General features: G+C 59.1%; 52 protein-coding genes and 1 tRNA gene (2 of these 53 running past the window's edge). 31 read left to right on the forward strand and 22 right to left on the reverse strand.

Translation table 11 applies throughout. The features are described 5' to 3' along the window. Positions 1-384 carry the start of a translation initiation factor eIF-2B gene (locus ACO06L_RS14375; protein ID WP_202346283.1) on the reverse strand. 471 nt of this gene lie to the left of the window's left edge, so the window shows 384 of its 855 coding nt (coding positions 1-384); it begins with the start codon at positions 382-384; its stop codon lies off the left edge, out of view. A gap of 143 nt (positions 385-527) precedes the next feature. Between ACO06L_RS14375 and ACO06L_RS14380 the strand changes: the two genes are divergently transcribed. Next, complete coding sequence (locus tag ACO06L_RS14380; protein WP_202346284.1) at positions 528-1,346, forward strand: ATP-grasp domain-containing protein; 819 nt, start codon at positions 528-530, stop codon at positions 1,344-1,346. A 3-nt stretch (positions 1,347-1,349) separates the two neighbouring features. Here the strand turns inward: ACO06L_RS14380 and ACO06L_RS14385 are convergent, their stop codons facing one another. Further along, on the reverse strand, positions 1,350-1,562 hold the full coding sequence (locus ACO06L_RS14385) for a YjfB family protein (RefSeq protein WP_202346285.1): 213 nt from the start codon (positions 1,560-1,562) through the stop codon (positions 1,350-1,352). A gap of 225 nt (positions 1,563-1,787) precedes the next feature. Between ACO06L_RS14385 and ACO06L_RS14390 the strand changes: the two genes are divergently transcribed. Beyond that, positions 1,788-2,963: a type III PLP-dependent enzyme gene (locus ACO06L_RS14390; protein ID WP_202346286.1), complete on the forward strand. Its 1,176-nt coding sequence runs from the start codon at positions 1,788-1,790 to the stop codon at positions 2,961-2,963. A gap of 161 nt (positions 2,964-3,124) precedes the next feature. Here ACO06L_RS14390 and ACO06L_RS14395 read toward each other — a convergent pair whose 3' ends face one another. From ACO06L_RS14395 to ACO06L_RS14410, 4 genes are read right to left on the reverse strand one after another with little or no spacing between them, the layout of a single operon-like run. After that, positions 3,125-4,327, reverse strand: coding sequence for a CynX/NimT family MFS transporter (locus tag ACO06L_RS14395; protein ID WP_202346287.1), 1,203 nt, complete (start codon positions 4,325-4,327; stop codon positions 3,125-3,127). Positions 4,328-4,339: 12 nt separating this feature from the next. Beyond that, positions 4,340-4,735, reverse strand: a complete 396-nt coding sequence (locus ACO06L_RS14400) for an ectoine synthase (RefSeq protein WP_064229395.1) — start codon at positions 4,733-4,735, stop codon at positions 4,340-4,342. A gap of 50 nt (positions 4,736-4,785) precedes the next feature. Beyond that, positions 4,786-6,216, reverse strand: coding sequence for a GTPase/DUF3482 domain-containing protein (locus ACO06L_RS14405; protein ID WP_202346288.1), 1,431 nt, complete (start codon positions 6,214-6,216; stop codon positions 4,786-4,788). Continuing rightward, positions 6,213-7,622, reverse strand: a complete 1,410-nt coding sequence (locus tag ACO06L_RS14410) for a DUF2868 domain-containing protein (protein WP_202346289.1) — start codon at positions 7,620-7,622, stop codon at positions 6,213-6,215. The genes ACO06L_RS14405 and ACO06L_RS14410 overlap by 4 nt, the downstream gene beginning before the upstream one ends. Before the next feature lie 96 nt (positions 7,623-7,718). Between ACO06L_RS14410 and ACO06L_RS14415 the strand changes: the two genes are divergently transcribed. Further along, on the forward strand, positions 7,719-8,081 hold the full coding sequence (locus ACO06L_RS14415) for a DUF6164 family protein (protein WP_064229392.1): 363 nt from the start codon (positions 7,719-7,721) through the stop codon (positions 8,079-8,081). 11 nt (positions 8,082-8,092) lie between these two features. On the opposite strand, the gene ACO06L_RS14420 is transcribed toward ACO06L_RS14415, so the two are convergent. The 3 genes from ACO06L_RS14420 to ACO06L_RS14430 all read right to left on the reverse strand — a co-directional run bounded on the left by ACO06L_RS14420 (position 8,093) and on the right by ACO06L_RS14430 (position 10,942). Next, on the reverse strand, positions 8,093-9,010 hold the full coding sequence (locus ACO06L_RS14420; protein ID WP_202346290.1) for an alpha/beta hydrolase: 918 nt from the start codon (positions 9,008-9,010) through the stop codon (positions 8,093-8,095). A 76-nt stretch (positions 9,011-9,086) separates the two neighbouring features. Further along, positions 9,087-9,848 carry a methyltransferase family protein gene (locus ACO06L_RS14425; protein ID WP_202346291.1) on the reverse strand — a complete coding sequence of 254 codons (762 nt, stop codon included), beginning with the start codon at positions 9,846-9,848 and terminating at the stop codon, positions 9,087-9,089. Next, entirely contained in the window at positions 9,845-10,942 is a 1,098-nt protein-coding gene (locus ACO06L_RS14430) for a class I SAM-dependent methyltransferase (protein WP_064229389.1), read from the reverse strand. Before ACO06L_RS14430 ends, ACO06L_RS14425 begins: the two co-directional genes overlap by 4 nt. Positions 10,943-11,075: 133 nt before the next feature. Here ACO06L_RS14430 and ACO06L_RS14435 point away from each other — a divergent pair, with 133 nt between their 5' ends. From ACO06L_RS14435 to ACO06L_RS14475, 9 genes are all read left to right on the forward strand, one after another. After that, complete coding sequence (locus tag ACO06L_RS14435) at positions 11,076-12,149, forward strand: GlxA family transcriptional regulator (RefSeq protein ID WP_202346292.1); 1,074 nt, start codon at positions 11,076-11,078, stop codon at positions 12,147-12,149. 273 nt (positions 12,150-12,422) lie between these two features. Beyond that, complete coding sequence (locus tag ACO06L_RS14440) at positions 12,423-14,531, forward strand: 3-hydroxybutyrate oligomer hydrolase family protein (RefSeq protein WP_202346293.1); 2,109 nt, start codon at positions 12,423-12,425, stop codon at positions 14,529-14,531. Between the two features lie 142 nt (positions 14,532-14,673). After that, a complete protein-coding gene (locus ACO06L_RS14445; RefSeq protein WP_064230076.1) occupies positions 14,674-16,086 on the forward strand; it encodes a sigma-54 interaction domain-containing protein in 1,413 nt (470 codons plus the stop codon). A gap of 323 nt (positions 16,087-16,409) precedes the next feature. After that, a complete protein-coding gene (locus ACO06L_RS14450; protein WP_064229388.1) occupies positions 16,410-17,462 on the forward strand; it encodes a TRAP transporter substrate-binding protein in 1,053 nt (350 codons plus the stop codon). A 116-nt stretch (positions 17,463-17,578) separates the two neighbouring features. Beyond that, positions 17,579-18,217: a TRAP transporter small permease subunit gene (locus ACO06L_RS14455; protein ID WP_064229387.1), complete on the forward strand. Its 639-nt coding sequence runs from the start codon at positions 17,579-17,581 to the stop codon at positions 18,215-18,217. Beyond that, entirely contained in the window at positions 18,217-19,581 is a 1,365-nt protein-coding gene (locus ACO06L_RS14460) for a TRAP transporter large permease (protein ID WP_064229386.1), read from the forward strand. Before ACO06L_RS14455 ends, ACO06L_RS14460 begins: the two co-directional genes overlap by 1 nt. Before the next feature lie 13 nt (positions 19,582-19,594). Beyond that, positions 19,595-20,374 carry a 3-hydroxybutyrate dehydrogenase gene (locus ACO06L_RS14465; RefSeq protein ID WP_064229385.1) on the forward strand — a complete coding sequence of 260 codons (780 nt, stop codon included), beginning with the start codon at positions 19,595-19,597 and terminating at the stop codon, positions 20,372-20,374. 16 nt (positions 20,375-20,390) lie between these two features. Continuing rightward, on the forward strand, positions 20,391-22,379 hold the full coding sequence (locus ACO06L_RS14470; protein ID WP_202346294.1) for an acetoacetate--CoA ligase: 1,989 nt from the start codon (positions 20,391-20,393) through the stop codon (positions 22,377-22,379). A gap of 492 nt (positions 22,380-22,871) precedes the next feature. Next, positions 22,872-25,115, forward strand: coding sequence for an NADP-dependent isocitrate dehydrogenase (locus tag ACO06L_RS14475; protein WP_202346295.1), 2,244 nt, complete (start codon positions 22,872-22,874; stop codon positions 25,113-25,115). A gap of 97 nt (positions 25,116-25,212) precedes the next feature. Here the strand turns inward: ACO06L_RS14475 and ACO06L_RS14480 are convergent, their stop codons facing one another. Further along, positions 25,213-26,406 (reverse strand): cation:proton antiporter, encoded by a 1,194-nt coding sequence (locus ACO06L_RS14480; RefSeq protein WP_202346296.1) that lies wholly within the window; start codon positions 26,404-26,406, stop codon positions 25,213-25,215. 3 nt (positions 26,407-26,409) lie between these two features. Further along, positions 26,410-26,880, reverse strand: coding sequence for a Cys-tRNA(Pro) deacylase (gene ybaK / locus ACO06L_RS14485; protein ID WP_064229381.1), 471 nt, complete (start codon positions 26,878-26,880; stop codon positions 26,410-26,412). Between the two features lie 215 nt (positions 26,881-27,095). Between ybaK and ACO06L_RS14490 the strand changes: the two genes are divergently transcribed. Both ACO06L_RS14490 and ACO06L_RS14495 read left to right on the forward strand, forming a co-directional pair. Continuing rightward, entirely contained in the window at positions 27,096-28,283 is a 1,188-nt protein-coding gene (locus ACO06L_RS14490) for a sensor domain-containing diguanylate cyclase (protein ID WP_227512805.1), read from the forward strand. A gap of 126 nt (positions 28,284-28,409) precedes the next feature. Then, positions 28,410-29,696, forward strand: a complete 1,287-nt coding sequence (locus ACO06L_RS14495) for a serine hydrolase domain-containing protein (protein ID WP_202346297.1) — start codon at positions 28,410-28,412, stop codon at positions 29,694-29,696. Between the two features lie 10 nt (positions 29,697-29,706). Here the strand turns inward: ACO06L_RS14495 and ACO06L_RS14500 are convergent, their stop codons facing one another. Further along, on the reverse strand, positions 29,707-30,051 hold the full coding sequence (locus tag ACO06L_RS14500; protein WP_008176786.1) for a hypothetical protein: 345 nt from the start codon (positions 30,049-30,051) through the stop codon (positions 29,707-29,709). 196 nt (positions 30,052-30,247) lie between these two features. Between ACO06L_RS14500 and ACO06L_RS14505 the strand changes: the two genes are divergently transcribed. Then, positions 30,248-30,499 (forward strand): hypothetical protein, encoded by a 252-nt coding sequence (locus ACO06L_RS14505; protein WP_202346298.1) that lies wholly within the window; start codon positions 30,248-30,250, stop codon positions 30,497-30,499. On the opposite strand, the gene ACO06L_RS14510 is transcribed toward ACO06L_RS14505, so the two are convergent. Continuing rightward, on the reverse strand, positions 30,496-31,566 hold the full coding sequence (locus ACO06L_RS14510) for a hypothetical protein (RefSeq protein ID WP_202346299.1): 1,071 nt from the start codon (positions 31,564-31,566) through the stop codon (positions 30,496-30,498). The two genes, ACO06L_RS14505 and ACO06L_RS14510, sit on opposite strands and share 4 nt — an antisense overlap. A gap of 171 nt (positions 31,567-31,737) precedes the next feature. Between ACO06L_RS14510 and ACO06L_RS14515 the strand changes: the two genes are divergently transcribed. The 3 genes from ACO06L_RS14515 to ACO06L_RS14525 are packed head-to-tail and all read left to right on the forward strand — an operon-like array spanning position 31,738 to position 36,245. Beyond that, a complete protein-coding gene (locus ACO06L_RS14515; protein ID WP_202346562.1) occupies positions 31,738-35,226 on the forward strand; it encodes a response regulator in 3,489 nt (1,162 codons plus the stop codon). A gap of 33 nt (positions 35,227-35,259) precedes the next feature. Then, positions 35,260-35,817 carry a hypothetical protein gene (locus ACO06L_RS14520; RefSeq protein WP_064229375.1) on the forward strand — a complete coding sequence of 186 codons (558 nt, stop codon included), beginning with the start codon at positions 35,260-35,262 and terminating at the stop codon, positions 35,815-35,817. Between the two features lie 14 nt (positions 35,818-35,831). Beyond that, the gene (locus ACO06L_RS14525) at positions 35,832-36,245 is read left to right on the forward strand and encodes a response regulator (protein ID WP_064229374.1); all 414 of its coding nucleotides are present in this window, start codon (positions 35,832-35,834) and stop codon (positions 36,243-36,245) included. Between the two features lie 25 nt (positions 36,246-36,270). Here the strand turns inward: ACO06L_RS14525 and ACO06L_RS14530 are convergent, their stop codons facing one another. Next, positions 36,271-36,543, reverse strand: a complete 273-nt coding sequence (locus tag ACO06L_RS14530; protein WP_064229373.1) for a hypothetical protein — start codon at positions 36,541-36,543, stop codon at positions 36,271-36,273. Positions 36,544-37,088: 545 nt separating this feature from the next. Here ACO06L_RS14530 and ACO06L_RS14535 point away from each other — a divergent pair. Beyond that, complete coding sequence (locus tag ACO06L_RS14535) at positions 37,089-37,319, forward strand: hypothetical protein (RefSeq protein WP_202346300.1); 231 nt, start codon at positions 37,089-37,091, stop codon at positions 37,317-37,319. 15 nt (positions 37,320-37,334) lie between these two features. Here the strand turns inward: ACO06L_RS14535 and ACO06L_RS14540 are convergent, their stop codons facing one another. Then, positions 37,335-37,868 carry a hypothetical protein gene (locus ACO06L_RS14540; RefSeq protein WP_064230075.1) on the reverse strand — a complete coding sequence of 178 codons (534 nt, stop codon included), beginning with the start codon at positions 37,866-37,868 and terminating at the stop codon, positions 37,335-37,337. A gap of 185 nt (positions 37,869-38,053) precedes the next feature. Between ACO06L_RS14540 and queC the strand changes: the two genes are divergently transcribed. Beyond that, the gene (gene queC / locus ACO06L_RS14545; RefSeq protein WP_202346301.1) at positions 38,054-38,719 is read left to right on the forward strand and encodes a 7-cyano-7-deazaguanine synthase QueC; all 666 of its coding nucleotides are present in this window, start codon (positions 38,054-38,056) and stop codon (positions 38,717-38,719) included. Next, positions 38,719-39,375, forward strand: coding sequence for a 7-carboxy-7-deazaguanine synthase (queE, locus tag ACO06L_RS14550; protein ID WP_202346302.1), 657 nt, complete (start codon positions 38,719-38,721; stop codon positions 39,373-39,375). Before queC ends, queE begins: the two co-directional genes overlap by 1 nt. Here queE and ACO06L_RS14555 read toward each other — a convergent pair whose 3' ends face one another. The 4 genes from ACO06L_RS14555 to ACO06L_RS14570 form a co-directional block, all read right to left on the reverse strand. Further along, complete coding sequence (locus ACO06L_RS14555; RefSeq protein WP_202346303.1) at positions 39,376-40,443, reverse strand: AraC family transcriptional regulator; 1,068 nt, start codon at positions 40,441-40,443, stop codon at positions 39,376-39,378. A 156-nt stretch (positions 40,444-40,599) separates the two neighbouring features. Beyond that, the gene (locus ACO06L_RS14560; RefSeq protein ID WP_064230074.1) at positions 40,600-41,487 is read right to left on the reverse strand and encodes an alpha/beta fold hydrolase; all 888 of its coding nucleotides are present in this window, start codon (positions 41,485-41,487) and stop codon (positions 40,600-40,602) included. A 128-nt stretch (positions 41,488-41,615) separates the two neighbouring features. Then, the gene (locus ACO06L_RS14565) at positions 41,616-43,376 is read right to left on the reverse strand and encodes an ExeM/NucH family extracellular endonuclease (RefSeq protein ID WP_202346304.1); all 1,761 of its coding nucleotides are present in this window, start codon (positions 43,374-43,376) and stop codon (positions 41,616-41,618) included. A 9-nt stretch (positions 43,377-43,385) separates the two neighbouring features. After that, on the reverse strand, positions 43,386-44,288 hold the full coding sequence (locus ACO06L_RS14570) for a helix-turn-helix transcriptional regulator (RefSeq protein WP_201257898.1): 903 nt from the start codon (positions 44,286-44,288) through the stop codon (positions 43,386-43,388). A 271-nt stretch (positions 44,289-44,559) separates the two neighbouring features. Between ACO06L_RS14570 and ACO06L_RS14575 the strand changes: the two genes are divergently transcribed. The 7 genes from ACO06L_RS14575 (at position 44,560) to ACO06L_RS14605 (ending at position 52,162) form a co-directional block, all read left to right on the forward strand. Beyond that, positions 44,560-45,843 (forward strand): MFS transporter, encoded by a 1,284-nt coding sequence (locus tag ACO06L_RS14575; protein ID WP_064229366.1) that lies wholly within the window; start codon positions 44,560-44,562, stop codon positions 45,841-45,843. A gap of 161 nt (positions 45,844-46,004) precedes the next feature. Beyond that, a complete protein-coding gene (locus ACO06L_RS14580; RefSeq protein WP_064229365.1) occupies positions 46,005-46,430 on the forward strand; it encodes a MarR family transcriptional regulator in 426 nt (141 codons plus the stop codon). 3 nt (positions 46,431-46,433) lie between these two features. Then, positions 46,434-47,825, forward strand: coding sequence for a DHA2 family efflux MFS transporter permease subunit (locus ACO06L_RS14585; protein ID WP_202346305.1), 1,392 nt, complete (start codon positions 46,434-46,436; stop codon positions 47,823-47,825). Between the two features lie 237 nt (positions 47,826-48,062). Beyond that, on the forward strand, positions 48,063-48,632 hold the full coding sequence (locus ACO06L_RS14590; RefSeq protein ID WP_202346306.1) for a TMEM165/GDT1 family protein: 570 nt from the start codon (positions 48,063-48,065) through the stop codon (positions 48,630-48,632). Between the two features lie 52 nt (positions 48,633-48,684). Next, positions 48,685-49,731 (forward strand): L,D-transpeptidase family protein, encoded by a 1,047-nt coding sequence (locus ACO06L_RS14595; protein ID WP_202346307.1) that lies wholly within the window; start codon positions 48,685-48,687, stop codon positions 49,729-49,731. A 102-nt stretch (positions 49,732-49,833) separates the two neighbouring features. Then, a complete protein-coding gene (locus tag ACO06L_RS14600; RefSeq protein ID WP_202346308.1) occupies positions 49,834-51,321 on the forward strand; it encodes an NfeD family protein in 1,488 nt (495 codons plus the stop codon). Between the two features lie 37 nt (positions 51,322-51,358). Continuing rightward, positions 51,359-52,162, forward strand: coding sequence for a slipin family protein (locus ACO06L_RS14605; protein WP_202346309.1), 804 nt, complete (start codon positions 51,359-51,361; stop codon positions 52,160-52,162). 41 nt (positions 52,163-52,203) lie between these two features. On the opposite strand, the gene ACO06L_RS14610 is transcribed toward ACO06L_RS14605, so the two are convergent. From ACO06L_RS14610 to ACO06L_RS14620, 3 genes are all read right to left on the reverse strand, one after another. Beyond that, entirely contained in the window at positions 52,204-52,485 is a 282-nt protein-coding gene (locus tag ACO06L_RS14610) for an Lpp/OprI family alanine-zipper lipoprotein (RefSeq protein ID WP_064229359.1), read from the reverse strand. Positions 52,486-52,691: 206 nt separating this feature from the next. Beyond that, positions 52,692-53,255 carry a L,D-transpeptidase family protein gene (locus tag ACO06L_RS14615; protein WP_202346310.1) on the reverse strand — a complete coding sequence of 188 codons (564 nt, stop codon included), beginning with the start codon at positions 53,253-53,255 and terminating at the stop codon, positions 52,692-52,694. Positions 53,256-53,362: 107 nt separating this feature from the next. Next, positions 53,363-55,087 carry a potassium/proton antiporter gene (locus tag ACO06L_RS14620; RefSeq protein WP_064229357.1) on the reverse strand — a complete coding sequence of 575 codons (1,725 nt, stop codon included), beginning with the start codon at positions 55,085-55,087 and terminating at the stop codon, positions 53,363-53,365. Between the two features lie 70 nt (positions 55,088-55,157). Between ACO06L_RS14620 and ACO06L_RS14625 the strand changes: the two genes are divergently transcribed. The 3 genes from ACO06L_RS14625 to ACO06L_RS14635 form a co-directional block, all read left to right on the forward strand. Further along, positions 55,158-55,231, forward strand: a tRNA-Gly gene (locus ACO06L_RS14625). A 168-nt stretch (positions 55,232-55,399) separates the two neighbouring features. Beyond that, on the forward strand, positions 55,400-55,810 hold the full coding sequence (gene ndhC / locus ACO06L_RS14630; RefSeq protein ID WP_064229356.1) for an NADH-quinone oxidoreductase subunit A: 411 nt from the start codon (positions 55,400-55,402) through the stop codon (positions 55,808-55,810). 77 nt (positions 55,811-55,887) lie between these two features. Further along, positions 55,888-56,524: the 5' portion of a NuoB/complex I 20 kDa subunit family protein gene (locus ACO06L_RS14635; protein ID WP_202346311.1), read on the forward strand. It continues 41 nt past the right edge of the window; 637 of the gene's 678 nt are visible here — the first part of the coding sequence; its start codon is at positions 55,888-55,890; the stop codon falls past the right edge of the window.

Raw genomic sequence — 56,524 nt, forward strand, 5'->3', positions numbered from 1 at the left:
GAACAGCGCCAGGACCACAGAGCTGGCACTGTGGGTCATGATTACGGGGGCTTTCGGCAAATGCTCGCGGGCGTGTCGGGAAATGCTGGTGGTGGCGTTTTGTAACTGATCCCGCGTGTCCAGGACAGCCTGTCGTGCGGCATGCGGATCACTGGCCAACCGCTGTTCGATCATGCCCAGGGCATTGCCAATCACGATCATACTCGGGCGGGCGGCCCGGAGCTCTGCCAGCAGCCGGTAAAGGGCTTCAACCCCAGGCTTGGTGTCGTCCAGGTAGGATAACAACTCGTCGAGGGTATTCAGAGCCAGCTGCGTGGCGCCGGACTGAAAGTCTTCTCGCACGCCGGCCAAAATAGTCCGTGCCCTGAAATCCAGTCCTTGCATTTTTTCTGCCTCCTTACATCGCCTGACCCAAGGGTAGCAGCAGTAAGGCATTTCCTGATTCCTGAATAGTGAAAATACCACTTGCCTGAGCGGAAACCCTGTATAAAATACGCGCAATTCAACCCCCCGAGTGCGCTGTATCCATGCACCTTGTCTCTTTCGATATTTTCCGGACCCTTGGCTTCCCCAACACCACGGTTCTCAAGCCTGATCAGTTTCTGCGCCATAAAGAACTGTTGCGGGACGCAGAGTGGGTCCTGTTCCCGGAATACTGGCAGCTGAATGCCCTGGTTCATGGTCTCAAGTGCCGGGTGTTTCCCAGCGAAGCCAGCTATCGCATCGGCCACGACAAGGTGGAGATGACCCGTGCATTCCAGGCGGTGGCCCCGGAACACACGCCCTGGACCATGGTTGAGGCCAACGGCCCGGTGGAACGTGACATGATCTGGGATGCCATGGTGCATCCGTTCGTGGCAAAGCTCCCCAAGGCCAGCATGGGCGAAGGCGTCTGGCTGATTGAATCCCGTGAGGACTGGCGCCGCTACTGCGAACGCACCGACGTGCTCTACGCCCAGGAATACCTCCCTCTGGACCGGGATGCGCGAGTTGTGGTGGTTGGCGATCGGGTGCTGACGGCTTACTGGCGAACCCAGGCCGATCAGGGCTTCTACAACAATGTGGCCCGGGGTGGCCGCATTGACAACAGTCCGGTTCCCCCGGTGATGACGGACCTGGCGTTGCGGCTGGCCAGGAATCTGGGTGTTGATCACGCAGGCTTTGATATTGCGCTGGTGGATGGCCACCCTTACGTACTGGAATTCAACCGGCTGTTCGGAAAAAAGGGATTGGGCCAGGGCACGGAGCTCCAGGAGGCGATTCTCGGCTATCTCCGGGAACAGACCGAACCGGAAGACCCGGACGGCCCCACCGAACCACCGCCGATATGGCCGGTGGCGGTCTGAAGGCTAAGCGCGGACGTCGATCAGACTGCCGACGCTGTCAGACGGATTAGCGCCGGCGGTCGCTGCTGCCGTTTCCGTCACGCCTTCAAGCAGCTGGAGGGCGCCCTGCTGGGCCATATCGAGGGAGGCTTTCAGGACAGAAAGCTGTGCCTGCTCCTGCACGCGCTGCTGATTCAGCTGAGTGCTGGCGGCGGCGATTGAGCTGATGTCCGACATATAAAAACCATACAGTTCTGATCAAATTATGTTCATCCTAACATGAGTAGAATAGCCCTCAACGCTCCTTTTCATTCGGTAACAAATTCTCTTCTTTTTATGGGTAAAAGTGCTCATATCCGGGCCCTGAAAAAAGCCCGATGATCGCGCTATCTAACGGGTGCTGCAGCCTTGCTGTGGCGCCTTTTTTTATGCCTGTTTGCCCTGTGGAGGGACACACCACCCATGACCGAAGCCGCCAACGCCAATATTGCTGATTACTACAGCACCGAGACTTTCAAACGCATCAAGGACTTTGCCGACGGCAAGGAAACCCCGTTCGTGGTGATTGATACCGCCACGATTGATCGCCAGTACGATGAGCTGGTGGAAGGCTTCCCCTACGCCAAGGTTTACTACGCGGTGAAAGCCAACCCGGCCCCGGAGGTCCTGACCATGCTGCGTGACAAGGGTGCCTGTTTCGATATCGCGTCGGTATATGAGCTGGACAAGGTGATGGCCCTGGGTGTGCCCGGTGAGCGCATCAGCTACGGCAACACCATCAAGAAGGCGAAGGACATTCGCTCCTTCTACGAGAAGGGCGTGCGTATGTTTGCCACTGACTCCGAAGCGGACCTGCGCAACATCGCCAAGGCGGCTCCGGGTTCGAAGGTGTACGTACGCATCCTGACCGAGGGCACCCTGACTGCCGACTGGCCGCTGTCCCGCAAGTTCGGTTGTCAGACCGACATGGCCATGGACCTTTTGATCCTGGCCCGTGACCTGGGCCTGGTGCCCTATGGCGTGTCTTTCCACGTGGGTTCCCAACAGCGGGAAATCGGCGCCTGGGATGCGGCCCTGAACAAGGTGAAGGTGATTTTCGAGCGTCTGAAGGAAGAAGACGGCATCGAGCTGAAGATGATCAACATGGGCGGCGGTTTTCCGGCCAATTACATCACCCGCACCAACGAGCTGAAGGTGTATGCGGAGGAGATCGCCCGGTTCCTGCACGAGGATTTTGGCGCCGAGCTGCCGGAGATTATCATCGAGCCGGGCCGTTCGCTGATTTCCAATGCCGGTGTGCTGGTGAGTGAAGTGGTGCTGATTTCCCGGAAATCCCGCACCGCCCTGCACCGCTGGGTGTTCACCGATGTGGGCAAGTTTTCGGGGCTGATCGAGACGCTGGATGAGGCGATCAAGTTTCCGATCTGGACGGAGAAGGTGGGCGAAGGCGAGGACTGTGTGATTGCCGGGCCAACCTGTGACAGTGCCGATATCATGTACGAGCATCACAAGTATCCGTTGCCGTTGAATCTGGCCATCGGGGATCGGATGTATTGGTTGTCTACCGGCGCCTATACCACGACTTATAGCGCCATTGAGTTTAACGGGTTTCCTCCGTTGAAGGACTACTACATTTAAGTTCGGAGTCTGGCCGCGAAGCGGGGAAGCTTTTTCTTCTGGGAAAAACAACTCGCTTCGCTCAGACATTTTTTCCCGGCAGAAAAAGCTTCCCCACTCCGCGGCCGCTCGGGCTTTACTCGGGGAGTCCGCGAGGGAGAAATTGGTTTTTTGGAAAAGGATCAGCTTTCGGGCTGGTCCTTTTTTCGTTTCAGGTCGAGGGTGAAGGCCAGGGGGAGGACCAGGACGCTGTAGGCGATGATGGTGAAGATGGCGTGTCGGGCGTCGCCGGTCCAGTCGGCGATAAAGCCGCCGGCCATGGGTATGGAAAACGCCATGGTGTAGCCGACCAGGAAGGTGCCGGCAGACAGGCGTCCGGTTTCTCTGGAGGTGGTCACCAGGGGCGGTACGGCGACCAACAGGATCAGGAGGATGCCGGCAGTAAGACTCATCAGCGTGGCGCTGGCGATAGACCACCAGCCGGTGAAGGTGATGGCACCGAGGGTGCCTATGATGCTGATGCCTGCGGTAACGATGATGACCGAGCGGCGGCCGACCCAGTAACGGGCCATTTTCAGCATGGTCAGGGAGGCGAAGACCTGGGCGATGTTGTACCAGAACAGGGCATCGGAGAGTTTGTCGAACTGGCCCTGCTGTTCCAGAAGGTTGCCCATGTAGGCATTGAGGCCGAAGAACATGGAGCCGGAGAGACCCAGGAGCAGGCCGATTTTGAGGGTCAGGGGGTTGCTCCAATCGGGCAGCCAGGAAACTTTACCGACGGGTTTTGCCCTGTCGCGTCTGGGCAGATAAAGCGCGGCGGCAACCAGCAGGGCCGGCAGGGACCAGGCCAGGAGGGTGGCCCGCCAGCTGTTGTCCAGCAAGGGCATGAGTACTGGCAGGGTGATGCCGGCGCCGATGAATTCGCCCATGAGCATGCCGTTCATGTAGATGGCGGATCCCAGGGCCAGGTGATGGGGTTCGAGCCATCGTGGCAGCAGTGCCGGCAGAGCGGGCTGCATCATGGCAACACCCAGCCCCATGACGGCGCTGGCCAGCATCAATGTGAAAGTGTCGGGTACCAGGCCGCGGCCGGCGGAGCCGATGACCATGATGACCATGGCAAGCGCCAGGGTATTGCGGGGGCCGATCCGGGCGATGGCCAGTGAACCGGGCATGGAGCCGATGGCCAGCATCAGAATGGGCAGGGTTGTCAGGGCGCCGGTCAGTGCCTGGGTCAGCGCCAGTTCGTCGCTGATGAACGGCGCCAGGGGTGGTGCTACCAGTACGGGGATCCGCAGATAAACGCCGGCCAGCCAAAGCAACACCGCCACCGGCAGCAGTCTGGCTGGCGGTGGCGGTGCGGTTGCGGCCTGATGTTCAGCCACGGTCAAAACGAATCAGTCTTCGCTGGTATCCGGCAGGTAAGCGCCGTCTTCGTCATGGACTTCACGGCCAGTGACCGGGGGGTTGAAGGCACAGATCAGTCGCATGTCCTCTGTGCCACCGTAAAGGGTGTGCTGGTCATGCTTGTCGAGTGCGTACAGGGTTCCGTCGGTGATCTCGTGGGTTTCACCGGTCGCTTTGTCCAGGATTTTGCCGTTACCGGCAACACAGTAGACAGCTTCCAGGTGGTGTTTGTACCAGAGGTTCAGTTCGGCACCGGCCGGGATGATGGTTTCATGGAAGGAGAAACCCATGCCGTCCTTTTTCAACAGCATACGGCGGCTGGTCCAGCCCGGTCCGTGTACTTCGCGCTCGGTACCGATGATGTCTTGCACTCGTACGATTTTCATTCGCATTCCTCATTTTGTGATGGAATAGCCTTTTAGTATAAACATCCCTTTCAGGTACGGTTCAACCGCCAATCGTCGTAAACAGCCATGGCCCGCTCAATGGCCGAGGTGAACTTCTCCCGTTGGCGTTCGTCGAGGGGGCGCTGTTTACGACACTTGTCGAAGGCCCTCTGGATGTCCTGTCGGCTGGTTTTCCCGAGGTTTTCCAGCCAGTGATGGTCCGCCGGCTCCAGGTCCAGCAGTTCCCGTCCGGCGTGATTCCGGTGGCTTATGTGCCACCAGTGATCCACGGCACGCCCCAATACAACATAGCCGAACTGGCTGTCCTGTACAGGGCCGAAGGTGGCTGTTTTCAATCCGTCCCGAAGTACGCCGATGTTCAGAGCTGGCAGGGCCAGCCGGTCGCCATAGAAATAACTGCCGGCGGCACCGATCAGGCCGCCCACCAGAGCGCCGGTTCCAAGGGAGGAACCGAAGGTCAGTGCGTCGATCCCTGCACCGCTGACGGCGCCCGCGCCGAAGCCGGCAGTGGCCAGGTAGCGCTTGCTGACGGCCCAGGCTTTGCGGCTGTCTTCCGAGAACAGGTCGTGCTCACTGTGCCACTCCAGTTCGGCTTCCTGGCGTCGGATGCGCTGGTGCTGGTACAGGTGTTCGATATCCACGCGGAGGGTCTGTTCCCGCTTCCGCTGATGGCGGTACCAATCCTGGCGTAGCTGGTCGGCCAGCGAACCGTCACTGGTTCCGGCAGCCTGGCCAGCGGTCAGGGTTCGTTTCTCCTGGAACGACATCATGTCCTCGAGTGCCCTGGCAATCAGTGCCGCGGCCTGTTGGCGGCGCTGCTGACGCTGGGCGGAGAGGTAGTGAGTGGCCTGTTCCAGTGGCCTTTCCCAGTCTGGTTCCAGCTGTCCGAATGCCCTTAACAGGCCAAGATGTTGCTCGAACGGGGCGCGAACGGCGTCGAATCGGCGAACAACTTGGAAGAACTGGCCTAGAGCAGCCTGCCAGGTATCACTGTAATCGTCGGCGCCGATGCTGTTTATCAATGCCAGACTCGGACGGCCGGTCCAGCGCAGGATGGTCATTTCCGCCTCGTGCTCGGCGCTGTAGGGTACCGAGCCGTCCACCACGTAAATGATCCCGGCACCCTCGATCAGAGGCATCAGAAGCTCGCATTCGTCGGTGAACCGGCCATCGTCCTGATGCTGAGTGACAAAGGCTCTGACGGTGTCAGCGTGGTCAGAGGCGGAGACACTGTGGGCTTCCAGCCATTCCAAAACCCTGCGTGGGCGCTGGAAACCGGGTGTATCGACCAGGGTGTAGAGGGTCTGCCCATCCACTTTCAGTGGATAGGCCTGGTGCTTGCGGGTGGTGCCGGGTTCCAGGGCAATGGCAATGGCATCGTTCTGGGACAGGGTGGCCACCACACTGGACTTGCCCTTGTTCGGGTGCCCGACCACGGCAAACGTAGGCGCTTGAATCATGGCTGCTCCCCAACTGCTGAATAGGGATCCCGCATCTGGAAGGAGGGCAGCGAAACCTGAACGAACTCGCCGCCAACCCGCTCGGCAAACCGGAGCCAGGGCTGAACCTGGTGGGCATCGGGTTCCTGGTTGCTGTCCGCGGCCAGGGGAACCAGCGCGACCCGGGAGCCACGAGGCCAGGTGCCACGGGCTGTCTCCAGGAAATCCTGCAGTTCACCAGTGGGGGGCTGCCAGCAGCGCACCAGCAGAATGACGGCCTTGGAACGGTTTTTCAGGTGCTCAGAGATCCGGCTCAGGGTCTGGTCATCGTCCGAGAGGCTGGCGCTGCCGCCCGACCGAAGCACGAGCTCCTTGCCCGAGCGAAGCCCCTCTGGCAATTCAGGCTCCCCGGCGCCCGCCCAGCACAGCAGGATGTCGCTGTCAGGCAGTGGTAGCAAATTGCTTCGAGCACTGGTGTCCGGCAGGTCGTCGGCATCATGGTGGCTGTTGCCAGTGTCCAGGGCGGGTGTTTCCATACGATACATCAGGGCGTGCATGGCCGGGTGGCTGGCGAGCAGGCGACGGGCCTTTTGTCGTGTCTGCACGGCGGCCAAGCCCCAGAGAATGAGACGTGGCAACAGAACCCAAATTGTCCACAGCATGGTGACAAATGGCCACCATTGGCCCCACAGGGCCGGATCAGGATTTGCCATTGGGTCGCCGGCCCGGAAAAAGCGCGTCGCTTCGACCAGGGCAAGATCCGGGGCGGCTGCCGGCCAGGCCCAGGCCCAGGGCGTGGCGACGGTGCTTATTAATCCGTGATAGCTCGCGGCAGCGGTGTCCAGTGTAGTGCTCCAGCCGAAGGCAAGATCCTGAACGACGACCATAGCCAGCAGGGTGATCAAACCGGCGGTGGCGAAAGCACTACCGCCCAGGTGAGCGGCCCTGGCCATCAGCAGTGGCTGGAGCTTGCTGAACATTCCGTGGCCAGGATCGGCCCCGAGCCGCCGCGCCAGCCAGCGCCAGGGCTGCCATCCGGCCAGGGATTGCAGGGTGGTAAACAGGGCAAGAACCAGGTGCAGAACTATGAAGGCCAGAAAAACCGTGATGTTGATGCGTTGGCCTCCATCGTAAAACAGCAGGCCGGCCATGGTAAGCATGCCTGCAATCAACCCCACCGCTGAAAAGCCAGCGGTAATCCGGCGCCAGGTTGCCAGGGTTCGGTCGGTGGATGCCGGGGTTGCCCGGGGTCCGCTGAGCCGGTTCAGGTGGGCCAGCCAGCGGGCGGCGTCCGGGGCCACGCCCTGCTTTTCACACACCAGTGCGAACTTGCGGTCCCGCCGATGCAGGAAGGTGGGAGGCTGTGATCGGTCCCGTTGCGCCTGGCTGTCAAACTCCAGCAACAATCGGAGGGGGCTGTCGGTCATTCAGGGTTCCGGTGTCGAATTCGGTCTGTCGGGCCCGTCGGGCTTTAGTGCTAGGATATAGGGATACCCGCACCCGATACCAGACAACGAGAGTCCATGCCCCACCATCTGATGAACCTGCGCCATGTACCCGATGACGAGGCCGATGAAATTCGTGCTCTGTTCGATGCCCACGAGGTGGCCTATTACGAAACGCCGCCAAGCCGCTGGGGTATCAGCATGGGCGGTTTCTGGGTGCACGATGACGATGAGGCGGCCCGGGCCAGGGCGCTACTGGACGAGTATCAGCGGCAACGCTATGAAACCCAGCGGCGGGCCTACGAGGAGCACCTGGCCAGGGGCGAATCCGGCGGTTTCTGGTTCATGCTCAGGCAGCGGCCAATCCGGACTCTGGCGGCCTGCATTGCCATTCTGGTGATCATGGGCCTGAGCCTGCTGCCGTTTATCCGGATAGGTTAGCGGCGCGGGCGTCACCCCTCTTGCTGGCGGGCGAGGAACCCTATCGCCTCGTCTACCGCATCGCCTGCAGTCAGGAAGCTGGTGACATGCCCCCGCAGGTGCATCTCGTAGAGTTCGCTGTAGATCTTTTGATCCTCAAGAGCTGCCCGGAAACGTTCTGCCTGACTGAAAGGCACCAGCATATCCATGGCACCGTGAAACAGGAAAAAGGGCGGCGCGTTGGCGGTTACATGGCTGATCGGGGACGCCATGCGATAGGTTTCCGGCATCTCGTGCAGCTCTCCACCAAGGAACTGCCGGATCAGTTTGCCCGAACCAAAGGCCATGAGGTCGGAAGGCAGGCCACCGGTGACAACCGCATTCAATCGGGTTTCCGGTCCGCCGTAGGGCTGGTTCAGATCGCTGTCGGAGCTTGCCAACAGGGCCAGTAGCGCAATCAGATGGGCGCCGGAGGAGAAACCGAAACCGCTCACCCGGGTGACGTTCAGATGATACTCATCGGCGTGCCGGTTCAGCCACTGTCGGGCCAGTTGCAGGTCGTGCAGCTGGGCCGGGAAGGTGTATTCCGGCGCGAACCGGTAATCGATGTTCATTACCGCGAAACCGTGACTGGCCACCTCTTCGGCGATCCAGGCCATGTCCTCCCGGGATCGGCGTTGCCAGCCGCCCCCATGAACCATCAGGACAACCGGATAGCGCCGCTGTGAGACTTGCCCGGTCGGAAGGTAGAGGTCGGCGAAGAGCGCTTCTGGCCAATCACTGGGCGAAAACCGCAAGTCCTTCTCTACCCGGAAAGCGACCTCGTCCGGGACGCCAGCCGAGGCAGGCCCGTTATGATGGGTGGCACACCCTGCCAGTACCAACAGGCTCCCGATCAACGCTGTCACCACGCCAGTTCTTACATTTTCGCGGTGGTTTGATACGCGCATCCTGTTTCTCTCCCGAAGCGGTCGCAGATTCGTGTCCAGATTCTACGACCGCTCAGGGCTCGTGGATGCGGAACGGTCAGATTTGTGTCTGGCGTGACTCTGTTTTGCCCCGCGGAAGTCGAAATGAAGGAATGAAAGCCGGCACCCGTTCCCGATAGGTGTGATAGGCCGGCCCAATCGCTTGCTTGAGATCCCTTTCTTCCACCGGCGTGATGACCAGGATGTAGGCTGTTGCCAGGGTCGCCATCAGGGCATGGCCGAGAGTCACGTCCGGAGTTGCCCAGAATACGACCATCCAGCCAAGACTGATGGGATGGCGAACCAGTCCGTACAGGTACCTGGCCGAAAATGGTGCTTCCCTGGGCGGCTGGCGGCGAAGATGCCGCCAGACCGGGCCGAGGCCGAAGAAATCGAGGTGATTGATGTGGAATGTGGCCAACACCATGATCACCCAGCCGGCCCCGTGCAGACCATAAAGCAGTCCCCTCAGCCACCCCGCTTCCGCCTGCCATAGCATCAGCGGCAACGGCTGCCACAGTGCGATCACACCCACGAGGGTCAGGCCCGAGACCAGTACATAGGTACTCCGCTCCAGAACCGGCGGAATCAGACGCGTCCAACGTGCCTTGAAGGCCGGACGCGCCATTACCGAGTGCAACGCGAAATAGGCCATCAAAAGCAGGGTGTTTGCGAATGTGGCAAACATTTCGTTGCCCGCTGTGCCCTTGTCGATGCCCAGAGGCATCAGATTGAGCAGGAAGGCCATCAACGCCAGTAATGAGGAAAAACCCACGCCATAGGCGAGCAGTGCATAGAGCCCGAAGAAACATTTTTTCATGATCCGCTTTCCTCCTCGTTGCGGGCGATGAAATAGACGTTGAACGGATCGTGGTCCAGGCGCCTGGAGACTATGTGGCGAAAACCGGCCTGGCGAAGCATCAGTTCCGCCTTCTCTTCGCCCCAGAGTGTGCCCAGTCCGGGTCCGCCCTGGGCGAGTGAAACCGGCGTACAGTGGGCGCAGGATATGGTGTACAGCAGCGGGCCAAGGGGATGCTCAAGGTTTTTCTCTAGAAAGCTGGAGCCGGCGATATCCTGCATCAGGTAGACCCCGCCGGGCCGAAGGGCTCCGGAGATGCCGCTAAGCAGGGCCGCCGGGTCTGCCTGGTCATGAACAGCATCAAAGGTGGTGATCAGGTCATACCCGGCAGGGGCGCGGAAGTCCCGAAGATCCCTGGCTTCAAACGTCAGATTGGTCAGCCCCAGGGAACGGGCTTTTTCCCGGGTGGGTAGGAACGCCTCCTCACACAGATCGAAGCCGGTGAACCGGCTGTCGGGGAAAGCCCGGGCGAGGCTCAGAAGCGCCAGACCTCTTCCGCAGCCGGCATCCAGCACAGAAATGCCATTCGCCAATCGATCTGATAATCCCGGAACCAGGGGCAGGATGTGATCGAACAGAGCGCTGACGACGGTCTGATGGCTGTCTTCCGCCATAACGTCGTGGAAGCAGGGGTAAGCATCGTAGGGCAGCCCGCGACCGGTCCGGAAACAATCGAGCAGGTCTGTTTCCATGCTGCTGATCAGGGGAATGAACCTGGCGGTCACTGCCAGGTTATTGGGGGTGGCGCTGCGGGTCAGGCAGGCGGCGTGGGCTGGATCCAGGGCGAAGGTTTTGTCAACCGGGTGATAGTCCACGATGTCGCCTGTAACCATCACCGACAGCCATTCCCTGACATATCGCTCGGCCAGCCCTGCGGCTTCCGCGATCTGACCGCATGTGGCCGCAGGTAGGCTGGCCAGGGTATCGAACAGCCCGAGCCGGTGCCCCAGTGAGCTCATCGCCACGATTGCGGCGTGATTCACCATACTGGCGAAACGGTCTCCAAACTGTTCGGGTGTACGTGTAGGTGCAGAAACTGAAAGTGGTGCATTCATGACGCGTTCTCCTTGATTGACGTAGTCTGGTTGGTGCGCGTCCATACTGAACATTTCGGCGCGGGCGCCCTTCAGCGAAATCGGTCAATTACTGGTCAAATCGGCCAGGTGGTCATCGCATCTGGATGGTTTTATGATCGTGGCTGAACAGGAGGGCAAGACATTGGAATCGAACAAGCCGGGGTCACCCGGACGTCCTCTGGAGGTCGGTATACTTGCCGTTCCCCAGGCAACAGCGTCGCCGATTTACGGTATGCAGGAACTTCTTACTTCTGCGGGACGTGACTGGGATTTCCTGATGCAGGGAACGCCCGGGGCCGGCCTGATCAACGCTTCTATTGTGTCGTTGGACGGGGCGCCAATGGAGCTTGCCAATGGAGGCTGGGTCAAGCCAGCAAAGCGTCTGGATGAGGACTACTGTCCCGATGCGCTCTGTATTCTCGAAGTGGTGTTCGACCCTGCTGCCGGTCCCGGCGATCTGTTTCTACGCGAAACTCAATGGCTGAATGACTATTGGCACCGGGGCGGACTTATTGCCACCGCCTGTACCGGGGCCGTGCTTCTCGGCGAGGCCGGTTTGCTGTCGGGTGAGGACGCGACCACACACTGGGGCTTCTGTGATTTCATGGCAAAGCGTTACCCGGGGGTCCGGATGCATCCGGAGCGGGCACTGGTGGCCTCCGGTTCCGGTCAGCGACTGATCATGTCAGGCGGCGGGACGTCATGGATGGATCTGGGGCTGTACCTGATCGCCCGGTTTTGCAGCCAGGCGGAAGCAATCCGCGTTGCCAAGGTGCACCTGATCGAGTGGCACGAAACCGGACAGCAGCCCTTCGCATCTGTAAGCCATCAGCGCCAGTCTGACGATGCGATCATCGCCCAATGCCAGCAATGGCTGGCCTATCACTACGATCAACCTTCTCCGGTCGCTGGCATGATGTCACTCAGTGGTCTGAGCGAGCGTTCTTTCAATCGCCGGTTCCGGCAGGCGACCGGAATGACGCCGATTGAATACGTCCTGACGCTCAGGCTGGAGGAGGCCAAGCAGATTCTGGAAACCAGCAAGGTTTCGGTGGAAGCGGTGGCAGAGATGGTGGGATATCAGGACGCCGCCTTTTTCAGTCGGAAGTTCCAGCAACGTGTTGGCCTGACACCGGCGCAGTATCGACGGAAATTCGGTGGTATCGGGTGGTTATCACCTCACTGAACGTTGGGGTTAAGAGCCTGATTGTCCGACATTCCATACAGTGTCCGAGTTTCGGGACAGATTGCTCCAGGCCCTATACTGCGCCATTTCTCGTTTATTGATTCGCTATTGACTGTCCGGAAATCCGGAACAATTACTCTTCTCGAAACCAAAAGGTGGATTAAGATTATATAAATCAAAAGGATACCTGGTTGGCACAGGATCCGCATGGCGTTCCCGGGGCCCGGCTTGAGGCCTGGTCTGTTCGTTTACAACAACAAACAAGGAACGATCATGAAACGAATAATGCTCTGCGCCCTGATCGGCGCCACGGGGATGACCCTGACTGCCTGCAAGGATGGAAAACCACCCTTCAACGAGATCCCTGACTTTATCCAGGGCGACGTAAACCAGACCAGCTACGACGGTGTTACCGATGACCTGTTAACCGCAGGCCTGGGTGCCAGCGGTCTGGCCACTACGCCCGCGCCTGCGTTTGCCGAGCCTTTGAATCCTACAGCCGCCGAACTCCGTCGATTGGCGATCTATAACAATTACCGCGCGTTGGTGGATACCGCTCCCGGCGGTGGTTACGGCACCTTCTTCGGCCCGCAGGTCGACGCCAGCGGTGAAGGTCTGATTCCGGGCGACGAATACCTTGCCTACATGGCGGTGCCGGGTACCGACGTGCCGGTGACGGTCATGGCCCAGGTGCCCGATAGCTTTGATCCTGATCGCCCCTGCATGGTCACTGCGCCGTCCTCGGGCTCCCGTGGCATCTATGGCGCCATCGGTACCGCCGGCGAATGGGGTCTGAAAAAAGGGTGCGCCGTTGTCTACACTGACAAGGGTACCGGGACCGGCTCCCATAACCTGGCCACCAACACTGCCCAGCGCATTGATGGCACGCTTACCTCTGCCGATGAGCCAGTGCAGTTCCGGGCGGATCTGACCGATGAACAGCGAGCAGACTTCGACAGTGCCTGGCCGGATCGTTTTGCCTACAAGCACGCACACTCCAAAGCCAACCCGGAAGCCGACTGGGGCCTGCACGTGTTGCAGTCCATTGAATTCGGCTTTTATGTGCTGAACGAAAAGTTTGGCCGGGAACTGGGCAACGGCGAAACGCTGCTGACCATCAATCCCAAGAACACCGTGGTTATTGCTTCCAGTGTCTCCAACGGCGGTGGTTCTTCAGTTCGTGCTGCCGAGCAGGACACTCGCGGCCTGATTGACGGTGTTGCGGTGTCCGAGCCCAACGTGAATCCGGAAGTGGACCGGAGCTTTACCATTCGCCAGGGCGAAGGCCCGGTTATTACCGAGCACAGTCGGAGCCTGCTGGATTACACCACGGCCCTTGCCGTCTATCAGGGTTGTGCCAACCAGGCACCGGCGATCCGGGACGATGCGCCATTGAATGCCACCTTCAATCCCCCCGCAATCGGCGAGAATATCTGTAACTCCCTTGCCAACAAGGGTCTGGTGAGCGGTGCCACTCTGGATGACCGGGCCACCGACGCGCTGCGCATCCTGAACGAGGAGTTTGGTATTCAGCCGGAGCAGAATCTGCTGGCGCCGGTGCACTTCGGGTTGGCCGTGGCTCCGAGCATTGCCATGACCTATGCCAACGCCTATGGCCGGGCTGGTGTGGAAGATCGTATCTGTCAGCTCAGTCTGGCGGCAACCAATACCGCCGGAGCCGTAACCCAGTTGTCGCCTTCAGTTGAGGCGGCACTGTTTTCGGCCAGCAATGGCATTCCGCCGTCCGCCGGGGTGAACATTGTGTACGATGGCGCCGATGGTCAGCCCACCAACCTGCCTGCCAGTGCTTCACCGAGCTCCAATCAACTGGACTATGGCCTGGATGCACTGTTGTGCCTCCGGAGCCTTGCCCAGGGCAGCGACGCCATTAGCGGGGCTGATCTGGAAGGTTCCGACGCCGAACTGGCAACGGCTATTGCCGAGGGTATTGCCGAGGTCCGTGCCTCGGGTAATCTGCAGGGCAAACCGACGGTCTTTGTCACCGGTCGTGCCGATGCAATCCTGCCAATCAACCACACGTCCAGGCCCTATTTCGGCCTGAATCAGCGAGTGGAAGGTAAGAAAAGCAACCTTCGGTATTACGAGATTCTCAACGCCCACCACCTGGACGTGCTCAATGGTTTCCCGGGAGTTGCTGACCGCTATGTGCCGCTGCACCACTACTACTTCCAGGCGCTGGATCTGGTCTGGGCCAAGCTGACCGAAAAGCAGGCATTGCCGCCCAGCCAGGTGGTTCGCACTGTGCCCCGGGGCGACATCACGACACCACTGGCGGAAGCCAACCTGCCGGCGATCAATCCCGAGCCGGATGCCGCAGACCAGATTGTCTTTGAAGACAACCAGGTCCGGATTCCGGAATAAACGTGCCACCGGCCGGCCTGCTATCGGGCCGGCTTCGTTTGCCCCCGGTCCGGGGGCCCCATATACTTCCGTGACTGCACCCGGCCTGCCGGGTGCCAGGGTTAATACCATGAATGACATTCGACCCGTTGGTGCGCGGTACATGACAGAGCTGTTTTCTGACAAGAACAAGAGTGGCCTGACCCGGGACCTGATCGAAGCCCTGTTTCCGATGTTTGAGGAAGCCAGTGCCGGCGCGATTGCTGTCGACCGGAATGCCCGGATTACCTGGATCAACAGTAGCTATTCCCATCTGCTTGGCCTGGGCGATCCGTCAAAGGTCATTGGCAAACCGGTGCGTCAGGTGATTCCCCAGACGCGAATGCCTGAGGTCGTTGAAACCGGCAAGCCCCTGTTGTTGGATATCATGGAGCACAATCAGCAACAGCTGGTTGTAACTCGACTGCCCTATTTTGACGATGACGGCGAGATCGTGGGCGGGGTTGCGTTCGTCCTTTACGACGACCTGCAACCTCTGACCCCGCTGGTTTCCAAGTACCGGCGTCTGCATCAGGATCTGGCGGCGGCCCGTAAGGCGCTGGCCAAGAAATCTCGCGGCACCCGGTACAGCCTTGGCGATTTTGTCGGGGCCAGCCCGGCGGCCCTGGAAGTCAAGCGGAGGGCCCGTCTGGCGGCCGGGCGAGACATGCCGGTGCTTCTGCTGGGCGAAACCGGCACCGGCAAAGAGGTCCTGGCCCAGGCCATTCATACGGTATCGGCCCGGGCGGAGAAACCATTCGTAGGTGTCAACGTCGCGGCTATTCCGGATAACCTCCTGGAAGCAGAGTTTTTCGGGGTCGCTCCGGGGGCTTACACCGGTGCTGACCGTCGTACCCGGGACGGCAAGTTCCAGCTGGCCAATGGCGGCACGCTGTTTCTCGACGAAGTGGGTGATATGCCTCTGCCGCTGCAGGCGAAGCTGTTACGTGCGCTTCAGGAAGGCGAGATTGAACCGCTGGGCTCCAACAAGGTGGTTCCGGTGGATGTCCGGGTTATTGCGGCCACCAGTCGAAATCTTGAGGTCATGATCGCCGAGGGCGAGTTCCGGTCGGATCTCTATTACCGCCTTAATGTTCTCGAAATTCCGATACCACCGCTGAGGGATCGCCTGGCAGATCTTGGCGTGTTGTGTGAAGCGTTGTTGGAAGAGATCTGTGAAGGCCTTGAGCTGCGCGGTGAAATCACCGACGCGGGTGTCTCGGCCCTGGGCAGTTATGATTGGCCCGGCAATATCCGGGAGCTTCGGAACGTGCTTGAGCGAGCCCTGACCATGGGGGAGGAAGGAGGCCTGCTCGATGCAGACGCTATCTTCAAGGTATTGCCGCGCAATGGTAACCGCCCGGTGTCTTCCCTGACCCCTCAACCGGTCCGGCCGCTGTCGCAGACTCTGGCAGAAGCCGAAGCCCATGCCATTGAGGAAGCCCTCGTTGCCAGCCGGGGCAATCGCACCCGTGCGGCTAAGCTGCTGGGCATCTCCAGGTCTGTTCTCTACGAAAAACTGGCCAGACTGTCCTGAAACCCGGACGCATGTCCTGTCGTCCGTACAATTACCTACGACTGAGGTCTTAATATGTCCTGATTATCGGACATTTGAGTGTGCCCAGTCGTCTTCCATTCTCTCCAATCTATTGAAATAAAAGATAAAAAGTAATCTGGCACAGTGCCTGCAATCTCCGGGACGCAGGACGTCAGAACAATGCAGAGAACAAGACTGACGCAAACTGTTGGACCCCAAGATTAACCCTGTCCGTCTGTTCCTGCATTCTCTGACTATACTCAGATCAGGCCCCGGCTATCCGCGCCAGGCCAGATACAATAACAATGTTAGGAGACTTGCCAATGAAACTTCTCAAGGCTCTCACCGGTGTGGCCGGTGCGATCGCTCTCACCACGGGCTCTGCGTTTGCTGACGATCTGCGCTGGAAAATGCCCGTAGCCTTCGCTACCAACCTTCCTGGCCTCGGTTCTCCCGCTGCCTGGGTTGCAGATAACCTCACCACCGCTTCCGATGGCAGCATCCAGGTCCGTGTCTATGAGCCCGGCAAGCTGGTTCCGCCGTTCGATATCCTGCAGTCCGTCTCAGACGGCAAGGTTTCTGCTGGTTACACCTGGATCGGCTACGATCAGGGCAAGGTGCCTGCGATCCCTCTGTTTGCAGCTGTTCCCTTCGGCATGAAGCCACCTGCCTACATCGGCTGGTATTACTTCGGTGGCGGTCATGAAATGCTGCAGGAAACCTATGCCAATAAAGGCTTCAACGTTCACGCACAGCTGTGCGGCATCATTGGGCCTGAAACAGCAGGTTGGTATTCCGAGCCCATCGAAACTCTGGAAGACTACAAAGGCCTGAAGATCCGCTTCGCCGGCCTCGGCGGCAAGGTTCTCGAAAAACTGGGCGCCTCTGTCACCATGATGCCTGGCGGCGAGCTTTACCAGGCACTGGAGAAGGGCACCATCGATGCCACCGAATTCTCCATGCCAGCTATCGATCAGATCCTTGGCTTTAACCAGGTCGTCAAGTACAACCTGTTCCCGGGCTGGCACCAGCAGTTCACAGCCCAGTACATGCTGATCAACAAGGACGAGTGGGCACGTGCCACCGAGGCACAGAAGGCGCTGGTTGAGGCTTCCTGTACTGCGGCGACCACCCGTGGTCTGGCCGAAGGCGAGTACAAGAACGGCAAGGTTCTGGCTGAGTTCCAGGATAAGGGCGTTCAGGCCGACCAGATCCCCCGCGACGTTCTGCTGAAGCTGAAAGAAGTAACACAGGAAGTACTTGAGGAAGAAGCGTCCAAGGATGCTGACTTCAAGCGTGTTTACGAAAGCCAGCAGGAGTTCATGGAATCCTACAAGGTGTGGGATACCCGCGCCTATGTTCCGGCGGACCTGTAAGGTTCGGGGCTGACCCTGAGCACCGGACGCAATTCCGGTGCTCATCGATTTAGTCTGGATGGCCCTGCGGGGCCATCCTTGTTTCACGGCAGGCTTTCTGAACGAGGAACTGTTGTATGACAGTGTCTGATAAAGGCTCACCGCCCGATGTACATGCATCGGCGTCGGACGCCGGTCAATTTATTCATCATCACACCGAGTTTCCAACCACCCGACTGAGCGAGGTTTTGGACGGTGTGATCTCTGCAATAGGCAAGAGTGCGTCCTGGCTCTGGTTCGTGGTCACCGGAGTGATCATTTACGCCGTGGTCGGTCGCTATGCCTTTGGTATGGGGTCGGTCACTCTGGAAGAAGTCCAGTGGCACCTCGCCGGCGCCGGTTGGTTGTTGGGGCTGGGCTATACCCTGGTAACTGATGATCACGTCAGGGTGGATGTCATCCATGAGCGCCTGTCGCTCAAGGGCCAGGCCTGGATTGAACTGTTTGGCCTGGTGTTCCTGTTGTTGCCGTTTCTGGGATTGGCTGTCTACGAGATGATTCCCTACGCCGTGAGTTCCTGGGAGCAGGGAGAGACCAGCCAGGCACCGGCGGGCCTTCCTTACCGCTGGATCCTCAAGGGCGTTCTGGCGCTGTCTTTTGTGCTGCTGATTATCGCTGCCCTGTCCCGTCTGCTGAAAGTTACTGCCCTGCTTTTCGGCTTTCCGAAGCCAGTCCGGGTCGAATCCGGTGAGAACAAGAAAGAGGATGCGTCCTGATGGAGCTTGAAACCCTTTTTGTAATCGGCATGTTCCTCACCTTCGGGGCACTGCTGATGACCGGCTATCCGGTTGCGTGGGTACTGGGCGGCACCGCGGTTATCTGGACCGTTGTCGGTGTCGTCGCCGTTGAGAATTTTGGTGCCAACCTGTGGTTCGACTACTCCTCCTCCATGGGGCTCGTCCCCGAACGAATCTGGAAGGTGGTAAGCAGTGAAACCCTTGTGGCCCTGCCCATGTTTATCTTCATGGGTATCATGCTTGACCAGTCCGGCGTTGCCGAGCGACTGATGAACAGCATGGTCAAACTGTTTGGCGCCGTTCGTGGCGGCTATGCGGTTACCGTAATCGTGATCGGCGTTCTGTTGGCTGCGACCACCGGTATCATCGGTGCTTCCGTGGTACTCCTCGGCATGTTGTCCCTGCCGGTAATGATGGAGAACAAGTACGACAAGGGATTTGCGGTGGGTACTGCCTGTGCCACCGGGACCCTGGGTATCCTGATCCCCCCGTCCATCATGCTGGTGCTGATGGCGGACCGGCTGGCCGTTCCTGAGGCATCGGTCGGCGATCTGTTCATGGGCGCCTTCTTCCCCGGCCTCATGCTGGGTGCCATGTACGTGGCATACGCCATCATTCGCCCCATGCTCCAACCCCACATTGCGCCGGTACCGGCGGGCACCGAGAAAGTGACCTGGGGTATCGTCTGGGAAGTGGCGAAAGCCGTTGTGCCAACGGCCGCGTTGATCCTGGGTGTGCTGGGCTCGATTTTTGCCGGCATAGCCACGCCAACGGAAGCTTCCGGTGTAGGCGCGCTGGGCGCTCTGCTGTTGGCCCTGATGTCTGGTCGACTGAATCTGAAAGTGCTCAACTCTTCCATGCAGCAGACCACCCGCACGGCTGCGTTCATCTTTGCCATCTTCCTGGGCGCAACCGCGTTCTCTGTCGTTCTGCGCGGTCTGGGTGGCGATCAGGTAATTGAAGACGCCCTGTTGGGTCTGCCTTTCGGACCCTACGGCGTGGTTCTCACCATCCTGTTGGGTGTTTTCCTGCTGGGCTTCTTCCTGGACTGGGTCGAGATCACCTTGATCATCCTGCCGCTGGTGGCGCCGGTGGTGCAGCAGCTTGGTTTTGATCTGGTGTGGTTCACCATCCTTTTTGCCATGTGCCTGCAGACATCATTCCTGACACCGCCGGTCGGATTCGCGCTCTTCTACATCAAGGGTGTCGCCCCGCCGGAGATCAAGGTCACCGATATTTATCGTGGCGTTATACCGTTCATCATTATCCAGCTGGTAGCTCTGGCCATTGTGTTCGTGGTTCCGGAGATCGCGACCTGGCTGCCGAGTGTGGCTTACGACTAAGGAGACAATAACAATGCGTCTGGAAAACCGGATTGCCTTGATTACCGGTGCCGGTCGCGGCATCGGCCGGGCCATTGCCGAGGCCTATGGCCGCGAGGGAGCCAAGGTCGCTGTGGCTGATCTCACGCTCGAGGCGGCACAGGATACCGTAGCTGCCATCGAACAGGCCGGCGGTACCGCAATCGCTCTTGAAATGGATGTTACTGACGAATATGCAGTTGACGTAAACGTTAACTATGTGGTTAAACAGTGGGGCGGTCTGGATATCGCCATCGCGAACGCCGGCATCCAGCATATCGACCCGGTGCACAAGCTTGCTTATTCCGATTGGAGCAAAGTCATGAATGTGCATCTCGATGGCGCATTCCTGGTTACTCGCGCGGCACTCAAACACATGTACGAGAGTGGCGGGGGCACCATGCTCTACATGGGGTCGGTGCACTCTCTGGAGGCCTCTCCCCTGAAAGCCCCGTATGTGGCTGCCAAACACGGCATGCTGGGATTGTGCAGGGCGGTGGCGAAAGAGGGTGCGGAACACGGGGTGCGGAGCAATATCATCTGCCCCGGGTTTGTGCGCACCCCTCTGGTGGACAAGCAGATTCCGGAGCAGGCCAAGGAGCTGGGCATTTCCGAAGAGGAAGTGATCAGTAAAGTTATGCTCAAGAACACCGTGGACGGCGAATTCACCACCCTGGAAGACGTGGCAGAGTTGGCGGTTCATCTGGCTGCATTCCCCTCTGCGGCTTTGACTGGCCAGTCCATCGTGGTCAGTCACGGCTGGCATATGCAGTAACATTCAGGAGATATGGATGAGCAATGAAGAACAATCACCGGTAGTCTGGTCTCCGTCGGAAGACACCCTAGCCAGTTCCCGCATGGGCCAGTTCAAGGCCTGGCTGGAGCAGCAGGGCTTCGGTCCCTTTGCCGATTACCACGCCTTGCACCAGTGGTCCATTGATGAGCTGGAAACTTTCTGGCAGAAAGTCTGGGACTACTGCGGCCTGGTCTGCGATACCCCGGCCGAGAAAGTACTGGGCAAGCGTGAAATGCCGGGCGCCGAATGGTTCCCGGGCATGAAACTGAACTTTGCCGCCAACCTGCTTCGGCTGGCGGATGGCGAACACGCGGATCGGGAAGCGGTCGTAGCATACTGCGAAACGCGCCCGGTGCTGCGTCGCACCTACGCACAAATCAAAGCGGACGCGGGCGCCCTGGAAGCCTTCCTGCGCGACAAGGGTATTCAACAGGGCGATCGTGTGGCTGGCGTTGTTACCAATGGCTACGAAGCCCTGGTTGGTATGCTGGCTGCGACAAGCATGGGTGCCATCTGGAGTTCCGCCTCCCCGGATTTCGGCATCGGGGCCATTCTCGACCGCTTTGGCCAGATTGAACCTTCAGCACTGATCGTGGTGAATGGTTACGGCTATGGCGGCAAGGTATTCGCCCGCCAGCAGGACTTTGCAGAGCTGATTGCAGGGCTGCCTACCCTCAAATCGGTTGTCAGTGTTCAGCAATTGCCGGACGAGCCACCGATTGCCGGAGACCTGGTTACCACCTGGGAAGACATAATGGCCTACGGCAAAGGCAATGCACCCTCCTTCACGCCGCTGCCCCCGGACCACCCGGTCTATATCCTGTATTCCTCCGGTACCACAGGCAAACCCAAGTGCATCGTTCACGGCAACGCCGGCCTGTTGGTCAACCACGCCAAGGAACTGATGCTGCACGGCGACGTTGGTCCCGAGGACCGGTTCCTGTACTTCACTACCTGCGGTTGGATGATGTGGAACTGGCAGGCTTCCGCCCTGATGACCGGCGCAGCCGTGATCACCGTTGACGGCTCCCCGGGCTATCCGAGCCTGAACTTCCTCTGGGACACCGTGGCGGAAGAGAAAGTCACCCACTTCGGCACCAGCGCGAGATTCATCGCCGGCTGCCGGAAAGGCGAACTCCAGCCCGCGAAAAATTTGGACCAGAGCAAACTGAGGGTGGTGTTCTCCACCGGCTCACCGCTGCTGCCGGAAGATTACGACTGGGTCTACAGCGACGGTGCCCCCGGCGCCCTGCTCGGTTCCATTGCCGGTGGAACCGACATTTGCGGTTGCTTCGTAGGCTCAACGCCGCTGTTGCCTGTTCGTCGCGGCGAAATCCAGTGCCGTTTTCTGGGTGTTGATGCTGTTGCCTACGGCGACGACGGCCAGCCGGTCAGCGAAGGCCGCGGGGAACTGGTCTGCCGCCAGCCGTTACCATCCATGCCGGTCAGCTTCTGGCAGGACCCGGACGGCGAGCGCTACCGCGATGCCTATTTCAATACCTTCCCCGGCGTTTGGGCCCACGGCGATTTCATTGAATTCACCGAGCATGGCGGCGCCATCATCTACGGCCGCTCCGACGCCACCCTGAACCCGGGCGGCGTTCGAATCGGTACCGCGGAAATCTACCGCCAGGTAGAAACCGTGGCCGAGGTCAAAGACAGCCTGGTGGTGGGACGCCAGATCGACGGCGACGTGGAAGTGGTTCTGCTGGTGGTCCCGGCCGATGGCCAGGAAATCACCGACGACCTGCTGAAACAGCTCAAAATCCGAATCCGCGAAGGCGCCAGCCCGCGCCACGTGCCCAAGCACATCGTGCAGGTGAACGACATCCCGTACACCCGCAGCGGCAAGAAGGTGGAACTGGCGGTGGCCCGGTTGATCAACGGCTCTAAAAAGGCCGACAACCGGGATGCTCTGGGGAATCCTGAGGCGTTGGATCATATTCGGGAGCGGTTGGCCGAGGTTGGGTTGTTGCCCGATTGAAGGTCTGAAATCTGAGGGTGGTTGTCGGATTACGCCGTTGGCTAATCCGACCTACTCTTTTTTTTGGCTGGTTTTGTTGACAATAACTTGCCTGATACCACTCTGAAACTAAACGTGGATTTCAACTGAACAGTCAGAGAAGCGGGGCGGGTGAGTCCTTCCAAAACTGTGCGGAGCCATGGATGGCGGAGCCCAAGCGCCACAGGGATGTGCCGCCAGGAGCGTGTTTTGGAAGGCCTTGCCCGCCCCGCGTTACCACCGAGTCAATGTTAGAAAGTTTCGTAAATTCCCGCCATTTCATCGTCTTGTAACCGAAGATCAGGCATTTTTAGTCCGTTCTTATACTAAGATCGTAACCAAAATTAACGAAAAACTGGTATCTTAGTAGGTCTATCAAAAGTTCCTAATCAGTCATTGCTCAGGTCGGACGTTCAAAAGACGCCTGACCCCGCCATGACCGTCCTGAACCCACCCATTAGCCTGAGGACGAAAATGACATCATCCAAAGCCAAGATTGTCTACACACTGACCGACGAGGCGCCAGCCCTCGCGACACGGTCACTTCTTCCCATCCTGGAAACCTACGCCAAGCCGGCTGGTATTGAATTCGAAACCAGCGACATCTCCCTCGCGGCGCGTATTCTGGCGAACTTTCCGGATTATCTGGAGGAAGATCAGCGGGTTCCGGATGCTCTGGCCGAACTGGGTGAATACACCAAGGATCCGGACGCCAACATCATCAAATTGCCAAACATTTCAGCGTCCATTCCGCAGCTGCGGGCGGCTATCAAAGAGCTGAATGAGCAGGGCTACAACGTTCCGGAATACAAGGAACACCCTGAAAACGACGAAGAGAAAGAAATTCAGTCCCGCTATGCCAAGGTTCTGGGTAGTGCTGTTAACCCGGTGCTCCGTGAAGGCAACTCTGACCGTCGCGCGCCGGCAGCGGTAAAAGCCTTTGCCCGCAAATACCCGCACACCATGGGTGAGTGGAGCCCGGCATCCCGTACCCACGTGGCCCACATGCGCGGTGGTGATTTCTACTCCAGTGAGCAGTCCGTAACGCTGGACAAGGCCACGAAAGCCAACATCGTGTTCGAGAACAAGCAGGGTAAGCAGACCGTTCTGAAATCCGACCTGCCCCTGCAGGAAGGCGAAGTGCTGGACGGCATGTTCATGAGCAAGAAGGCCCTGGTGAAGTTCTTCGAGGACGCCATTGCTGATTGCGAGAACACCGGCGTTATGTTCTCGCTGCACGTGAAAGCCACCATGATGAAAATCTCCCACCCGATCGTGTTCGGTCACGCGGTGAAGGTTTTCTACAAGGACCTGTTCGACAAGTACGGTGAGCTGTTCGACGAGATCGGCGTGAACCCGAACAACGGCCTGTCCAGCGTGGTCGAGAAGATCAAGCAGCTGCCGGAATCCAAGCAGGAGCAGATCCAGGAAGACCTGCACGCCTGTTACGAGCACCGTCCGGAAATCGCCATGGTGGACTCGGTCAAGGGCATCACCAACCTGCACGTGCCCAGTGACGTCATCGTGGACGCCTCCATGCCGGCCATGATTCGTAACTCCGGCAAGATGTGGGCCCGGGACAACAAGCTGAAGGACACCAAGGCGGTTATGCCCGAGTCCACCTACGCCACCATCTACCAGGAAGTGATCAACTTCTGTAAGACCCACGGTGCCTTCGATCCCACCACCATGGGTACCGTGCCGAACGTTGGTCTGATGGCGCAGAAAGCCGAAGAGTACGGCTCCCACGACAAGACCTTTGAGATCAAGGAAGACGGTGTTGTTCGCATCGTTGCCGAAGACGGCACCGTGCTGACCGAGCACAATGTCGAGACAGGTGACATCTGGCGCGCCTGCCAGACCAAGGACCTGCCGATCCGCGACTGGGTCAAGCTGGCGGTCAACCGTGCCCGTGCCACTGGCATGCCGGCGGTGTTCTGGCTGGACGACGAGCGTGCCCACGATGCCCAGCTGATCAAGAAGGTGAACACCTATCTGAAGGATCACGACACTGAAGGTCTGGATATCCGCATCATGTCTCCGGTTCGCGCCATCCGCTGGACCATGGAGCGCCTGATTCGAGGTCTGGATACCATTTCTGTCACCGGTAACGTTCTGCGTGACTACCTCACTGACCTGTTCCCGATTCTGGAACTGGGTACCAGCGCCAAGATGCTGTCCATCGTTCCGCTGCTCAACGGCGGTGGTCTGTACGAGACCGGTGCCGGCGGTTCCGCGCCAAAGCACGTGCAGCAGCTGATCCAGGAAAACCACCTGCGCTGGGATTCCCTGGGTGAATTCCTGGCCACAGCGGTCTCCCTGGACGAGCTGGGCGAGAAGCAGAACAACGAGCGCGCGCGCCTGCTGGGTCAGACCCTGGACAAGGCTACCGAGCGTCTGCTGGAAAACAACCAGTCTCCGTCCCGGGTTACCGGTGAGCTGGACAACCGTGGCTCTCACTTCCACCTTGCCCGTTACTGGGCAGAGGAGCTGGCCAACCAGGACAGCGACAAGGAACTGAAGGAGTTCTTCACCAAGCTGTCCTCTCAGCTGGAAGAGAACAAGGACAAGATCCTGGAGGAGATGACTGTGGTTCAGGGCCACCCGGCGGATATTGGTGGCTACTACCACCCGCCGATGGAGAAGGTCTGCGAAGTTATGCAGCCCAGTGCCACGCTGAACAGGATCCTTGAGGATGCTCGTGCATCCGTGAAGTAAGTTCAGCGCTAAAGCATCCGGGAGCACGCCCGGATGCAATCAAAAAACCGGACAGCCCTGGCGGGTTCTCCGGTTTTTTTGTGTCCGTCCAGGGCAATCAGTCCTCGTCCGGTTCGTCCTGATAGCCTTTGCCGGTTTCGCCGGCTCGTCTGAGCTGAATCAGGGTGAGCGGCGGCCCCACCAGTTCAAAGATCACCGTTGCGCCAATAACCAGGGGCAGAATATACGTCAGCTCCGGCAGCCGTTCGGTCGCCAGCAGTGCCAGGCCAAGGGCAACGCCGGCCTGGGGCATCAGGCAGGCGCCGATCCGTTTCCGGGTATGAGGAGCGGAACCGGCCAGATAGCCGCCGAACCGCCCTCCGGCCAACCTGCCTGCAATCCGGGCGGCAACATAGGCCAGGCCGAGCGCGCCGAGGGTCGGCAGCATGGCCCATTCAAGCTGGTAGCCGGCCATGAAAAAGAACAGGGCCAGGAACGGCTCGGAAATGCCTTCTATCGAGCGGAATGGGCGCACATGATGTCTTGCCCGGTTGGCGACTACGATGCCCAGGGTCATGCAGGTCAGCAGATAGGAGAGGCCAAGAAACGACGCGATACCGGCGGCTACGAAGACGAAACCGGCAGATTCCAGTAACATGGGCTCTCCGGGCCGTAGTCGGCCCGTGAGCCAGGCCATGGGCAGGCCCAGGACAATGCCCAGCAGAACCGCCCCTCCGACATCCGTAAATCCGATCACGAGGGTTGAAAGCCCGGTACCGCCATTGCCCAGCAGTAATTGGGCGCCGACCAGGCAGATACTGAACAGAATGGCGCCCCAGGCGTCGTCGATGGCGACGACCTGGAATACCAGCCGAGTCAGCGGGCCGTTGGCACCCGCTTCTTTCAACGTATCCAGTGTTGCTGCCGGTGCTGTTGCCGTTGCGATGGAGCCCAGGAGCAGCGCAGCAGGAAGGTTCCGGGTAACCAGCCAGACTGCGACGGCAACAAAGGCCGCCGTTACCAGGGTGACGGCAAGGCTCACGATCACCGCCTCCCGCCCTTCCGCCAGGTTCTTCACCGCCATGCGCTCACCCAGCAGGAAGCCGACCATGGCCAGGGTTAGTTGGGTAATGAATCCGAAGTGGGCGTCGGCGCCGGTTGGCAGAAGATCCAGAAGTTCCGGCCCGGCAAGCGCGCCCAGCAAGAGCAACAGGGTGACCCTGGGCACATGTATGCGTTGGCCGATACCGTGTGCGGCCAAGGCCAGCAGCAGGGTGCCGCCGATCAATAGCAGGTCCGTTGCGTGGTTCAAGGCTTACTCCTGATGGAGTGGGAAAAAACCGCCGTTTACCAGTGTTGCCAGATCCCGCGGTGCAAGCTCAATTTCCAGGCCGCGGCGCCCGGCGCTCACAAAAATGGTATCAAAGCCCAGGGCCGAGTCGTCGATAAAGGTTTTCAGCTTTTTCTTTTGTCCCAGGGGGCTTACACCACCCAGAACATAGCCGGTTGTGCGCTCAACCGCCTGTTTGTCAGCCATGGTGGCTTTCTTTCCGCGGGCCGCCCGGGCAATCAGTTTCATATTGAGCATCCCTGTCACCGGCACGATGCCCACGACCAGCTCCTTACCATCGATGGCCACCACCAGGGTCTTGAACACCCGGGCAGGGGCCACGCCGGTTTTCTCTGCGGCCTCGGTGCCATAGCTCTCGCTTGCCGGATCGTGTTCATATTCATGAATGGTATGGGGCACTGCGGCCTTGCGCGCCGCGTTTATGCCAGGCGTCATGCTCGGCTCCTGAATGGGGGACAGAGATCGGGAATTAAAGCAGCTAAGCGGCACTGCAACAACTGCCCGGGTTCGGTGGGTAGCGAACGATTTCACGGAGCATGACATTTGTCACTCGACTTAACGTCCTGTTATGACTATTTTTCGTACATTATGAATGTCCAAACCCCCATGGCTGTGTGTTCATGGTGCCTCAGCGGCCAGACTCTCAAGGAATGAAAAGATTGAATGATAACCGGACACCCCTGCGGCGGGCTGGCTGGGCAGCGCTGGTCTATCTGATTGCCGGCTTTGCATGGATTGCGTTTTCCGATACCGCCGCCGAGGCGTGGTTCCCCGACCCTCAGACCTTTTCCCTGGTTCAGACCTGGAAGGGTTTCCTGTTTGTGCTGACCACGGGCCTCGTGCTGTTCGTGGCGCTCCTGCGCCAGCTCACCAAGGATCGGGCCCTGCTCACCCTGCAGCACAATCAGCGCCAGGCCCTGCGCAAGCGAGAGCGCCAACTACAGGTCCTGATGGATAACCTACCCGGTATGGCGTATCGGTGCCGTTATGATCCGCATTGGACCATGCTGTTCGTTTCCCAGGGGTGTGCCCGTCTCACCGGCTATGAGCCTGAAGACCTCATCAATAACCGGGTTACCAGTTACGCCAGCCTGATGGATGACGAGGACAACGAGCGGATCCTGGGGGAGGTGCAGGCGGCTCTGGACAAGGACGAGTCCTTTTCACTGGAATACGGCCTTACCCGACAGGATGGCAGCCGGATCTGGGTGTGGGAGCGTGGCCGCGGTGTTGAGGAAGAAGATGGTACGGTTGTGCTCGAAGGCATCGTGCTGGACATTTCCGATCGCAAGACCCTTGAAAACGAGCTGGAGGAAATGGCCACCCGGGATCCGTTGACCGGCCTGTTCAACCGCCGGGAAATGTCCAGGGTTCTCGAGGAGGAGCTGGAGCGGGCCAGACGGTATCAGAGGCCCATGGCCGTGCTCTGGGTTGATTTCGACCATTTCAAGGATATCAACGACACATTCGGCCATGCCGCCGGCGATTCGGTTCTCCGGTCCATCAGTCGCCTGCTGCTGGGCAGCGTGCGCAGCGTCGACTCCATTGGTCGGTTTGGCGGCGAGGAGTTCGTTATCGTTCTGCCGGAAATGGATCTTGAAGAAGCTCAGGAGACGGCGGAGCGGCTCCGACGCAAAGTGGCCGAAGAGCCACAGCCGCTCGGGAATGACCAGACGGTGCCCCTGACCATCAGTGTCGGCGTTGCGGTCTATCCCGATCACGGGCAGACGGCCTCCACACTTTGTGCTGCGGCCGACAAGGCCATGTATCTGGCCAAGGAGCGCGGGCGAAACTGTGTTGCCATGGCGCACCTGCACGACCAGGTCCATAATCAGTAAAGAGACCCGTGTTCCGGGCCAGGTGGAGGCGGTGACGTCAGCCTGATTGCGGCCCGGCCAATGTGCAACGGGGTGGTTCTATTGAAAATAGAAAAACAACAATCGTACTGAAAAAGGTTTGAACTGATGAACCGACTTGCTCGCCGTGCCCTTCATAGCAGCCAGATTCCCGAGGATCTCGAAACCGTCACTTTCAGGGATGCCGCTGGTGAAAATCCGGCTGCTGCTGGCGTAAGTCAGGAGACGGTTGATGCTCTGTGGCGCAGCGTCCAGAGTCTGTACCGGACTGGTGTGCATCCGGGTATCCAGATCTCCATTCGGCATAAGGGCGAGCAGGTGCTGCACCGGGCCATTGGCCACGCCAGTGGCAATGGCCCCCATGACCCGAGGGATGCGGTTAAAGTCCCGATGACCACCGATACCCCGATTTGCTACTTCTCTGCTTCCAAGGCAGTTACAGCCCTGCTGATGCACATGCTGGCAGAGCAGGGCTTGGTGAACCTGATGGATCCCGTGTCCTACTACTGTCCGGAGTTCGGGGTTAACGGCAAACGCACCATTACCGTTCACCAGATTCTCTCCCACCGGGGTGGCATTCCTGCCATTCCGCGGGAAACGCCGATTGATGTACTTTGGGACAACGACGAAATCTGGCGCCTGCTCTGCGCCGCCCGGCCGGTGGAGGTCGATGGCGCCAAGGTGGCGTATCATGCGATCACCGGCGGCTTTGTGCTCCAGCGGGTTCTGGAACGCGTGACCGGCGATACCATTGAGAATTATCTCGACAAGCACCTTCGTCGGCCCATGGGTATGAAATGGTTTACCTATGGTATCGCCCCGGAGCATCTGAATGATCTGGCCTCCAACTACGCCACCGGGCCAACCCCCCGTTTCCCGGTTTCCTGGGTCGTCAACCGTGCTCTGGGAGGGGATATCCGGACCGTTGAACGGGTTACCAATGATCCACGGTTCCAGGAGGCGGTGATCCCGGCGGGAAACCTTTGCGGGACCGCAGAGGAAATGAGTCGGTTCTTCCAGATGATGCTGAACGGCGGGATCTGGAACGGCCGGCGAATCTGCAGTGAGATCACCATCCGCCGTGCTATTCAGCAGTTCGGCTCCCTGCAGATAGACCGCACCATGATGATACCCATGCGCTTCAGTGCCGGCATGATGCTGGGTGGCAACCCGGTGGGTCTCTGGGGCCAGAACAGCCGGTTTGCCTTTGGCCACGTGGGTCTGATCAACAAGCTGTGCTGGGCAGACGCTGCCCGTGATATTTCGGTCAGTCTGCTTAACACGGGCATCCCGATTGTCGGCCATCATCTGCCAGCGCTGGCGAAGTTTGTGTATACCGTGGGCAACCGCTTCCCGCTGATACCGGAGCACCGGCGACCGCTGATCGCCGCTTGAGGCGTCTTCTTCAGAGGGTCCGGAGCTGGGCTTCCAGGATGCCAAGCACTGATGACAGGATGTCGCGGAAATCGGTCAGTGTCTGAGTGCGCTGGATCACGTCTTCGCGGTTTTCATCGAGTCGCTCCAGTTTCGGGACCACCCGCCGAATGCCCTCGGTGATCACTTCGTAGGGGTAATGGTGGTCCTGAATACTGAGCTTGTTAATCTCGGCCACTTCCTGGCTGAAGATGCTGATGATGTCGTACAGCATGTCCTTGTGGTGAATGCTGCTGGCTTCCCAGTAGGCATCATCCAGCAGTTCCAGCAGCGACAGATATTCGCGGAGGGTATCCGCCACGGACGTCTGGGTCATGGGAGCTCCTGTCGGTGGGCAATGTTGTATCTACAGGGAACTATAGCAGGGCTTCCATCGTGTGAATGGCAGAAGGACCGGCAAGGCTGAAAATAAAAATGAAACTCTATTCATTTTAATTGCACTTTGTCGGACAGTTGTGCAGACTTGCGTGATGGGAAAAGGATCTATCACGACTCAATGGACGAGAAGCCGAATGGACAAGCCCACACCCCCCAGCCAGCAGTCAGCCTCCCGCGAGGTCAAGCTGGACCATCACGACAGCGTTCGCAATCACGTGCATCAGCAGGTGCGCTCGGAAGTTGAGCGGCTCGAACGCCGTATCGAAACCCTCCGTCTGGTCAAAGCGCCCCACGCGGCCATCATGATCTCCACCTATGAGCGGATGATCGACCGCAAAAAAGGTTTCCTGCAAAACTGGGATCTCAGGGACGGAGGCGCCAGCTAGCGCTCGGCGATAGCCACCGTTCCCCAAGTGGTTACAGCGTCCGCGTCTTCCTGATAGGTGCAATTGGCCGGATTGGCAATGGTGTCCTGCTCGTTCGTTGAGTCAGGGTCGTCAATGCGGGCCGGCTCGCCGTCTGAGGCAAAAATCCTGACCCGTTCCATGTTGTAATCCAGCTCGATTCTGAGGCAGTCGGGATGGTTGTCTTCCCGAGTGTACCCCGGATAGCGGTCGAGCTTGATGACTTCGGATTCCTGATTCTTGATAAACAGCGTATCGGTGTTTTCGTCAATGAAATCCTGGCGCAGTTCAATGCTGCCATAGTTCCGGCTCAGGTAGTCGGCGGTGGCGAACTCTGTGGGGCTGTAGCCCAGCGTCATGAAGCTGTTGGCGTCAAACCGGCTGCCTGCCAGCACACTGACAAGTTCCGGCTGGGCCGCCTGGTCTTCTTCCTCCACGCTGCGGCTGACGTACTGGATGGTGCGATACACCTTGTTCTCGAGATCCGACCCTTCCGGGCCATCCGGCAGGTAACGCCAGTCCAGGGTGGGGTAGATCCAGAGCTGGTCGTTCAGCGGCAGATTGGCAATCACCGCCGACTGGTCTGTGAACCGGATCTGGGCGCCATTGCCCCGGGTGTTGTAGGTGCCCGCGACGCCATCGGCAATGCGCTGGCTGATGTATCGTTTACCCTCCTGGAAATTGGTGACTTCACCGGATGCCAGCACCTGATTCATCAGGTCCAGCGGGTTGCGCACGCTGTCATAACTGGTGCCCGCGTCCGTTGGCGTCGCACGGGTGAAAATCTCGATGTGACTGCGTATTTCCCCGGTGGTTTCCAGGTCGTCGACATCGTCTGCTGCGGGCTGGATGCCACGGTAAAAATCCCAGAAACGAGTGTGACTAAGGTTGTCCGGGGCCACCTCAGTGTTCTGAAGGTCGAAGCTCGAGAACGTCAGATCGACATTGGTGGCCGGATTGAAGGCTGAAGGGCCGGTGTCCTCAAGTCCGCAGCCACTCAGGACAAGCGTGGTCATGGAAACAGCAGCGAAAATGCAGGAATGTCTCATTTCAGAAGGCCCCGGGATGCGAAAAACGGTGTAAACGGCTAAAGTGAGTCACCAGGACGGTATAGCCCGGTGCGGTTACTGACAGTAAAACAAAAAACAGGTATCTACCCTCGCGGAGATCACATTTTGCGGCAACGGCTTGAATTGGCGCTCCCAGCGGTGACGTCTTTGATGGTGGCCCTGCTGCTCCTGGTCACGGCCATGATGCCGTCTTCGGCCAGTGCAGCCGGGCCCTGCCGTGATGGCGAGATTGTCCTGGATGTCGGTATCGAGAGTATCCGTGATCTGGGTGGCTGTATCTGGTACCTGGAAGATCCCGGGCAGGCGCTGACCCTGGATGAGGTTCGCAAACTGGAATCGGGAGCCTTTACCCGCCACGAGGGCGGCGTTTTAAACTTCGGCTACACCGAGTCGGCGTACTGGGTGCGTCTGGATCTGCGGTCCGCCCGAAACCTCGACCAGAATGGATGGATCCTGGAGCTTGCCCTGCCCCTGGTGGATGAAGTCGCCCTGTTCATGGTGCGCGACGGCGCGCTGGTTGAGCAGCGCCAGGCCGGTTACGAGGATAACTGGGTGGAGCGGGACCTGGCGGTTCCCAACCCCACATTCCGCCTTTCCCTGGCACCGGATACCCTCAGCCACGTTTATCTTCGGGTGGTTAACACCAACACCTTCCGTTTGCCGATTAGCCTGTGGCACCCGGACAGCTATATTGAAAAAGTCTCGGTGGATGAACTGGTGCGGGGCATTCTGCTCGGTGCGGTGCTCGCCATTCTCGCCTACAACCTGTTCGTCGCGGTCTCGGTGCGCGAGCGAAGCAACATCTATTACGTGCTCTACCTGGTGTTCGCGACCATCTTTATCTTTACCGAACAGGTTCACGGTATCCAGTTGCTGGAGAGCCGGCCCGCTCTTTTCGACAAGCAGTTCCTGCACTTCCAGATCATCCTGACCTGGTTCTGGGGCCTGCTGATGGCAAGGTCACTGCTGGAAACCCGGGAGCGGTCTGCCGACCTTGATCAGGTCATCCGCCTCTGTCTCTATTCGGTGGTCGCGACGTTTGTTCTGTCACTGTTCCTGCCCTACCACGTGGCCATGGAATGGATTGTGGTTGGCTCCGTGTTGCTGAGCCTGATCCTGATCGTCGTCAGTTACCTGTCCTGGCGTTATTACAATCCGGCGGCCCGGTCCTACTTTTTTGCCTGGACTCTGGCGCTGGTGGGCTTCGGCATCTACGCCCTGACGGTGATGGGTATATTGCCCCTTAACACCTTCACCGCCTACTCGCCCCAGTTTGGCCTGACTGCCCAGATTATTCTGTTCTCGTTTGCCCTGGCGGACAGGATAAAACAGGTTCAGGGCGAGGCATTGGGCTGGAGCCAGCGGGCGTTGTCGAATCTTCAGCGTTACCAGTCGCTGTTCGACAATGCCATTGAGGGCGTCTTCCAGATGTCCCCGGACCGGCGATTTGTCACCGCCAATCCGGCCATGGCGCGTTTGCTGGGCTATAACAGCAGCCGGGAGCTGCTCACGCGGAACCCGGACGTACTGGAAACCTGCATCGCCGATGACCGCCTGCGGCGGCTGGTGATCGAACAGCTAGAGGCCCGGGGGACCGTCAAGGGCATTGAAGCCCGATACCTGACCCGGGATGGCGACGAGCGCTGGGCGACCATCTCACTGCATACGGTTTATGACACCGAGGGCGAACCAACCCATCTGGAAGGCACCTGCATCGATGCTACCGAAAGCCACAACCGGCAGAGAATCGAGCGGGAGCGGGAGCAGGAGCGGCTTGAAAAGGAATTGGCCCGTAACTCGGCGGAGGCGAAGAGCCAGTTCCTGGCCAATATGAGCCATGAAATCCGTACGCCGTTGGCGGCGATCATCGGTTACGGTGAAACCCTGCTTGATCCGGACCTCAGTGATCCTGAGAAAAGAAGCAGCGCAGAGACCGTGGTACGAAGCGGGCGCCATCTGCTGGATCTGGTCAACGACATCCTCGACCATTCGAAGATCGACGCCAACAAACTGGATGTGGATATCGTATCGGTCAATCTGCCGGAACTTCTGGATGAAATTCGCGCCTTTTTTGCCCCCCGGGCCCGGGAAAAGGGGCTGGATTTCAGCATCATCTGCGAATACCCATTGCCGGAGCAGGTGCAAACCGACCCCACCAGGCTGCGTCAGATCATCATCAACCTGTGCGGCAATGCCCTGAAGTTCACCGACAAAGGTTCCATTTCGCTGGTGGTCCGCTGCGATCGCGAGCACGAATTGCTGGTGGCCAGGGTGGTGGATACCGGCATTGGCATGAAGCCGGAACAGTTGGGAAGGCTGTTTGATCCCTTTGCCCAGGGCAGCGCCGCCATTTCCAGGCAGTATGGCGGCACCGGCCTCGGGCTCAGTATCTCACGGCGTCTGGCAGAAATGCTCGGTGGCAGTATCCGGGTGAACAGCACCTATGGCGAGGGTAGCGAGTTCGAGCTGTCGATCCGGACCGGGCCACTGGCCCAGGTTCATTTCCTGCGTGATGCGTCGGAGCTCAGTCAGCGGCGCAGGGCCATACCCATGGTGGTGGCACCGAGATTGTCCGGGCGAATTCTGAGTGCCGAAGACAACGACGTGAATCGGCGTCTTGTGTCCCTGCTGGTGTCGCGAACCGGCGCCGAACTGGTTCATGTGAGCAATGGCGCCGAAGCCCTGGAACTGGCGATTCGCGAGCCCTTTGATCTGATATTGATGGACATCCAGATGCCGGTGATGAACGGCCGTGACGCCACCGCGGCGCTGCGCGAGGCCGGGGTCAATACGCCGGTGATCGCCCTGACCGCGAACGTGATGTCCGAAGACATTGCCGATTATCGGCTGGCGGGCTGCAATGAACATCTGGCCAAACCCATCGACAAGCAGCGGTTCTATGAAGCCCTGGCCAGGTACCTTTCGGTAACCCCGGAGATTGTCCAAAGCACCGCGCCCCGGTATCAGGGCAAGGTGCTGGTTGCCGAAGACAATACCGAGAACCGTCAGCTGGTGGAGCGCATGCTACGCCGGGAGGGGCTGGATGTGATGTCGGTTACCAGTGGCGAGGAAGCGGTCCGGACGGCTCTGTCCGATACCGTTCATCTGGTTCTGATGGACCGTCACATGCCCGGTATGGATGGCGTTGCTGCAACCAGACTGCTGCGCCAGGCCGGGTTCCGGCGGCCGGTGATCGCCTTTACGGCTGGCGATCAGCAGGAAACTGATGCCCTGCTCGATGCCGGTTGTGACGGGGTGCTGAATAAGCCCATTGACCAGTCCCACCTGACGTCCCTGTTGGATCGACTGCTTGGCGCTGGCGCGGTTTCCGCGACGGACGCCGGTGAGGATGCCGAAATTGCCCATCTGGTTGCACAGTTTCTTGATGGTCTGGCCGCCCGTCGGGCGCGAATGGAAGCGGCGCTGGCGAGCGCCGATCGTGAGGCCATGAAAACCGAAGCCCACCAGATCAAGGGCACGGCGGGGGCTATGGGCTACCCGCTGATGACCCGACAGGCGGGTATAGTGGAAGATCTTCTGAAAGTCACCGAACCGGACTGGGACCGCGTTCGCAGCGAGCTCAAGGGACTCGGTGAAATGATAGAGCGTGCCCTAGTCGCTGCGAAAACCCCGGGCTGATGTATGCCGAGAACAACCAACAGGAAGAACCCGATGAGTGAGTTGCCGGAACGCCGAGAACACCATTCCCTGAGCATGATGTACGGAACCTACGCCGACATCCTGTTTGTGCTGTTTCCGTTTCTGATCATTGGTATGCAACGGCTGTGGGAAGGCCGACTGTATGAAACCCTGCTTCGACCGGATCTGAGTATCGCGGCCGCCATTCTGGCCGGCCTTGCCATCGGCAAGTTCGTGCTCGGACTGGTGACCAATCGGGACCTGGGCCGTTACAAGGAACGGATTGTTTTTTTCATTGCGCTGACCCTCTTCGTGGTACTGGGCCCGGCAATCATCCTGATATTGAGTATACTGGGGAGCGCGGATGTGCCCGGTTTCGTAACCTTTGTTCAGCCGATCCTTCTGATTATTGCCATTTCTCTGTACACAACGGCCGTGAGTATCAGCAACATCCTCACACGATTTGGCATGGAAGACGCAACAAAGGCAGATGATGAGACCAGGCCACGGTTTGATGACAGCGAAATGGGCGAGCCTCGCCCGTCGCCGCTGGATCTGCCCCGGCGCACGGGCAACGACCCAACAGCTTGACAGGAGCAACCCCCATGACGGATCTGAGAGTGCTGGTAGTGGAAGATGAGCCGGTGATGCGAGAGCGGCTGGTGGACATGCTCTACAAGGCTGGCGCCACCAAGGTGATCGAGTGTATTGATGCGGCTTCCGCCAGGACGGCTTTCAAGGGTGGGGAATTTCACATTATCCTGCTGGATCTGGGCCTGCCGGATGGCGATGGTCACGAGCTGATGCTGGAATTCAAGGATGCCCGGGCGGAGCAGCATATTGTGCTGGTGACGGCGGATGATTCCATCGAAAGTATTCAGCGGGCGATCAGTGCCGGCGCTAACGGGTACGTGGTCAAGCCCTATTCCCAGGAAAAAATACACGATGTGGTGAACAATTACGCCATGGTTCACGGCGGCGACATGGCGATGATGCAGGGTCTGAACCGGCGCCACTGACCGGTTCAGACATACCACAGTCTAATCAGGCAACCTGCCGGGCAATCCAGGAATTGTAACGGGTAGCCAGCGCCCTCACGTACCTCGCCTCCGAGTCGTTCAGGTTGCCCAGAACGCCCTTGAAGATCCAGCCCCGCTCATAAACACCCAGCACCCGCTGTTCGTCGTCCAGGTTGACGCGCTGATTCAGTTTTTTACAGATCGCATCCAGCAGCGGCAGCTTTTCCGGGCGCTTGATCGGGCCCTGACGATTGTTGATGGGCTGGTTTGCTGCACGAGTTGTCGGATGTCTTTTCATGATGTTCTCCTTGTCGTTTTGCGGCTGCAAAAACAAAACCCCGGTGCCTGAAGCAACCGGGGTTTCGCGGAGAAGCTGACCCGGTCGCTACAAAGGCTCCCGGGACTGACCGAAAGCCGTTAGATGTCTTTCACCATCGCGCGAACAGACTGCGCTACATGGCAACCTGCTGCTGTGTATGCAATAAACTGTGGAATCATTCTGTTCATACCGGCTCTTGAGTTTCGGTTCGACTACCAGTGTATAGGCTAATGGGCCGTTTGCAATAGGTCTGCATCTTCGGCAAACCCCTACAGACGGCCCCATGGGCGCTTGGCATAATTCGCAGCGTCACGTGTTTTACGTTGTGCAATCCTGACTGCCTGCCGCGCCAGGCAGTCAATGGATCTCTCCTTTCTACGCAGCCTCTATGGCTGCGTTTTTTTTGGGTAGTGGAATCTTCGTAGCCACTACTTCGTACAGATTTTGTTGGCTGTCCTGGCGATAATTTGCACACTACCTTTTCATTCATTGCCATAGACAGATAGAGGTTGAAACCTAGCAAAATGTCCGACGACGCCGGATCTGCCAGTAGAAAGTTCCGTTTCCACGCATTGATTGAACTCGTCCTGATTTTCGCATTGGGGCTATACCTGTTAGCCGCACAGGAGCAGGTTGTGGGCGAGAATCTGGTGTTTACCGTAACGGGTGCCGCGCTCATGGCGCTGGTGACCTACTGGACTCTCAATACCCTTCGGGATGGTCTCGAAGTTATCGCATTGCGTGTCAGGCACTGATTGCCTGATTCCGGATCAGGCCCGACGGCTCTGACCGGTTAATGGCTCCAGGGCGCCATGGTCCTCGGCAATCCGTTCCCAGGTTTTGTGGAGGATCAGGGCGTCATTTGCCGCCCGATGGACTGGCAAGCCAAGTTCGGTAATCACCTGCTGACGAAGCGCCGACCATTGGCGCACCTGGCGGGTGTCCAGCAATGCTGAAATGGACTCCAGCTGAAAGGCCGGGGTTATGCGGGCGGCCCTGAACAACCGGTGCAGCCAGAAGCTGTCGAACGTCCAGGCATCGCAGAACACCTGCTCTGGCAGCAGCTCATTCAGGGCCCTGGCCACTTCACCCACCGCAATACCGTCCGCTTCCAGAGTCTCGCGGGAAATGCCGTGTATCTGTTCAGCGCTTTGCGACCAGTCCTGCCAGAGGACATGGGGGGCGATCAGCCAGCTATGGAGAGAGCCATCCGGCATGCAAATCCCTACCTCAATGGGGTAGCTCGCGATCAGATCAAGGCTGGATGCCTCGAAATCGATGAATGCCGGCTGGATAGTGGTCATGGAGTCAGTGTAGCTGATGAGTTGTTTTTCGCTGAGTTTACCCGCCCCGCAATCGAGACGCGAACCCAACCTGTGCCTGCACTGTTACAATATGTCCATTCATTGTAAAAGCCCGATGACAGCAACAGGCGTCGGGCGCGACAGTAAACCAGCCCACACCCAATCGCACCATACGGGGAGCCCGAATGACAGACACCGTGGTTGTAATCTATTCCGGAGGCATGGACTCCTACACTCTGCTGCACCTGGCCAGGGAACGCGGGTATCGGGTGCATGCGCTGTCCTTCAATTATGGGCAGCGCCACGTCCGGGAACTGGAGTGTGCGCGTTCGGTATGTGAGGCCCAGGGTATTCCCCACAAAGTGATCGATATCCGCGCCATGAGTGAGGTGATGGCCGGATCATCCCTGACCTCGGATATAGATGTCCCGGAAGGTCACTACGAAGAAGACAGCATGAAAGCGACCGTGGTGCCGAACCGCAACATGATCCTCCTGTCGCTGGCAACCGGTTACGCCGTGACGGTAGGTGCCGGCGCTGTGTGGTACGGGGCTCACGGTGGCGACCATGCCATCTACCCGGACTGTCGCCCGGAGTTTGTTGAGAAAATGGACGCGGTCTGCCGGGTCGCCAACTACGAACCGGTGGGCATTGAGGCGCCCTTCATGGCCATGGACAAGGGCCAGATCCTGGCCGAAGGTCTCCGCCTGGGCCTGGATTATTCGCAGACCTGGACCTGCTACAACGGCCGGGAGCAAGCCTGTGGCCGCTGTGGTTCATGCGTTGAGCGCCTGGAGGCGTTTGCCGTCAATGGTGTGACCGATCCTCTGGAATACGAGGGCGCAGGCTGATGTATCGGGTCAAGGAAGCTTTCTACACCCTGCAGGGCGAAGGTGCCCAGGCGGGTCGGGCTGCGGTATTCTGTCGTTTCAGCAAGTGCAACCTCTGGACCGGGCGTGAGAAAGACCGTGCCAGTGCGGTCTGCAATTTCTGTGATACCGATTTCGTGGGCACGGACGGCCAGAATGGTGGCCGTTTTGAAACGCCGGAAGCCCTGGCCCGTCACATACGGAATCTCTGGCCGGACGCGCCTGGCAAGCCCTATGTGGTCTGCACCGGCGGAGAGCCCCTGTTGCAGCTGGATACAGCCCTGATTGAGGCGTTCCATCGGGAAGGGTTTGAAGTGGGGGTAGAGACCAATGGCACCCTGCCGGCCCCCGAAGGCATTGACTGGCTCTGCGTCAGTCCCAAGGCCGATGCACCTGTGGTGATCGAGGCCTGTGACGAGCTTAAACTGGTGTATCCGCAGCCCCTGGCGATGCCGGAGCGATTCCTGGGCATTCGCGCGAGCCATTATTTCCTGTCGCCCATGGCCTCTCCTTCGGCACCGGAAACGGCGGTGGATGAGATCAAGCAAAGCAATACTCGCCGCGCTACCGACTACTGTCTTGCCCACCCCCAGTGGCGTCTTACCCTGCAGATGCACAAAATCATCGGGATCGACTGATCAGCCGGTTGCCAGTGTCCGCTCGGCAGGTGTCGAGGCGGATCTTACAGGCGCGCTTCTGTAGTGACTGGGGCTGGTTCCAGTCCAGCGCTTGAAAGCCCGGGTGAAGTTCGCAGCGTCGGCATAGCCCAGGGCGTCGGCAATCTGGCTCAGGTTCATGCCGGTGCTGCGGAGCAGATCCTGTGCCCGTTCCAGGCGGACCTGATCCACCAGCTGCTGGAAGCTGGCTTCTTCTTCCTGCAGTCGCCGTTTGAGTGTTCGTTCAGAGACAAACAAGGTGCCTGCAACCCGGGCCAGTTTCGGTGGGAAGGGGTGGCTGGTTTCAATCACTCGCCGGACCCGACAGGCAAATCCGGCGTCTTCAGTCAACTGCCGCAGTGCTTCCTCGCACTGGGCTCTTGATGAGGCGGCCAGTTGATCGTCGGTGAAGCGTACCGGCAGATCCAGTCGGGCGGCGGGGATCACCAGGGCATTCTCCGTGGCACCGAACTCCACCGGTACCGGGATCTGTGAGCGGAACCGGTGGAAATAGGCCGGTTCCGGTCCCCGGCGAACAATCCGCAAACCATCAACCACCGAGCCCGTTAGTTGCGCCCCCATGGAAACGCACCCGAACAGCATGGCGTCCATGATAAACCCGTGTAGGGGGCCGAGATCGATATCGCAGCTGACAACGTACCAGGCCAGGTTGCCGGTTTCCCGTTTGCACACCTGAAGATGGGGCACCCGCAGTGTCAGGTAACGGGTCATCAGCTCCATGGCATCGCCCAACGTGCGGCTGCTCATGACCGCCGTACCCAGGGCGCCGTGCAGTGGTAGCTTCAGTTCCCGGGCGAGCATGATTCCGAGCCCCGGCTCGCCGCTTTCGATAATCGCCCGGGTGACAAATTCGCTGGCCTGGGTCTGGCTGACCCGCAGATCGGTGGATTGAAGGCGGGCCGGGTCGAGTCCGACCCGAAGCAGAAGGTCCTGTTCATCAACACCGATGGTATTCAGCAGCTCGGCCAGAAGGTGCAGGTAGATGGCCGGCATGCCCAGGTCCTGTGCCGTTGAAACGGAGGCGCGCATGGGGTTTCCTCGTCTTATTCTGTTCTTGTTATGTCGCAGAACGCGTAGTTTCGACGATTATGGCGCCTCCCGGTTCGTTCCCCCATGACTTCGCTGACGAAATAAATGGCCTGAAAGGCCAATCATCGGCTGGGACTCGCGCCCGGCCCGGTCGTCTTACTGGCCATGGCGGCGGACGAAGCCTTCAAGTGCCGCGGCGGATCGCCCCGGTGTTTCCAGCATGGGAAGATGCCCCACACCCCGGAACATGTGAATTTCGGCGTGCGGTGTCGCCGAGCCGAACCAGTCCACGCAGCGCGTGGGCGTGATCACGTCCCGGTCACCCCATTGAACCTGCAGTGGTGGCGTGTCAGGGCCCAGATAGCGGGCCGGTGCCAGGGCGTCTGCCACCATGTCGCTGAATATGTGTCGGAGGGCGTCGGTGCGGCCGAGTAGATCGGGACCCAACAGCCCGGCCATGGCCAGGCCGGAGACCGTGGGCTTGCCGGTACCAACACTGTTGAACATGCGGTAAACCCCTTTCCAGTCCCGGGGAATCAGGATGCCGTCACGATCGGATGCAAACGGAGCATGTATGTCGACCTGGGCATGCTCTGGAATCCCGGCACTGTTCAGCAGCGTCAGGGAACGGGGTGCCGGCTCCAGCTTGTGGGCCAGGACAGTAGCAATAGCACCCCCCATGGAGCTGCCGGCCAGATGTATGTTGTCCGTGTCAAAGCCCGCGAGCCACTGACCCAGTCGACGGGCCTGGGTTTCATAGCGGTAGCAGGCTTCAGGCAGGTAATCACTCTCTCCGAACCCTGGCAGATCCGGTGCCAGCAGATGCCAGTGGCTGGGCAGTCTTTGCAGCCACAGCCCCCAGTTTTCTTTCATGGCGGCAAAGCCATGAATCAGCACGATGGTAGGGCTTCCTGCGCCGGGAGCACCCCGTTCCAGGAAAACCATTTTGTGGCCATCCACGAGCGCTTCGCGGCGTCGGGCCTGAAGAAGAAATCGTTGTCCCGCGCGGGCAGCGGGCCAGAGGTTGGGTGCAGGGATTCTCATGGTCGTCATCGATCACCGGTTTTGGGTCTGATCGCCAGTCTACCGGGACCAGCCTGCCGAGCCTTGGCTTCAACGCCCGGGAGCCCGGGCGGACGGGCAACCAACGGTCGCGCCGCCGCGGACAGGGTTCAGAGCTTTACGTCTACGATAACCGGGTTATGGTCGCTGGACCGCCAGGGCGCCTGCCCATCAGCAGCGTGCTCGCTCTGGTAGCCAAGAACCCTGGGCTCGTCGGCATTCACCAGCCAGCTTCGGGCACCGACAACCCGTGGCTTCAATGTCTCGGAGGCCAGGGCGTAATCCAGGGACCCTTTCTCGCCACGGTATCGGTAGGTGTAATGGCGACAGCTGGTCTCATTGCAGGGATGGAAGTGGTGCACCATGCTGACGAAGCCCGCTCTTGCCAGTACCCGAAGGGGTTGTTCACGGGCATAGCTGTTCAGGTCACCCATGATCAGGGTGCCGGCCGACTTGGGGTCTCCGGCGTCAACGCCGGCCCATCCGGCCAGCGCTTGTGCTTCGTCAGCCCGCCGGCTGGCGTAACAGCCCTGGCCATCGGCCTGATCCCGATCGTCCCCATGGGCACCCCGACAGGATTTTGATTTCAGGTGAGGAACGATAACCCTGACGGTTGTCTCACCATCGAAACGACTGAAATTCTGGGTCAGCGGAGGCCGGCCACCGGATCTGAACGGACCGCTGGCAAGCCGTTCCGGCAGGCCAATGGCGCTCACCCGGTCGCTGCGGTAGAGCAGGCCGGTCCGTATCTCATCATCGCCATCCTGACCTGGTGTGCTGACGAACCGCCACTGATTACCCAGGGCCTCGGCCAGGCTGGCGATGGCGCTGTGCGGGCCGTAGCCGTCGTTCTCGAGTTCCGTGAGCGCGAGGATATCCGGATCCGGGGCCAGAAGTGTCTGCACCAGTCGCTGTTGCTGGCGCTGATATGCCGCCGATGTTTTCGCCCCCCGGGTTGTTGGAAACTGGCTGCCACGACCATCGCCATTGAAAAAATTACCGAGATTCAGTGCCATGATTCGCACAGCGCCACCGGGTTCGGGGTCCGGTGCGGGATCTCTCGGGTTGGTTGCGAGGAAAACCGGTGCCCCGGCGGGCTGGACTCGCCAGGCATCGAACCGGAAGTCCAGCACCCCGACAAGCCCGTCAATCTGGTCACCAGAGCGTACGGTTGCCGAGGACAGCCCCCCGGGCGGCCAAGGTATGGGCCTGGGATTTCTGATGGACCGATTGTCGTCCAGCAGCACGCGATTGTGCCGGTTTCGGATGGATGCTCTGTACGCATCGTCGCCAGGAGGAAGGTGCTCGGTGGGTTGGACCTGGTCTGCGGCGGCCAGCGTCAGTTCGCCGTAACGGCCGAGGTTGTAATTGTCTACCACCGTCAGGGGCTGGCGGAAGGTAACCCTCATATTCTCCAGATGTTCGGGATCCCGGGTCCAGGGCAAAGCCAATGGAGAGGGCGCCGGTAGCGCTTCCCGCCCGCAACTCCGGATGTTTCGGATCGCCACCAGTTCAGTCAGTCCGTGGTATTCCTTCACCTTGCCGGTAACTCGCAGCCTCATGCCGGGTTTGCCGATCTCGCGGTCGGTATAGACAAACAGGGCCTCGGAAGTGGCGGGATTGTTGTCGGTCTCGTGGTCGGCCTGCTGGAGATAAAAGCCGCCAAACCCACCCTCTGACCGGGAATCCTGGGTCAGAATGCCCTCGACTGTGACGGTTTTGCCTGCCAGAAGTGAGGCCGGGCCGGTGCCCTGTACTTCGGCAATGGGTGTTGCGGGTTTACCACAGGCTGATTCTGCCGTTGCCAACCCAGGCAGGAACGGCAGAATCAGGAAACAGAGAAAGGAATATCGCCGGATTTCAGAATTCACACCGGCAGTTTAACTGAGACCGGCAACGGCTTTCAGGGCCTGTTCGCGTTTGCTGCCAAATCCCAACTGATCTGGATTGGCCAGTTCAAGCTGTTGTACCAGCGGATCCGGATGCTGGTTGTCAAAGGTAATTCCGAGCCGTGACAGCACGTAGGGTGCAAGAGCGGCACGGGTGGCAACCTCCAGACGGCCATGCTCCATCCCATAATCCCGGGCGATGATCTGTTGCTGGGCTTCGGTCAGGCGTCGGTCAGGAGTAACCACGAGGGTAACCTCCCGGTTCCAGTGCTCGTCCTGCTCCCGGCTGTGTCTGGCACGCTGCCGTAGAGCTTCGGGCGAAGTCCGGAAACGGCTCAGGGCAAAGTCCCGGAACTCCCGATTGGAGTCACACCAGGCCCGCAAGTGCCAGCTGTTGCCAGCACACACCAGAGTATGAGGTTCAAGAATGCTTTCCACCGCTTCCGGGCGACTCAGGGAAGCATAGCTGGCGCGCAACTGCCTGCCCTGTCGTGTTGCCGTCACGACGGCGCGCATGGTTTCTGGTGCAATCACACGGTTAGGGCCCTGCACCACCGTGCTGTCCGGCAGGTCAATGTTCAGAGACTCAAATGTGTTGCTCAGGTTCTGCTGGCGGGCAAGCAGATCCAGATACTCGTTCACCACCCCCCGGGTAACCACCGGACGGAATTTCTCCGCCGGAACATAGCCTTTCAGGTGGCGGTCATAAACCAGATTGCCCGGCGCCAGTTCGCGCAGGTAGGTGTTGATGTCCTTGGACGCCTGCTGACGACCGATACCGAAACTGTGGCAGATGTGGTTGGTGGTCAGGCGACCTTCCCACAGGGCAATGGTTTCGATCAGTCGATAGCGAAGCAGCAAGTCCCAGCGGATGGGCCAGTCCGTTTTTTTCATAACCAGGCGCTCACGGTCCAATGAATAGCTCGTTGCCATGTTACCTGCTCCGGCCAGCAGGGTCTGTTACGGCACATTAATGTAAAACCCTGTTAAACCGCTCCACGGCGGCCTTTGCGGGTTTTTGTGACGCGGTTAACAGGTTTCGGGAAGTGCCTAGTGGTTTCACTTCCCGCTCCTGATTTAATACGCGGCCGGCAAAGTCCGGTGCTTGCTGCTATTTTGTCTGTCATCCAATCGAAAATACCCTGCCACGCCCGGAGCCGTTGTAATGACCCGAATGGTCACCTCCCTGTCTGCCCTGATCCTGAGCATTATTCTGCTGGTCAGCGGTAATGCGTTCCTGATGACGTTACTGGGTATACGTCTGAGTATTGAGGCGATATCACCGGACATTATCGGCTGGATTCTGGTCTGCTATTCCATCGGTTTTGTGTTGGGCACGCTTTATGTTCACCGGATTATAGGCCGGGTTGGTCACATTCGTGCCTTTGCCGTGTTCGCTGCGATTGCTGCCGTTACGTCGCTGCTCTATCCGATGGCTGTTTCCGAGATTTTCTGGGCCGTGCTGCGGGTGCTGTCCGGGTTCAGTATTGCCGGTGTGCTGGTGGTCATCGAGAGCTGGTTCTCCAGCCGGGCCACCAATGCCAACCGCGGTGCGCTGTTTGCGGTTTACCAGATCGTGTTTTACCTTTCCGCCGCCGGCGGGCAGCTCATCGTCAATATCGGCGACCCCGCCAATTTCATGCCGTTCTCGATTGCAGCGATCCTGCTGACACTGGCTCTGGTACCGCTCTCAATGACCCGGATGGAAGCTCCGGTAATCGAGCAGGTCCAGCGTATTTCGATCTTTACCCTGGCCAGGGAGTCCTTTAGCGGTGTTGCCGGCGCACTGATTTGTGGTGTCATGATTGGCGGTTTCTATGCGCTCGGGCCGGTGTACGCAACACTGGTCGGGCTGGACGTTGCCCGGACATCCACGTTCATGGCCAGTGCCATTGTCGCAGCCATGATCCTTGCCTGGCCGCTGGGACGGCTCTGTGACCGTTTTGACCGGCGTCGCGTGATGTTCTGGATCGCCGTTTTGGCCGCGTCCGCTGCAGGTGGTGTTGGAGTATTGGGGGCTGCAAACCCATGGTTGCTGACCCTTCTGGTGGGGCTGTTTACGGGCCTGTCTGCGGCCCTTTATCCGGTCGCCGTGGCGATTACCAATGACCGCATGGAAAGCACTCGTATCGTTGCTGCCAGCGCCACGCTACTGCTCAGTTACGGGGTTGGCAGTGTCATCGGGCCGGTTGTCATGGCTGAACTGATCAACCTTCTGGGGCCGAAAGGCCTGTTCCTTGGCAATGCAGGCTTCCTGGTTCTGCTGGCGGTGATTACCAGTTATCGGATCAGTCATACCGAGGACGTTGCCGTTGCGGATCAGGAGCACTTCGTGCCTGCCATGCCGGAAGCGTCGCCGGTGCTCGCCGAGATCGATCCGCGAAATACCGAGTTCCATGAGTCTCCCGAAGTCGAGGAGATGCACGAAGAGCAGCGTCAGGCGAGCTGACGCTGCTTTCGGTTTTCCCCGATTTTGTTTTTACTTCCGTATCTGTTTTTATCTCAATGGTTAGCATACTATTGGTGACTTTCCGATAATGTGATTTGTTGGTCGAGTGCGCGGTTGCGCCTGGCCAGGGCGAAGGCCCTTTTTCTATGGAGTGACGACAAATGAGAGACCAGTTTCCTTTTGCGGTAGCCCGGGTTACCCGGCGCTGGAGAAAAATGCTTGATGAGCGCCTTAAGGATCTGGGTGTCACCCAGGCGCGCTGGAGCACCATGGTGTACCTGGAGAAAGGCGGTGAAGGCCTTACTCAGCGCGAACTGGCCAGCCTCATGGCGATCGAGAATCCGACCCTGGTTCGACTGCTGGACAGCCTGGAGCAGCAGGGGTTGATCGAGCGCCGGCCCTGCCCGAATGATCGCCGGGCGCGACGGCTGCATCTGACCAACGCCGGCCGAGCGTTTATGGACGACCTTTCCGAGCGAGCCGAGGTGTTGCGCGAGGAAATGCTGGAAGGTATCAGCGACAAAGAGATCGAGTGTACCGTGAAGGTCTTCCACAAGATCCTGGAAAACGCTGAAAAGCAGAAGTAATCCTTGGCTGATAACTCAGTTGAGGGGCTGAAAGCCCGCTACGGGGATCGCTGGCGCTGGCTGGCGGTGGCCACGGTGATGATAGGCACCATGGCCACGGTGCTCAGTGCCACCGTGGTCAACGTAGCGTTGCACGACATCATGGTAGAGTTCGGCATTCGCCAGGGCCAGGTTCACTGGCTGGCAACGGGCTTTATCGCCGCCATGACCACCACCATGCTCGCCTCCTCCTGGCTGCTGGATCACTTCGGGGTTCGCAAGACCCTTGCCGTAGCCATGTTTCTCTTCACCCTGATTTCCGTTGCCGGTGGATTTGCCGAGACACCGGGCCAGCTCATCGCTGCCCGGATAGGACAGGGCGCCATGGCCGGCTTGATGCAGCCCATGGGCATGTACCTGGTGTTCCGGATTTTTCCACGCCATCGGCGAGGCCAGGCCATGGGAATCTATGGCATGGGGGTTATTCTGGCACCGGCTTTGGGGCCCGTGCTGGGGGGCTTCCTGGTTGATCAACTCGACTGGCGCTACGTGATGTTCGCGCCGGCGCCGGTAACACTGGTGGGTGTGCTGATGGCCTGGCGCTTTCTGCCATTGCCGGTCTCCCGGCCGGCGCCCTATCGGTTTGATCTCCCCGGGTTGTTACTGCTCGGCCTCACCATTGCCCTATCCCTGGACACCCTCAACCGACTGCAGCAGGCTTCGGGACAGCAGACGTGGATTATTGCTGAAGCATTGCTGGCCCTTTGCGGGCTGGTGCTCTTTGTGTTGCGTGAACGGCAGACTGCGCACCCGCTGGTGAATATCGGCTTGCTGCGCAAACCGACGTTCCTGTTCGCCTGCCTCGGGGCCATGGCACTGGGGCTGGCGCTGTTCGGATCCACCTATCTCATTCCGCTGTTTGTGCAGACAGCCCTCGGGTTCAGCGCGACAGAGGCCGGGTTACTTATGCTGCCGGCAGGGATTGTCCTGGGTATGACGTTCCCATTAGCCGGGCGGCTGGCGGACAGGCATAGCGCCAGGGTTCTGGTTGTCTTCGGGATTGGTGCATTTGCCCTGTCGGCCGTGCTGTTTGCGCTGTCTGACCTGACGCTGGCGTTCGGCTGGCTGGTGCTGTGGACGGTTTTGGGGCGCGTTGGTATTGGCTTCATGCTTCCGGCCCTTTCAACGGGCGCCTTGAACCCGCTGGAGCCGCAGGAGTTGGGCGCCGGCTCCAGCACCCTGAACTTCATGCGCCAGCTCGGGGGCGCCTTTGGTGTCAACCTCGTGGCCCTGACCATCGAATTCGGCGATCACAGTGCGGGTATGCCAACGATCAACGCGTTCCATTCCGCCTGGTGGCTGGTGGCCGCATTTGTGGCAGTCGCCGCGATTCCGGTTTGGAAGATGCGGGCCTAGGGTCTCGTCTGGTTGCGGCCTCGTTCCGAATTCATTAATATGCCCGCATCTCTTCAGGGGAGTAGCCTCCGAACCGGAACTGTCGGTCGGATGGTAGTCAACATACTTGGGGCCAAATCCCCATGGCTATCGTGTTTCACCGCCACACCGGTGAAATTGGCAAGACCTGAGGCGGTTTCACCTCCATAGGGCGGAAGGTGGGCTGCCTCATGTCTGTTATCCGCCCTGGAGTTTTTCATGGACGCTTTCCTCGCTTCTACGGTTGCCGTCGCCATAGCGGAAATAGGTGACAAGACCCAGCTGCTCTCGCTTTTCCTCGTTGCCCGATACGCTACTCGCCTGCCCATTATTCTCGGCATTTTTGTCGCGACGGTTCTCAATCACGCCCTATCGGCCTGGCTAGGTGCCTGGGTGGCGTCATTCATTCCACAAGCCTGGTTGCCCTGGATGCTGGCCATCAGCTTCGTTGCCATAGCACTCTGGCTGCTGGTGCCGGACAAGGATGACAGCGAAGACTCGAAGTTTCTGGGAATGGGGGCATTCATGGCCACCACCATCATGTTCTTCCTGGCGGAGATCGGCGACAAGACGCAGGTTGCAACCGTCGTTCTCGCCGCCCGCTTTACCGAAACCTTCTGGGTTATTCTGGGCACCACGGTGGGTATGCTGTTGGCCAACATACCGGTTATCATGGCAGGACGCTGGCTGATGGAACGGTTGCCCCTTGCCACAGCCCGGATTGGTGCAAGTGTTCTGTTCGTGGCGCTTGCCGTCGTAACAGTATGGGCGACCTATATGAACTCCTGAGGGTACTTGCTGTCACTGTACCCGGTTGCCTGATGCTTTCGGAATGTTTTCTATGTGGTTCAGATTCTTAGCGGTTTTTTCTCTGGCGCAGTTCCTGGTGTTCCCAACCGCAGGGTTGGCGGAACCTCTGGATGCTGCCAGCGATCCGGATACCCCGGAAGAGCCTGACAGAAGCCCTCGTGTGCCCACGTTCCCGGTTCAGGGTGACCTGGCAGGAGAGCTCGGGGTTTTTGAAACCCGTTATGAGGACACTTTTGCCGGCATAGGTAATCGATTGGCCATGGGGTATCTGGAACTGGTGAAGGCCAATCCCGGTGTGGATCCCTGGCTACCCGGAGAGGGCACCACTATCACTCTGCCGCGCCAGTATGTGCTGCCAGATGCCCGGCGCGAAGGCATCGTTATCAATCTCGCGGAGTACCGCCTGTATTACTTCACCGATGAAGGAGTGCAGGTGTACCCGGTAGGCGTTGGCACTGCGGAGAATCCCTCCCCGCTGACGGATGCAGAGGTCACCATGCCGCTGGAGTCCCCGGCCTGGTATCCGCCGGCGAGCATTCGGGCTGAGTACGAAGCCTCCGGTGAGTATCTGCCCCGAATGATTCCCCCAGGTCCCGGAAACCCGCTCGGCACCCACGCCCTGTTGCTGAGTGAAAAAGGCTATCTGATTCACGGTACCAACAAGAAATTTGGTGTGGGCATGCCGGTCAGTCATGGCTGTTTCCGGATGTACAACGAGGATATTTCCCGGTTCGTTTATCAGGTTGAAAAGGGCACGCCCGTTCAGGTCGTGCATGATGCCGTCAAGATCGGGTTCTCGGATGGTGAGGTCTGGCTTGAGGTGCACCGCCCCCATGAAGACTACCCCCGTGAGGATCGAGACCGTCTCTGGAAGCAGGTATTTGCGGAAGTTGAAGCCTTCCGCAGTCGGCATCCGGGCGTCGAGGTCAAGCGTGGTGCCATTGAGCTGGCAGTGGACCAGGCCGATGGACTGCCAACCATGATTGGTGAACGGGTCACCCGGATGGCCGCAGACAAGACCGTGGAAGAGAAATCGCCGGAATCGGCGAGCGAACCTGAGCAGCGGCTATACTTCTGAGCTAGTTGTCTGGGCAGGAGGGCCGTTTTGTACGGATAAAACCACGGCCACTGTGCCATCGTATATCCAGGTATTGATTTTATTCCGGTCCAGGGAGGCGTTATGCAGGCACACCGTCCCATGCGATCACAGAATCCCGTCCGTCTCCGGGCCTGGGCTATGGTTTTCCTCACAGGTGCACTGCTTGCACTGACGTCCCTGGCCCATCAGGTTTTTGCCCAGCAGGAATCCTCCGACACTGCTGTGGTGCTGACGGTTGAGGGGGCTATCGGCCCCGCGACCATGGATTACGTCACCCGGGGCATACGCCGGGCGGAATCCGAGGGTGCTGGTCTGGTGATTATCGAAATGGATACGCCCGGCGGCCTGATGGATTCCATGCGGGATATCATCAAGGTGATCCTGGCCTCCGACGTTCCTGTAGCGACCTATGTTTCCCCCCAGGGCGCCCGGGCGGCCAGCGCAGGCACCTACATTCTGTATGGCAGTCACATTGCTGCCATGGCGCCTGCAACCAACCTGGGGTCGGCCACGCCGGTCCAGATGGGCGGTCTGCCTGGTAGCCCGGAACCGGAGAGCGATCCGGCCTCAGGCGATCCGGAATCTGAGAGCGGTTCGGATTCCACCCCCGACTCGTCATCCGACAGTGACCAGCAAGCCAGCGATGACGACGGTAAACGTCGCGGCGGTACTGCCATGGAGCGCAAGGTTCTGGAGGACGCGGTCAGTTACATTCGTGGCCTGGCTGAACGCCACGGCCGTAATGCCGACTGGGCTGAAGAGGCCGTCCGTGAGGCTGTAAATCTTGGTGCCGAAGAGGCGCTTGAGAAGAACGTCATTGATGTGATTTCCCGCAACCTCCGGGACCTGTTGCAGCAGGTAGATGGTCGCACCGTTCGCATGGCGTCGGGCGACATGACCCTGAACACGGCCAGTCTGGAAATTGTCAGATCCCAACCGGACTGGCGCACCCGTCTGCTTTCCGTAATTACCAATCCGAACGTCGCCTATTTCCTGATGATTATCGGCTTCTACGGCATCATCTTCGAGCTGGCAAACCCGGGCGCGGTGGTGCCAGGTGTGATTGGTGCCATCTCGCTGATTCTTGCGCTTTTCGCTTTCCAGGTCCTGTCGGTGAATTACGCTGGCCTGGCGCTGATCCTGCTCGGGTTGGCGTTCATCGTGGGCGAAGCCTTTGTGCCCAGTTTCGGGATATTGGGGGTTGGCGGGATTGTCGCCTTTGTAACCGGCTCGATTATCTTGATGGACGGCAGTCACCGGGATATTTCCCTGCCGACTATCGGAGGCACCGCGGTCGTGGCTGCCGGGTTTATCCTCTGGACGGTGACCCGTTTCATTGGCCTGCGTCGACGGCATCCGGTCAGCGGCACCGAACAGCTTACCCATGAAGAAGGTGTGGCACTGGATAGTTTCTCGGGAGAGCATGGCCACTACCGCGGCCATGTCCGGCTCAGCGGTGAGCGTTGGAATGCCATCAGCGAAGAGCCCGTCAAAGAGGGCGACCGGGTTAACGTGACAGCAATAGAGGGTTTAACGGTAACTGTCAGGGTCATTCCGGACAACGGCTGACCCGACGGACAAAGAAACGGCAATACAAGGAGGCCGTATGATTGGCGATCTGATTCCCTATCTGGCACCCACGGTGGTGTTACTGCTGATTCTCGCTTCGGCCATCAAGATCCTGCCGGAGTACGAGCGTGGCGTTGTGTTCTTTCTCGGGCGTTTCCAGGGGGTTAAAGGCCCGGGCCTGATCATTGTTATTCCAGGCATTCAGCAGATGGTGCGGGTGGACCTGCGGGTAATCACCCTGGACGTGCCGAGCCAGGACGTCATTTCCCGGGATAACGTGACGGTACGGGTGAATGCCGTACTGTACTTCCGTGTGGTGGATCCCGAGCGGGCGATTATCCGGGTGGAGGATTTCAATTCCGCCACCAGCCAACTGGCTCAGACCACGCTGCGGTCGGTGCTAGGCAAGCATGATCTCGATGAAATGCTGTCGGAGCGGGACAAGCTGAATTCGGATATCCAGGAGATCATCGATGCCCAGACCGAGGAATGGGGCATCAAGGTGGCCAACGTGGAAATCAAGCACGTGGATCTCAACGAATCGATGATTCGTGCCATTGCCCGCCAGGCCGAGGCTGAGCGCGAGCGTCGTGCCAAGGTCATCCACGCCGAGGGCGAATTGCAGGCGTCCAAGAAACTGGTGGAAGCGGCGGATGTCATGTCTACCAACTCTGGTTCCATGCAGTTGCGTTACCTGCAGACCCTGGCGGATATGAGCAATACCAACTCATCCACCATTGTATTCCCGCTGCCAATGGAGTTGATGACCACGTTCCTGAAGGAAAACAAGCCCTTTACGCCGGACAAACCCGAACCGGAAAAGCCCGAGCCCGGGGCATAAAAAAAGGCCGGCAATGCCGGCCTTTCTGTTACGTCTCAGCCTTATTTCTGGCTGGCACGCTCGAGCATACGCTTGGCACGCTCGTTTGCTTCGTCGGCAGCTTTCTGGGCTGCACGAGCAGCGGCCAGAGCTTCTTCTGCAGTCTGCTGGGCAGTACGTGCAGAGCTGGCAGCGCTGTTAGCGGTGTTCAGTGCATTTTCAGCAGTGCGCTCAGCAGAGCTGGCGGTTGCATTCGCTTCGTCGATGGCGCCCTGGTCAGTAGTGGCACAACCTGCAGTCAGAGCTGTAGCCAGTGCAATCCCGGCGATCGTCAGTTTACGCATTGTAAATCCCCTTATTGGTCGAGTTATTTCCTGTGATCCGAAAGTCAGTATAGACGACTTCCTGTCAACCTGCGCAGCAACGTTTGTCAGGCAATGACTACCGGAGTCGTTAAACAGTGTAAAACACTGTAAGCGGGAATGTTAACTGGAGATACGTAAATTTGCTAAGCATATGACAACAACTTAATACTGCTGTCAGATTTGACTCAGGGATGAATGCTGATAGGGGTTCCGTTGGACACCAGCTGCCAGATTTCATCCATCTCGTCGTTGGTTACGGCAATGCAGCCATCGGTCCAGTCCAGACCGGTATAGGCAAAGGCCATGTCGCCCACGTTATTGGGCAGGCCATGAATCATGATGCTGCCACCGGGGTCCAGGCCCCACGCCGACGCCAGCTCACGGTCCCGCTCGCTGGGATAGGAAATGTGGATGGACTTGTAGAAATCGCTTTCGGCATTGCGCCAGTCCAGGGTGTAGTCGCCTTCGGGGGTGCGCTCGTCGCCTTCATACAGCTTGTGACCTTCCGGGTTGTCGCCCAGGGAAATCCGGTAGCTGCGAACCACGTCCTCACCGTCCATCAGGTACAGGCGGCGCTCTCCCTTGCGAACGACCACCTTGCTGACACTCTGAATATCCGCGGGCTTATACATGGTGGCAGCCGGCATTCGGGTGTCGGCCTTGGCCAGCAGCTCGGTGGCGAAAGTGCTCGGAGCAACTGCCAGGCAGAGCAGGGCGAGAGTGGATAGCAGGGCGCGGAAAATGCTCATGTCCTTAACTTACCAATGATTAATCTTTGTACAGGCGTTTTATACCATAGCCCGCAAGGGATCTGTTAAGGGGTTTTGTTAACTTTTTTGGCTATCTGGTTCGCTCTTCAGACATTTTGTGAACTGTCCATCTTCAAGCCCACCTTGGTGACCTTGTCGGCGCTGGTGGCCCTGGCAACCAGTGTTACCGGCCCAAGGGTGACCACGTCACCGACAACCGGGTGCCCCTTGGTGCGTTTTGCAAAGCACTCGGCCAGGGAGAGTTCCGGGGGCAGGTCGTCAAACTCAATGCCGTAAACCTGCTCGACATCGCCAAGCAAGGCATCGCCGTTGAGCACGAAATCACCAAAGAATGCCCGCTCGGCAAGGTACTTGGGTGCGTGCCGGCCGCTAAGCGCCTTGCCCAGTTCCGGCAATACACTGGGGGTCGCGAACATGGCAACCATATCCCCACTGGACACCTCCAGATCGGCTTTCGGCTGTAAACAGACCCGGTTGCGGAATACGCCGGCCACAGCGGTGTTCTCCGGAAAACGCAGCTGCCCCAGCCGGCGCGGGGTTTCCCAGCTTTCGCCCCGGAGCGGGAACAGCATCAATTCGTGGTCGCCTGCAGCCGGGGCATCCAGGGGCAGCCTCCGATAGGGGTCTTCGCCGGCAGGGACTTCCAGACGAAGTTTCCGGGCCAGGGGTGTCATGGTGGTGCCCTGAACCAGGAGAGAGACCAGGACGATAAAGAAAGCCGCGTGGAAGACCAGTTGCGCTTCCGGCAAGTCCGCGATGATCGGGAACAGGGCCAGTACGATCGGCACCGCGCCCCTGAGGCCGACCCAACTGATAAAACCCAACTCGCGACGGTTGAAGGCAAACGGCCATAAGGTAAGCATGACCGTAAGCGGACGGATGATGAAGATCAGGGCAAGGGCCAGTATCAGCCCTCCGCCAGCCAGCGGAATCAGATCCGACGGGGTTACCAGTAGCCCCAGCATCAGGAACAGGCACAACTGGGCCAGCCAGGCCAGGCCATCGTGGACTTGAAGGATCATCGGCATCATCCGGACATGACGGTTACCGATCACCACTCCGGTCAGGTAAATGGCCAGAAATCCGCTGCCGCCAAGGGCGTTGGTGGCGGAAAACACCGAAATGCCTGCAGCCGCCACCAGCAAAGGGTACAGGGATGGCGTCAGGCGGATACGATTGGCCAACTCCACCACGGCAAAACCGCCGATGATGCCGGCAACCGCGCCGATGCCAAATTGTTGCACCAGCATGGAAAGGGCGGCCCAGCCCGCGTGGTCGCCGTCGTTACCAATCAGCGTGACCAGCATGAGGGTCAGGAAAATCGCCATGGGGTCGTTACTGCCGGATTCGATCTCCAGGGTGGCACTGACCCGTTCGTTCAGGTGCAGGCCGCGGCCCTGAAGCAGGGAAAACACGGCGGCGGCATCGGTGGATGAGATGATGGCGCCGATCAACAAAGCGGTGAGCCAGTGCAGGTCGAACACCCACCATGCGACAACCGCGGCACCAGCGGCGGTCATTGCAACACCAAGAGTGGCCAGTATCAGCGCGGGTTTCAGGCCCACTCGGAAGGTTTCCGCCCGGGTACGCATGCCACCGTCCAGCAGGATCACGCCCAGAGCCAGGTTGGCGATCAAAAAGGCCAGCTCGAAATCGTCGAACTGGATACCACCTGGCCCATCCTCACCCATCATCATGCCCACGACGAGGAAGATAAGCAGCACAGGCATGCCCACCCGGCTGGAAAGCGGGCTGAGCACGATACTGATGACCAGCATCAGGGCGCCAATCAGGGTCAGGGTGGGGTCCATTGTTGCTCCAGACAGAATGCTTGCCCATTGCCGGGCTGACCGCTTATATTGCTGTCGCGATCATTTTTTTGCGGGTGTAGTTCAATGGTAGAACGGCAGCTTCCCAAGCTGCATACGAGGGTTCGATTCCCTTCACCCGCTCCAATTCTTATCTTCTCATACTCCCCTGCTTCATCCGTAATATCTTTTGCATCATACGTTTGCGCGTTTAACCGTTGATTCCGCGGTTCGGTTTGCGCAATCCCGGGCCCGTTGCTAGCTTTTAATACAGGTATCCAATACGGCAGCTGTGTGCTGTCGAGGGGAAACTGCATGGCTGAAAGTGCGGCAAATGGCATTGCCGAATACTGGGCTACCGGCTTTTTCATCCTGGCGGTAGCGGGCCTATGCGCCTTCATGGTGGGCGCGTCCAGTCTTTTGGGTGGCCGCAGTCGCGGTATCAGCAAATCTCTTCCCTTCGAATCGGGCATCGTCGGCGCCGGCAGTGCCCGCCAGCGGTTTTCCGTTCAGTTCTACCTGGTGGCAATGCTGTTTGTCATCTTCGACATTGAAGCGGTTTTTCTCTTTGCCTGGGCCATCGTCATCCCGGATGTTGGCTGGACGGGTTTCTGGGGAGCCGCTGTATTCATCTTCGTCCTGCTTGCCGGGCTCGTTTACGACAGTCGAACTGGCGCCCTTGACTGGGCGCCCGACCAAAGCCCGGCACGCAAGCGCGGCGCATAGAAGCACACTCTCCGGGTCTCCGGATTCTGCGGAATCGGGAGAGAAATGGGGTTGTGTGACCAGAAAGGGAGGTTTTCATGGCCTATACCCTGACCAGGGCCGAGGGTCCTGCGGAAGGCAATACCCGTTATCCGGTTGATCGGCGTCAGAGGGTCGAGGACCCGGTTAAACAGCAGCTCGAACGCAACGTTTTTACCGGCAAACTGAGCGAGGTGCTGAATTCCGCGGTCAACTGGGGTCGCAAAAATTCCCTCTGGCCCTACAACTTCGGGCTGTCCTGTTGCTATGTGGAAATGACCACCGCCTTTACCGCGCCCCACGATATTGCCAGGTTCGGCTCAGAGGTAATCCGGGCCTCCCCCAGGCAGGCAGATTTCATGGTGATTGCCGGCACCTGCTTCATCAAGATGGCGCCGGTGATCCAGCAGCTTTACGACCAGATGCTGGAGCCGAAATGGGTGATATCCATGGGGTCCTGTGCCAACTCCGGCGGTATGTACGACATCTACTCGGTGGTCCAGGGGGTGGATAAATTCCTGCCGGTTGATGTGTATGTGCCCGGCTGTCCACCCCGTCCGGAGGCCTTTTTGCAGGGTTTGCAGCTGTTGCAGGACTCCATCCAGGAGGAACGCCGGCCATTGTCCTGGGTGGTGGGTGACCAGGGCGTTTACCGGGCCGAGATGCCCTCGCAGAGAGAGAAATGGCGGGATCAGC

It is taken from the genome of Marinobacter sp. (assembly GCF_965229985.1).
Classification (GTDB): domain Bacteria; phylum Pseudomonadota; class Gammaproteobacteria; order Pseudomonadales; family Oleiphilaceae; genus Marinobacter.

Bases quoted from the DNA above. Each gene is read 5' to 3' on its own strand.
- ACO06L_RS14515 (WP_202346562.1), top strand. From the start codon at position 31,738: ATGGTGGCCCTGCTGCTCCTGGTCACGGCCATGATGCCGTCTTCGGCC.
- ACO06L_RS14525 (WP_064229374.1), top strand. From the start codon at position 35,832: ATGACGGATCTGAGAGTGCTGGTAGTGGAAGATGAGCCGGTGATGCGA.
- ACO06L_RS14420 (WP_202346290.1), bottom strand. From the start codon at position 9,010: ATGCGCGTATCAAACCACCGCGAAAATGTAAGAACTGGCGTGGTGACA.
- ACO06L_RS14425 (WP_202346291.1), bottom strand. From the start codon at position 9,848: ATGAAAAAATGTTTCTTCGGGCTCTATGCACTGCTCGCCTATGGCGTG.
- ACO06L_RS14555 (WP_202346303.1), bottom strand. From the start codon at position 40,443: ATGCGCGCCTCCGTTTCAACGGCACAGGACCTGGGCATGCCGGCCATC.
- ACO06L_RS14570 (WP_201257898.1), bottom strand. From the start codon at position 44,288: ATGAAAAAAACGGACTGGCCCATCCGCTGGGACTTGCTGCTTCGCTAT.
- ACO06L_RS14475 (WP_202346295.1), top strand. From the start codon at position 22,872: ATGACATCATCCAAAGCCAAGATTGTCTACACACTGACCGACGAGGCG.
- ACO06L_RS14400 (WP_064229395.1), bottom strand. From the start codon at position 4,735: ATGAAAATCGTACGAGTGCAAGACATCATCGGTACCGAGCGCGAAGTA.
- ACO06L_RS14445 (WP_064230076.1), top strand. From the start codon at position 14,674: ATGACAGAGCTGTTTTCTGACAAGAACAAGAGTGGCCTGACCCGGGAC.
- queE (WP_202346302.1), top strand. From the start codon at position 38,719: ATGTATCGGGTCAAGGAAGCTTTCTACACCCTGCAGGGCGAAGGTGCC.
- ACO06L_RS14510 (WP_202346299.1), bottom strand. From the start codon at position 31,566: ATGAGACATTCCTGCATTTTCGCTGCTGTTTCCATGACCACGCTTGTC.
- ACO06L_RS14500 (WP_008176786.1), bottom strand. From the start codon at position 30,051: ATGACCCAGACGTCCGTGGCGGATACCCTCCGCGAATATCTGTCGCTG.
- ACO06L_RS14520 (WP_064229375.1), top strand. From the start codon at position 35,260: ATGAGTGAGTTGCCGGAACGCCGAGAACACCATTCCCTGAGCATGATG.
- ACO06L_RS14560 (WP_064230074.1), bottom strand. From the start codon at position 41,487: ATGAGAATCCCTGCACCCAACCTCTGGCCCGCTGCCCGCGCGGGACAA.
- ACO06L_RS14430 (WP_064229389.1), bottom strand. From the start codon at position 10,942: ATGAATGCACCACTTTCAGTTTCTGCACCTACACGTACACCCGAACAG.
- ACO06L_RS14615 (WP_202346310.1), bottom strand. From the start codon at position 53,255: ATGAGCATTTTCCGCGCCCTGCTATCCACTCTCGCCCTGCTCTGCCTG.
- ACO06L_RS14590 (WP_202346306.1), top strand. From the start codon at position 48,063: ATGGACGCTTTCCTCGCTTCTACGGTTGCCGTCGCCATAGCGGAAATA.
- ACO06L_RS14595 (WP_202346307.1), top strand. From the start codon at position 48,685: ATGTGGTTCAGATTCTTAGCGGTTTTTTCTCTGGCGCAGTTCCTGGTG.
- ACO06L_RS14390 (WP_202346286.1), top strand. From the start codon at position 1,788: ATGACCGAAGCCGCCAACGCCAATATTGCTGATTACTACAGCACCGAG.
- ACO06L_RS14410 (WP_202346289.1), bottom strand. From the start codon at position 7,622: ATGACCGACAGCCCCCTCCGATTGTTGCTGGAGTTTGACAGCCAGGCG.
- ACO06L_RS14455 (WP_064229387.1), top strand. From the start codon at position 17,579: ATGACAGTGTCTGATAAAGGCTCACCGCCCGATGTACATGCATCGGCG.
- ACO06L_RS14380 (WP_202346284.1), top strand. From the start codon at position 528: ATGCACCTTGTCTCTTTCGATATTTTCCGGACCCTTGGCTTCCCCAAC.
- ACO06L_RS14465 (WP_064229385.1), top strand. From the start codon at position 19,595: ATGCGTCTGGAAAACCGGATTGCCTTGATTACCGGTGCCGGTCGCGGC.
- ACO06L_RS14440 (WP_202346293.1), top strand. From the start codon at position 12,423: ATGAAACGAATAATGCTCTGCGCCCTGATCGGCGCCACGGGGATGACC.
- ACO06L_RS14605 (WP_202346309.1), top strand. From the start codon at position 51,359: ATGATTGGCGATCTGATTCCCTATCTGGCACCCACGGTGGTGTTACTG.
- ACO06L_RS14620 (WP_064229357.1), bottom strand. From the start codon at position 55,087: ATGGACCCCACCCTGACCCTGATTGGCGCCCTGATGCTGGTCATCAGT.
- ACO06L_RS14610 (WP_064229359.1), bottom strand. From the start codon at position 52,485: ATGCGTAAACTGACGATCGCCGGGATTGCACTGGCTACAGCTCTGACT.
- ACO06L_RS14535 (WP_202346300.1), top strand. From the start codon at position 37,089: ATGTCCGACGACGCCGGATCTGCCAGTAGAAAGTTCCGTTTCCACGCA.
- ACO06L_RS14470 (WP_202346294.1), top strand. From the start codon at position 20,391: ATGAGCAATGAAGAACAATCACCGGTAGTCTGGTCTCCGTCGGAAGAC.
- ACO06L_RS14505 (WP_202346298.1), top strand. From the start codon at position 30,248: ATGGACAAGCCCACACCCCCCAGCCAGCAGTCAGCCTCCCGCGAGGTC.
- ACO06L_RS14540 (WP_064230075.1), bottom strand. From the start codon at position 37,868: ATGACCACTATCCAGCCGGCATTCATCGATTTCGAGGCATCCAGCCTT.
- ACO06L_RS14435 (WP_202346292.1), top strand. From the start codon at position 11,076: ATGATCGTGGCTGAACAGGAGGGCAAGACATTGGAATCGAACAAGCCG.
- ACO06L_RS14530 (WP_064229373.1), bottom strand. From the start codon at position 36,543: ATGAAAAGACATCCGACAACTCGTGCAGCAAACCAGCCCATCAACAAT.
- ACO06L_RS14575 (WP_064229366.1), top strand. From the start codon at position 44,560: ATGACCCGAATGGTCACCTCCCTGTCTGCCCTGATCCTGAGCATTATT.
- ACO06L_RS14405 (WP_202346288.1), bottom strand. From the start codon at position 6,216: ATGATTCAAGCGCCTACGTTTGCCGTGGTCGGGCACCCGAACAAGGGC.
- ACO06L_RS14600 (WP_202346308.1), top strand. From the start codon at position 49,834: ATGCAGGCACACCGTCCCATGCGATCACAGAATCCCGTCCGTCTCCGG.
- queC (WP_202346301.1), top strand. From the start codon at position 38,054: ATGACAGACACCGTGGTTGTAATCTATTCCGGAGGCATGGACTCCTAC.
- ACO06L_RS14415 (WP_064229392.1), top strand. From the start codon at position 7,719: ATGCCCCACCATCTGATGAACCTGCGCCATGTACCCGATGACGAGGCC.
- ACO06L_RS14385 (WP_202346285.1), bottom strand. From the start codon at position 1,562: ATGTCGGACATCAGCTCAATCGCCGCCGCCAGCACTCAGCTGAATCAG.
- ndhC (WP_064229356.1), top strand. From the start codon at position 55,400: ATGGCTGAAAGTGCGGCAAATGGCATTGCCGAATACTGGGCTACCGGC.
- ybaK (WP_064229381.1), bottom strand. From the start codon at position 26,880: ATGACGCCTGGCATAAACGCGGCGCGCAAGGCCGCAGTGCCCCATACC.
- ACO06L_RS14495 (WP_202346297.1), top strand. From the start codon at position 28,410: ATGAACCGACTTGCTCGCCGTGCCCTTCATAGCAGCCAGATTCCCGAG.
- ACO06L_RS14460 (WP_064229386.1), top strand. From the start codon at position 18,217: ATGGAGCTTGAAACCCTTTTTGTAATCGGCATGTTCCTCACCTTCGGG.
- ACO06L_RS14580 (WP_064229365.1), top strand. From the start codon at position 46,005: ATGAGAGACCAGTTTCCTTTTGCGGTAGCCCGGGTTACCCGGCGCTGG.
- ACO06L_RS14450 (WP_064229388.1), top strand. From the start codon at position 16,410: ATGAAACTTCTCAAGGCTCTCACCGGTGTGGCCGGTGCGATCGCTCTC.
- ACO06L_RS14490 (WP_227512805.1), top strand. From the start codon at position 27,096: ATGAAAAGATTGAATGATAACCGGACACCCCTGCGGCGGGCTGGCTGG.